The organism is Acinetobacter sp. WC-323, from assembly GCF_000314615.1.
Lineage (GTDB): Bacteria > Pseudomonadota > Gammaproteobacteria > Pseudomonadales > Moraxellaceae > Acinetobacter > Acinetobacter courvalinii.
Window position 1 is genome coordinate 1 of the sequence record NZ_AMZS01000046.1, and the last position, 57,671, is coordinate 57,671.

At 42.2% G+C, this 57,671-nt stretch carries 52 protein-coding genes (1 of these 52 running past the window's edge); 32 read left to right on the forward strand and 20 right to left on the reverse strand.

Annotated features, from left to right (window positions below):
* From ACINWC323_RS08645 to ACINWC323_RS08630, 4 genes are all read right to left on the reverse strand, one after another.
* Window positions 1-1,110: IS256-like element ISAba26 family transposase (locus tag ACINWC323_RS08645; protein WP_009506471.1), on the reverse strand; the 1,110-nt coding region annotated here is incomplete at its 3' end.
* 62 nt (window positions 1,111-1,172) lie between these two features.
* On the reverse strand, window positions 1,173-1,589 hold the full coding sequence (locus ACINWC323_RS08640) for a hypothetical protein (RefSeq protein ID WP_009512615.1): 417 nt from the start codon (window positions 1,587-1,589) through the stop codon (window positions 1,173-1,175).
* Window positions 1,590-1,636: 47 nt separating this feature from the next.
* Entirely contained in the window at window positions 1,637-2,932 is a 1,296-nt protein-coding gene (locus ACINWC323_RS08635; protein WP_009512612.1) for a Y-family DNA polymerase, read from the reverse strand.
* Window positions 2,933-2,946: 14 nt separating this feature from the next.
* The gene (locus ACINWC323_RS08630; RefSeq protein ID WP_009512740.1) at window positions 2,947-3,573 is read right to left on the reverse strand and encodes a LexA family protein; all 627 of its coding nucleotides are present in this window, start codon (window positions 3,571-3,573) and stop codon (window positions 2,947-2,949) included.
* 550 nt (window positions 3,574-4,123) lie between these two features.
* On the opposite strand from ACINWC323_RS08630, the gene ACINWC323_RS20160 reads away from it, so the two are divergent.
* The gene (locus ACINWC323_RS20160; RefSeq protein ID WP_032881527.1) at window positions 4,124-4,534 is read left to right on the forward strand and encodes a hypothetical protein; all 411 of its coding nucleotides are present in this window, start codon (window positions 4,124-4,126) and stop codon (window positions 4,532-4,534) included.
* Window positions 4,535-4,598: 64 nt separating this feature from the next.
* Here the strand turns inward: ACINWC323_RS20160 and ACINWC323_RS08625 are convergent, their stop codons facing one another.
* Window positions 4,599-5,231: an SOS response-associated peptidase gene (locus tag ACINWC323_RS08625; protein WP_009512815.1), complete on the reverse strand. Its 633-nt coding sequence runs from the start codon at window positions 5,229-5,231 to the stop codon at window positions 4,599-4,601.
* A gap of 115 nt (window positions 5,232-5,346) precedes the next feature.
* Here ACINWC323_RS08625 and ACINWC323_RS20550 point away from each other — a divergent pair, with 115 nt between their 5' ends.
* The 4 genes from ACINWC323_RS20550 (at window position 5,347) to ACINWC323_RS08615 (ending at window position 7,886) form a co-directional block, all read left to right on the forward strand.
* Complete coding sequence (locus ACINWC323_RS20550; RefSeq protein ID WP_081401851.1) at window positions 5,347-5,574, forward strand: competence protein CoiA family protein; 228 nt, start codon at window positions 5,347-5,349, stop codon at window positions 5,572-5,574.
* Between the two features lie 75 nt (window positions 5,575-5,649).
* Window positions 5,650-6,234 carry a hypothetical protein gene (locus tag ACINWC323_RS0119080; RefSeq protein ID WP_009512857.1) on the forward strand — a complete coding sequence of 195 codons (585 nt, stop codon included), beginning with the start codon at window positions 5,650-5,652 and terminating at the stop codon, window positions 6,232-6,234.
* A 417-nt stretch (window positions 6,235-6,651) separates the two neighbouring features.
* Entirely contained in the window at window positions 6,652-7,242 is a 591-nt protein-coding gene (locus ACINWC323_RS08620; protein ID WP_009512529.1) for a uracil-DNA glycosylase family protein, read from the forward strand.
* 20 nt (window positions 7,243-7,262) lie between these two features.
* Window positions 7,263-7,886: a class I SAM-dependent methyltransferase gene (locus tag ACINWC323_RS08615; protein WP_009512842.1), complete on the forward strand. Its 624-nt coding sequence runs from the start codon at window positions 7,263-7,265 to the stop codon at window positions 7,884-7,886.
* A 14-nt stretch (window positions 7,887-7,900) separates the two neighbouring features.
* On the opposite strand, the gene ACINWC323_RS08610 is transcribed toward ACINWC323_RS08615, so the two are convergent.
* The gene (locus ACINWC323_RS08610; protein WP_050560467.1) at window positions 7,901-9,409 is read right to left on the reverse strand and encodes a phospholipase D family protein; all 1,509 of its coding nucleotides are present in this window, start codon (window positions 9,407-9,409) and stop codon (window positions 7,901-7,903) included.
* Window positions 9,410-9,705: 296 nt separating this feature from the next.
* Here ACINWC323_RS08610 and ACINWC323_RS08605 point away from each other — a divergent pair, with 296 nt between their 5' ends.
* From ACINWC323_RS08605 to ACINWC323_RS08560, 11 genes are all read left to right on the forward strand, one after another.
* Window positions 9,706-9,981, forward strand: a complete 276-nt coding sequence (locus ACINWC323_RS08605; RefSeq protein WP_004653592.1) for a metal/formaldehyde-sensitive transcriptional repressor — start codon at window positions 9,706-9,708, stop codon at window positions 9,979-9,981.
* A gap of 14 nt (window positions 9,982-9,995) precedes the next feature.
* Complete coding sequence (locus ACINWC323_RS08600) at window positions 9,996-11,105, forward strand: S-(hydroxymethyl)glutathione dehydrogenase/class III alcohol dehydrogenase (protein WP_032869770.1); 1,110 nt, start codon at window positions 9,996-9,998, stop codon at window positions 11,103-11,105.
* Window positions 11,106-11,164: 59 nt separating this feature from the next.
* Window positions 11,165-11,521, forward strand: a complete 357-nt coding sequence (locus ACINWC323_RS08595; protein ID WP_009512783.1) for a winged helix-turn-helix domain-containing protein — start codon at window positions 11,165-11,167, stop codon at window positions 11,519-11,521.
* A gap of 249 nt (window positions 11,522-11,770) precedes the next feature.
* Entirely contained in the window at window positions 11,771-13,609 is a 1,839-nt protein-coding gene (atzF, locus tag ACINWC323_RS08590; RefSeq protein ID WP_009512661.1) for an allophanate hydrolase, read from the forward strand.
* An 18-nt stretch (window positions 13,610-13,627) separates the two neighbouring features.
* Window positions 13,628-17,233: an urea carboxylase gene (gene uca / locus ACINWC323_RS08585; protein WP_009512683.1), complete on the forward strand. Its 3,606-nt coding sequence runs from the start codon at window positions 13,628-13,630 to the stop codon at window positions 17,231-17,233.
* 6 nt (window positions 17,234-17,239) lie between these two features.
* Window positions 17,240-17,932: a GntR family transcriptional regulator gene (locus tag ACINWC323_RS08580; RefSeq protein ID WP_009512538.1), complete on the forward strand. Its 693-nt coding sequence runs from the start codon at window positions 17,240-17,242 to the stop codon at window positions 17,930-17,932.
* Between the two features lie 123 nt (window positions 17,933-18,055).
* Complete coding sequence (locus ACINWC323_RS0119085) at window positions 18,056-18,559, forward strand: hypothetical protein (RefSeq protein WP_032881530.1); 504 nt, start codon at window positions 18,056-18,058, stop codon at window positions 18,557-18,559.
* A 218-nt stretch (window positions 18,560-18,777) separates the two neighbouring features.
* Window positions 18,778-19,656, forward strand: a complete 879-nt coding sequence (locus tag ACINWC323_RS08575; protein ID WP_032881531.1) for an AraC family transcriptional regulator — start codon at window positions 18,778-18,780, stop codon at window positions 19,654-19,656.
* Between the two features lie 4 nt (window positions 19,657-19,660).
* Window positions 19,661-20,665, forward strand: coding sequence for an NAD(P)H-quinone oxidoreductase (locus tag ACINWC323_RS08570; RefSeq protein WP_009512703.1), 1,005 nt, complete (start codon window positions 19,661-19,663; stop codon window positions 20,663-20,665).
* 108 nt (window positions 20,666-20,773) lie between these two features.
* The gene (gene hchA / locus ACINWC323_RS08565; protein WP_009512561.1) at window positions 20,774-21,649 is read left to right on the forward strand and encodes a glyoxalase III HchA; all 876 of its coding nucleotides are present in this window, start codon (window positions 20,774-20,776) and stop codon (window positions 21,647-21,649) included.
* A 155-nt stretch (window positions 21,650-21,804) separates the two neighbouring features.
* Window positions 21,805-22,806 (forward strand): 2-dehydropantoate 2-reductase, encoded by a 1,002-nt coding sequence (locus tag ACINWC323_RS08560; protein ID WP_009512617.1) that lies wholly within the window; start codon window positions 21,805-21,807, stop codon window positions 22,804-22,806.
* Between the two features lie 54 nt (window positions 22,807-22,860).
* Here ACINWC323_RS08560 and ACINWC323_RS08555 read toward each other — a convergent pair whose 3' ends face one another.
* Window positions 22,861-23,733, reverse strand: coding sequence for a bile acid:sodium symporter family protein (locus ACINWC323_RS08555; protein ID WP_009512790.1), 873 nt, complete (start codon window positions 23,731-23,733; stop codon window positions 22,861-22,863).
* Between the two features lie 722 nt (window positions 23,734-24,455).
* Between ACINWC323_RS08555 and ACINWC323_RS08550 the strand changes: the two genes are divergently transcribed.
* The 6 genes from ACINWC323_RS08550 to ACINWC323_RS08525 all read left to right on the forward strand — a co-directional run bounded on the left by ACINWC323_RS08550 (window position 24,456) and on the right by ACINWC323_RS08525 (window position 32,138).
* Entirely contained in the window at window positions 24,456-25,517 is a 1,062-nt protein-coding gene (locus tag ACINWC323_RS08550) for an HlyD family secretion protein (RefSeq protein WP_032881533.1), read from the forward strand.
* 20 nt (window positions 25,518-25,537) lie between these two features.
* Window positions 25,538-27,085, forward strand: a complete 1,548-nt coding sequence (locus ACINWC323_RS08545) for a DHA2 family efflux MFS transporter permease subunit (protein ID WP_009512757.1) — start codon at window positions 25,538-25,540, stop codon at window positions 27,083-27,085.
* A gap of 187 nt (window positions 27,086-27,272) precedes the next feature.
* Window positions 27,273-28,061 (forward strand): hypothetical protein, encoded by a 789-nt coding sequence (locus ACINWC323_RS08540; protein ID WP_171062200.1) that lies wholly within the window; start codon window positions 27,273-27,275, stop codon window positions 28,059-28,061.
* Window positions 28,058-29,644: a GH3 family acyl-acid amido synthetase gene (locus ACINWC323_RS08535; protein WP_009512565.1), complete on the forward strand. Its 1,587-nt coding sequence runs from the start codon at window positions 28,058-28,060 to the stop codon at window positions 29,642-29,644. The genes ACINWC323_RS08540 and ACINWC323_RS08535 overlap by 4 nt, the downstream gene beginning before the upstream one ends.
* A gap of 41 nt (window positions 29,645-29,685) precedes the next feature.
* Entirely contained in the window at window positions 29,686-30,978 is a 1,293-nt protein-coding gene (locus tag ACINWC323_RS08530) for a TolC family protein (RefSeq protein ID WP_155758133.1), read from the forward strand.
* Window positions 30,975-32,138 carry a hypothetical protein gene (locus tag ACINWC323_RS08525; protein WP_009512780.1) on the forward strand — a complete coding sequence of 388 codons (1,164 nt, stop codon included), beginning with the start codon at window positions 30,975-30,977 and terminating at the stop codon, window positions 32,136-32,138. Before ACINWC323_RS08530 ends, ACINWC323_RS08525 begins: the two co-directional genes overlap by 4 nt.
* Window positions 32,139-32,200: 62 nt before the next feature.
* Here the strand turns inward: ACINWC323_RS08525 and ACINWC323_RS08520 are convergent, their stop codons facing one another.
* From ACINWC323_RS08520 to ACINWC323_RS08510, 3 genes are read right to left on the reverse strand one after another with little or no spacing between them, the layout of a single operon-like run.
* Window positions 32,201-32,671 (reverse strand): SRPBCC family protein, encoded by a 471-nt coding sequence (locus ACINWC323_RS08520; protein WP_009512567.1) that lies wholly within the window; start codon window positions 32,669-32,671, stop codon window positions 32,201-32,203.
* Entirely contained in the window at window positions 32,649-33,008 is a 360-nt protein-coding gene (locus ACINWC323_RS08515; protein ID WP_009512937.1) for an ArsR/SmtB family transcription factor, read from the reverse strand. The genes ACINWC323_RS08520 and ACINWC323_RS08515 overlap by 23 nt, the downstream gene beginning before the upstream one ends.
* A gap of 49 nt (window positions 33,009-33,057) precedes the next feature.
* Window positions 33,058-33,993, reverse strand: coding sequence for a DMT family transporter (locus tag ACINWC323_RS08510; RefSeq protein WP_050560468.1), 936 nt, complete (start codon window positions 33,991-33,993; stop codon window positions 33,058-33,060).
* Between the two features lie 89 nt (window positions 33,994-34,082).
* On the opposite strand from ACINWC323_RS08510, the gene ACINWC323_RS08505 reads away from it, so the two are divergent.
* From ACINWC323_RS08505 to ACINWC323_RS08495, 3 genes are all read left to right on the forward strand, one after another.
* On the forward strand, window positions 34,083-34,955 hold the full coding sequence (locus tag ACINWC323_RS08505; protein WP_009512749.1) for a LysR family transcriptional regulator: 873 nt from the start codon (window positions 34,083-34,085) through the stop codon (window positions 34,953-34,955).
* A 247-nt stretch (window positions 34,956-35,202) separates the two neighbouring features.
* Window positions 35,203-37,407, forward strand: a complete 2,205-nt coding sequence (locus ACINWC323_RS08500; RefSeq protein ID WP_009512771.1) for an OsmC domain/YcaO domain-containing protein — start codon at window positions 35,203-35,205, stop codon at window positions 37,405-37,407.
* Between the two features lie 163 nt (window positions 37,408-37,570).
* On the forward strand, window positions 37,571-37,759 hold the full coding sequence (locus ACINWC323_RS08495; RefSeq protein ID WP_004653564.1) for a heavy-metal-associated domain-containing protein: 189 nt from the start codon (window positions 37,571-37,573) through the stop codon (window positions 37,757-37,759).
* A gap of 98 nt (window positions 37,760-37,857) precedes the next feature.
* Here ACINWC323_RS08495 and cueR read toward each other — a convergent pair whose 3' ends face one another.
* The 4 genes from cueR to ACINWC323_RS08475 all read right to left on the reverse strand — a co-directional run bounded on the left by cueR (window position 37,858) and on the right by ACINWC323_RS08475 (window position 43,499).
* Window positions 37,858-38,316, reverse strand: coding sequence for a Cu(I)-responsive transcriptional regulator (gene cueR / locus ACINWC323_RS08490; protein WP_005230570.1), 459 nt, complete (start codon window positions 38,314-38,316; stop codon window positions 37,858-37,860).
* Between the two features lie 11 nt (window positions 38,317-38,327).
* Entirely contained in the window at window positions 38,328-40,814 is a 2,487-nt protein-coding gene (locus ACINWC323_RS08485) for a heavy metal translocating P-type ATPase (protein ID WP_009512681.1), read from the reverse strand.
* Between the two features lie 309 nt (window positions 40,815-41,123).
* Window positions 41,124-41,966, reverse strand: a complete 843-nt coding sequence (locus ACINWC323_RS08480; RefSeq protein ID WP_009512759.1) for an SDR family NAD(P)-dependent oxidoreductase — start codon at window positions 41,964-41,966, stop codon at window positions 41,124-41,126.
* A complete protein-coding gene (locus ACINWC323_RS08475; protein WP_032881534.1) occupies window positions 41,967-43,499 on the reverse strand; it encodes a flavin-containing monooxygenase in 1,533 nt (510 codons plus the stop codon). It abuts the gene before it with no gap.
* Between the two features lie 114 nt (window positions 43,500-43,613).
* Between ACINWC323_RS08475 and ACINWC323_RS08470 the strand changes: the two genes are divergently transcribed.
* From ACINWC323_RS08470 to ACINWC323_RS08455, 4 genes are all read left to right on the forward strand, one after another.
* Complete coding sequence (locus ACINWC323_RS08470) at window positions 43,614-44,633, forward strand: AraC family transcriptional regulator (protein ID WP_032881535.1); 1,020 nt, start codon at window positions 43,614-43,616, stop codon at window positions 44,631-44,633.
* A gap of 123 nt (window positions 44,634-44,756) precedes the next feature.
* Window positions 44,757-45,488: a response regulator transcription factor gene (locus ACINWC323_RS08465; protein ID WP_009512738.1), complete on the forward strand. Its 732-nt coding sequence runs from the start codon at window positions 44,757-44,759 to the stop codon at window positions 45,486-45,488.
* Between the two features lie 68 nt (window positions 45,489-45,556).
* The gene (gene iaaH, locus ACINWC323_RS08460; RefSeq protein WP_009512588.1) at window positions 45,557-47,020 is read left to right on the forward strand and encodes an indoleacetamide hydrolase; all 1,464 of its coding nucleotides are present in this window, start codon (window positions 45,557-45,559) and stop codon (window positions 47,018-47,020) included.
* A gap of 176 nt (window positions 47,021-47,196) precedes the next feature.
* Window positions 47,197-48,228: a M20/M25/M40 family metallo-hydrolase gene (locus ACINWC323_RS08455; RefSeq protein WP_009512799.1), complete on the forward strand. Its 1,032-nt coding sequence runs from the start codon at window positions 47,197-47,199 to the stop codon at window positions 48,226-48,228.
* Between the two features lie 69 nt (window positions 48,229-48,297).
* On the opposite strand, the gene ACINWC323_RS08450 is transcribed toward ACINWC323_RS08455, so the two are convergent.
* Window positions 48,298-48,600 (reverse strand): DUF3817 domain-containing protein, encoded by a 303-nt coding sequence (locus ACINWC323_RS08450; protein ID WP_009512706.1) that lies wholly within the window; start codon window positions 48,598-48,600, stop codon window positions 48,298-48,300.
* A gap of 278 nt (window positions 48,601-48,878) precedes the next feature.
* On the opposite strand from ACINWC323_RS08450, the gene ACINWC323_RS08445 reads away from it, so the two are divergent.
* Window positions 48,879-49,856 (forward strand): NAD(P)H-dependent flavin oxidoreductase, encoded by a 978-nt coding sequence (locus ACINWC323_RS08445; RefSeq protein WP_009512884.1) that lies wholly within the window; start codon window positions 48,879-48,881, stop codon window positions 49,854-49,856.
* Between the two features lie 58 nt (window positions 49,857-49,914).
* Here ACINWC323_RS08445 and ACINWC323_RS08440 read toward each other — a convergent pair whose 3' ends face one another.
* The 3 genes from ACINWC323_RS08440 to ACINWC323_RS08430 all read right to left on the reverse strand — a co-directional run bounded on the left by ACINWC323_RS08440 (window position 49,915) and on the right by ACINWC323_RS08430 (window position 53,178).
* A complete protein-coding gene (locus tag ACINWC323_RS08440; protein ID WP_009512840.1) occupies window positions 49,915-50,904 on the reverse strand; it encodes an NAD(P)H-quinone oxidoreductase in 990 nt (329 codons plus the stop codon).
* Window positions 50,905-51,001: 97 nt separating this feature from the next.
* The gene (locus tag ACINWC323_RS08435) at window positions 51,002-52,246 is read right to left on the reverse strand and encodes a saccharopine dehydrogenase family protein (RefSeq protein ID WP_009512746.1); all 1,245 of its coding nucleotides are present in this window, start codon (window positions 52,244-52,246) and stop codon (window positions 51,002-51,004) included.
* 35 nt (window positions 52,247-52,281) lie between these two features.
* Window positions 52,282-53,178, reverse strand: coding sequence for an acetoacetate decarboxylase family protein (locus ACINWC323_RS08430; RefSeq protein WP_032881536.1), 897 nt, complete (start codon window positions 53,176-53,178; stop codon window positions 52,282-52,284).
* 427 nt (window positions 53,179-53,605) lie between these two features.
* On the opposite strand from ACINWC323_RS08430, the gene ACINWC323_RS08425 reads away from it, so the two are divergent.
* Both ACINWC323_RS08425 and ACINWC323_RS08420 read left to right on the forward strand, forming a co-directional pair.
* The gene (locus ACINWC323_RS08425) at window positions 53,606-54,436 is read left to right on the forward strand and encodes an alpha/beta fold hydrolase (protein ID WP_009512903.1); all 831 of its coding nucleotides are present in this window, start codon (window positions 53,606-53,608) and stop codon (window positions 54,434-54,436) included.
* Between the two features lie 173 nt (window positions 54,437-54,609).
* Window positions 54,610-55,848, forward strand: coding sequence for an NADH:flavin oxidoreductase/NADH oxidase family protein (locus ACINWC323_RS08420; protein WP_005230542.1), 1,239 nt, complete (start codon window positions 54,610-54,612; stop codon window positions 55,846-55,848).
* A gap of 309 nt (window positions 55,849-56,157) precedes the next feature.
* Here ACINWC323_RS08420 and ACINWC323_RS08415 read toward each other — a convergent pair whose 3' ends face one another.
* Together ACINWC323_RS08415 and ACINWC323_RS08410 are read right to left on the reverse strand one after the other, a co-directional pair.
* Window positions 56,158-57,195 carry a hypothetical protein gene (locus ACINWC323_RS08415; protein ID WP_009512858.1) on the reverse strand — a complete coding sequence of 346 codons (1,038 nt, stop codon included), beginning with the start codon at window positions 57,193-57,195 and terminating at the stop codon, window positions 56,158-56,160.
* A gap of 184 nt (window positions 57,196-57,379) precedes the next feature.
* On the reverse strand, window positions 57,380-57,671 hold the final stretch of the coding sequence (locus tag ACINWC323_RS08410) for a type 1 glutamine amidotransferase domain-containing protein (RefSeq protein WP_032881537.1). 512 nt of this gene lie beyond the right edge of the window; only the last 292 of its 804 coding nucleotides appear in the window; the start codon falls outside the window, past its right edge; its stop codon occupies window positions 57,380-57,382.

Below are 57,671 nucleotides of genomic sequence, written 5' to 3' on the forward strand. Positions count from 1 at the left end.
TGATGTTGCTAAGTAAATGACCTTCTTTACTGAGTCATCAGATGAAAAGATTTTCCTTTTCTTCGTTGAATGGCGTATTACGCTATTCAACGACTCAATCGCATTTGTTGTATAAATAGCATGACGTATTTCGGCTGGATAGCTAAAGATCGTTCGGATATTTTCCCAATTGGCCCGCCAGGATTCTCCAATTTTGGGATACTGGTGATTCCATTGATCACAGAAGATGTCTAGGGACTTTAAAGCATTTTCCTCTGTACTTGCCTGATAAATCGCTTTCAGACCCGACGTAACAGCCTTGTAGTCTTTCCAGCTTACAAATCTCAGGCTATTGCGTACAACATGCACAATACACAGTTGAATATCAGTATGAGGGTAAACAGAGGCTATCGCGTCAGGAAAGCCTTTTAATCCATCTACACAGGCAACAAGAATGTCCTGTACTCCTCGATTTTTTAGCTCTGTCATGACTGACAGCCAGAATTTGGCACCTTCTGTCTGAGCAATCCACATACCCAGTAATTCTTTTTGCCCATCCATATTGATGCCTAAAGCAAGGTATACGGACTTGTTAATCACATTGGAGTGCTGACGGACTTTGACAACAATACAGTCAAGATAGACAACAGGATAAAGGCTATCTAAGGCTCTATTTTGCCACTCAGTCACTTGCTCAATCACAGCATCGGTAACTTTGCTGATGAGAGATGCTGACACATCGGCATCGTACATTTCTTTGAAGAAGGCTACAATTTCCCTATTAGTCATTCCTTTTGCATACAGTGAGAGGATTTGGTCATCCATACTGGTGATGCGTGTTTGGTGCTTTTTGATAATTTGTGGCTCAAATGAACCTTCTCGATCACGGGGAATATCTAAAGCCAGTTGTCCATCTTGAGTTGTAATGGTTTTAGAACTAAACCCATTACGGCTATTTGAGCCTTTCTTGGGCTGATGCTTTTCATAACCGAGATGGTCTGAAAGTTCAGTATTGAGTGCAGTTTCAATCATGAATTTTTTAAAGACTGCTGTCATTTGGTTTAAGTCTTCTGGTGTTTTTAGACCTTTAGCCAATTCGGCAGCCATACTTTTGATTGTTGCTTCATCCATGTGAAGTACCTTTTGTAATTATCCTCTGAAGGATAAATGAAAATTAAGTACTTACACAAAATTTAGAACAGTCCCGAGCAAGCGGCTATTAGTTTCACAACACGTTCTGTGATTGCGGAACCTTTATCCAATTTATTCAAGAAACTTTCACTTAAGAACTCTTTTCTTTCCCCTTCAGGTTGATCAGCAGCTTCGATAATAACTTTTTTCACCTTCTCTAAATCAACGGTTTCATCCAATTGAAGTAAGGTTCTTAAGTCTTCATTAGTACTAAAAATTCTAAAGCCATCTTCCTTATTATAAGTGGTCTCTAAATCAAGTGATGTAATGCTTTCTACACTGTCTGCATGTATTGAAAACCCATTTTTTGCATTTCCACTAGCTTTTATTTCTAAATCTAGGGGCACAGTTACACCTTTTTCAATGTGCACCCCATCACCACCATTATTATTAGAAACAATCCTGAAGCTAGATACCATAAAACACCTTTAACAATAAAATTACATTAATGATGTTTATACACACATTATTTTACTTTGGTCAAGCCATCCCAGCTAAAATAGTTCTGCGTTAGTTTGTCTCTTGTCATAGACCAACCTCTGTTTGGTAATCGGCAACTACCTACAGCAATTTTATGTTTCCCAAACTTTTCGACTACTTGTTCGATAGTAGTCATTAAATTCTCATCCTTTTCGTCCTTATCCCAGTCTGTCAAAAGATCATAGGTAAAGGTGTCTTTAGGCTCTAAGCCTGTCAAAATTACCCCGCATTTTTTATATTCAATTCCCCGCGCATATAAATGTCTTATTAAGAATGTTGCCACCTGCACCATTCGCATGACATTGTCAGTTGGTACACTCATTGGTAATGAAAGCGACCTATTGAAGAAAGGCCTGTGCTTGTCGAATGGGTTTGATTGAGCGAAAACTATAATACAACCGCAAAGCAATCTATCTTTTCTTAACCGGACCACAGCATTTTGCATGTAGAGTGAAACAGCTTCTTGAAGATCTATGAGCTCAGTAACTTTTTGGCCGAATGATTTAGATGAAATGATCTGCTTTTTACTTGGTGGTGTGTGTTCTATCTCAATGCACGATATGCCTTGCAACTCATAAACAGTCCTTTTCATCACAACTGAAAACTGTTGCTGAATATACTCAGGGCAGGCCATAGCTAAATCTAAAACAGTATTAATTCCCATTCCGTTTAGTTTCTTAGAATGCTTTCTCCCGACTCCCCAAACTTCCGATACGTCAATTGAAGTCAGATATGATTCTTTATTGCAAGGATCCATGGCAACTAAATTACATACACCATCAAACGCCTTATTCTTCTTTGCAATGTGATTTGCTATCTTTGCCTCAGTCTTTGATCTGCCAATCCCAATGCAAACGGGAAGGCCTATCCATTTCCAAATCCTTTCTTTCATGCCATGACAATACGTCGTTAGATCATAATTATTTAAATAAGCTGTTAGATCTAAAAAGCACTCATCAATTGAATAGACTTCTTGCTCGCTCTCAGTTACGTACGTTCGCAAGATAGCCATAAACCTTTTGCTCATTTCAGCATAGACACTATAGTTACTTGAAAGCACTACAACATTGTGCCGCTCTACGATGTCTCGAATCTGAAAGAGTGGAACGCCCATCTTGATGCCTAGATCTTTAGCTTCTTGAGAGCGAGCGACTGCACAGCCGTCGTTATTGCTGAGCACTATTACTGGGCGATCATTGAGGGATGGATTAAAAACACGTTCACATGAGACGTAGCAGTTATTCACATCCACCAAGGCGAATATGCGAGTATTACTTTTCATGACTATTCTTCTTATTATGAGCGGTAATGCATACGCTTTAAGTTGAATGTCACGACACCCCAAACAACAACAGTTTGATTATCTGCAGGGATGATGTGCTGATACGCTGGATTCTCAGCTTTAAGCCAGACTTTCGGCAACGGGTAGTTCTCATCACCGAATATCTCTCTAATGTCGTTCTTTGACATTTTAGCGGTGATCATGAGGCGTTTAATCGTTGAGTCTTTATTGTCGATTAACGCAACAACGATGTCCTGATGAGCGGCTTCTATGCTGCGATCAATGATTATTGGGTCATCGACTTCTAAACCTGCACCGAGCATTGATTCGCTATCAACACGCGCTATGAAGGATGATATTGGGTTATGAATCAGGTATTCATTTAGGTCGACTGTAGTAGCAACATCATCTTTAGTTGTGAAGGCTGGACCAGCTGGTATGCGTTCTAATGCAAAGGGGATAGCTGCTTTAGATTTTGGAAGGATAGGGGTTAGACCGAGTTTATCGATCAGATCCGTTTGAAACGCGATTTGTTCAAAAATAGCATTAACGGTGGGGCTTGGTTTCCCTTCAGGTCCCATGAGAGCTTGCAAGCTCGACCATGCGCCGTCAGAGAAGTATATTGGCAACTTCTTAGACATTGGTTTTCTCCTACGCTACTGGGCGTGTTTGGATTTACCTTTTTAGAATAAATTTTTTATCATTAGAAATTCAAATTTAAAATTCTGTGGATAAATAAGGACAAGTCATAGGCTGACGTGGAGGTCTGTGGGTTTGGTTAAAAATTAATCAAATGCAACAGCGCATATGCAAAATATTTCAAAACATTAATTTCATAAGAATTTAAATATTATAAATAATGATTAATGTAGAATAATCTGTTTACAGCAATAATGTTATTATAATGTTTTATGATTTATAATATGGTGATTGGTGTTGGATTATTTAAGTATTTGAAAAGTTGGGATATATTAAAAAATAAAGTAATAATTTATTTTAAAAATATTATAATGTAGAAAGAATAGTATAGTATAAAAGTGACAAAATTTGTCACTTAACATTTTAAGATAAATACTTACTTGTTTTGACATAATTTGTTACGTGTTTTTGTTTGGTTGATATTCCATTTTTGTTTGTAACGTGATTTTATTTGATTGCATTTTAATTTATTAACTCTTTGGAGCAATAAAAATGAGGGTTTTAGGATTTGTTTCAGCTGTTTTAGCATTCATCTTATTTTACTTTAGTATTCGATTTGGATTTAATTTGAAAATTGCTATAAATATGTTGCTGTATTTTATGGTATGCATAGTTTCATTTGTTTTTGTATATAAAAATTATGTTGGCATATACATATCGAAGCTTTGGTTTTACCCAGTTTGCGCTTTAATATTGAGTTTCGGCTTCTACCCGTTGCTTGAGTTTTATTCAATAAAAACAGTAGGTTGGGGTGTAGCTGATTGGATAGGGTTTAAAGAGAATCTCGATATAACGGGCTTTAACAAAGTCTGGTTTGGAGAGTGGTACGGAAAAGCATTACTATCAGTGTGCTTTATTATCTTGGGAGTTATCATTCAACAGATATTTGATCAGGATGATTAAAATAAAACCGCCATTTAATTGGCGGTTTACTTGCTTAATAATTGAAAAATAATTGTAAGGGGGGTTATAACTTGTTCAGAATATTGGGCTTTGGTGCTGCAGTGTATTCATCCTGTGGCATATCAACCAAAAAATCCTGTGCTTCGCTATTACTGCAGGTAAGCCAGTCTTTTCTTCTACCTTTGGGAATTACAACAATAGACCTCTTTTCATCATCTGGCGCGTGAAACTGTTTCATAAATGGATGCATATCCGCATTGATCGTTAACATGCTCATTGATACAACAAGTTCGCCGTTAACAACGGCATATTCATAAATCCCTGCAACGGTAAATGGCATATCATCCTGCCGATAGATCCCATACCAATGCGATTTGCCATCAATGTACTTTGGTTCAAAGATTGTTTCGACTGGGATTAAACAAAATAGATTTTTAGACCAGGCGTGGCGGAAGCTTGGCTTTGTAGCCACAGTCTCGGATCGGGCGTTATACGTATTTTTAACTTTCTTAATATCGTCCGCCCAATTTGGCACAAGACCGAAGCGTGCGGATCTCCATTCAATGCCGTGCTCGGTTGATATAAGAATAGGTCCGCTGTAGCCGGGGTAAAGATCGGCTTTGTATTCAAATGTGGGCTCAAGCAGGTTGAGTAATTGTGCCCGGCTTCGAGCTATGGGTTCGTAGTTAGCGCACATTATCTTAACTCCTTCTTAACTTAATTTTTTTTTATATTTTGGGTAGGTTTAATTCATAAGAATTGATGTATTGTCTTAAGAATATCCTAAAACGATTAACCATTAAGGTGAATAAATGCAATTAGCTTTAGTAAATAATAAGCGGAAAGAAGCATTTAAAGGTGGAAGAGGGACGTGTCCGATTTGTGGGGCTGTGACAATTGCAAAGTGTGGACCTAAATTAATGAATCATTGGGCACATTACAGGGTAAGGGATTGTGATCCATGGTGGGAGAATGAAACTCAATGGCATAGAGATTGGAAGAATAATTTTCCATTAGAATGTCGGGAGGTTAGCCATTAGGCTCTAGATGGGGAAATACATCGAGCTGATGTAAAAACACCAACAGGCATAATAGTTGAATTACAGCATTCACCTATGTCAGATAAAGAAAGAGTATCGAGGGAAGAGTTTTACAAGAATTTAGTTTGGGTGATTGATGGTCGAGGATTTCAAAAAAATTTTGATATATATCATGCTTTACCGAATCCAGAAACTGAGTTGGCTAAAGAATTAATATGGAATAAGGCCAAGAGGCATTTGCATGGTGCAAACAGCGGTATTTTTTTGAAGTTAAAAGAAGTTCAAGCTGAAAAGCCAGAGATAACAAAAGCTAACCTTAATGGAAGAGGTGTTGGGGGGTGGGTGCATTCTATGCATGAAATTGAGGATGAGGTAAATAAAAATTATAATGGATATCATCAATTTGATTGGGTTAAGCCTAGAAGTACTTGGCTTGAGGCTAAGTGTCCAGTGTATATAGATTTTGGAGGTTCACACCTAGTCAAATTAGATATTTACGATGAAACGGGATTAAAGTGTGTCAGATATATATCAAAAAGTAGGTTTATGTATGATGTAATGCATGAAGAACATGTTGAAAAAATTGCACAAAAATCGAATAGTATTGCTGCATGGGTTGATTCTCAAAATTTTAATTTTGAAAAAATTGGATATTATTAACTCTTGAGTTCAACTCCCAATGTCGGGGTTGAATAAAAAATAAACTGTTGTTAATCATACTTAATCATAATAAAATGTTATACGAGCGTTATACAAGCATGTTATACCTGAAATAAGTACCTATTAAATCAGTGCCTTATAGTTATTGTTCAACTCCCGCCATCAGAGTTGAACCCGCGTCCGCAAAACCGCTTCTTTAAGCGGTTTTTTTATATCTTCAGCAAAGGTTTTTCACCCATTCTTTTACTGTCAAATCGGCAAATTCAAAGCTCATAAAAGAAAAAGATATTGTTAAAATTTTGCTAAAATTTTGTTAAGGCGAAATTTTCACCAACAAAAGATCCAAGCAAAAAACTGGAAAATTCTATAAAATAAACAAAATGATTTACTCAATTTAAAATTTGGCTATTGATATAAATGACTGATATAGAAATAGAAACACATCCATTACAACCATTTTTACCTTCCAATGCCAAGCTATTGATGCTCGGCAGTTTTCCACCGCCGCAAAGCCGCTGGAAGATGAATTTTTACTATCCTAACTATCAGAACGATATGTGGCGGATATTTGGTCTAATTTTCTTTCAAAATAAAAATCATTTTTTAGATTTACCTAATAAAAACTTTAAACAGCAACTGATCCGGGATTTTCTGACTCAGATTGGTATCGGAATATTTGATACGGCATATCAGATAAAACGCTTACAAGGGAATGCTTCAGATAAATTTTTAGAAATTGTCACACCGACAGATTTATCAAAGTTACTTGAACAGATTCCCATGTGTCATACCATCATGACTACGGGAGATAAGGCCACAGATACATTGATGCAGCATTTCCCCGATCAGCCAATCAAACCGCTGATTGGTCAATCTGTACAGGTTCAACATCTCGATCGGGAGTTGAATTTATATCGTTTACCGTCGTCATCACGTGCATATCCATTAGCACTGGAAAAAAAAGCAGAGGTATATCAGCAATTTTTTAAGCAAATTGGTTTAATTTAATTATATAGAAAGGGAAATAAATGAAGGATGTTGAAAGCCCAATTGATTTAAGAATTTTCGCTGATGCTTTGGAATGGCAAGAAACGGCGAATGTGAAAAGACCGTGGCGAAAGGATTTCTTTGAATATTATGTCAATCTAATTAGACAGCATGTGTCTGGACAATGTCATGTATTGGAACTTGGTTCTGGACCTGGATTCTTAGCTCAACATTTGCTCTCACAACTTGCTGATCTTCGATATACCGCTTTCGATTTTTCAGAAGCAATGCATCAGCTGGCACAAGAAAAACTTAATAATCCTGAAAGAGCTCGAGCAACCTATATTGTTGGAAACTTTAAAGAGACTGGCTGGCAAAATACTTTTACTCAGCAATATGATCTGATCATTATCCATCAAGCATTACACGAGTTGCGACATAAACGCTATGCAACCGATTTTCATAAAATCGCAAAAACCTTGTTAAAACCCCAAGGCCATTATTTAGTGTGTGATCATTTGTGTGCAGCACATGCAATGCAGAATGATCAGCTTTATATGACCAGACAAGAACATGTGAATGCACTTGAACAGGCATCTTTTACACAAATCAAGATGCCGTTAGAGATAGAAGGGCTATGTTTATTTGAGGTCAATTGGGTTTAACTAAACAAGCTTCGTTACATCATCCATTCAACTGGAAAATAAGACACAACGTGCATGGTGAAGCGCTGGAATCTGGTGCTTTCAGGGTCATGGTGATGCTCAACCACTTCACCATTCGGCTTATGTTCATACCAGACAATATTGCCATTTTGATCCAGTTTGAGCTGATAGGCCACTTGTAGCAAATGCTGATCCAGCATAGCCGTAATCTGGTCTTGTAAATGGTCAGATTCAACCACTAAGCCAACTTCAGTGTTTAAATGCGCAGAACGTGGATCAAAGTTAAATGAACCAATAAACACCTTTCCATCGACATCAAAAAATTTGGCATGCAAGCTGGAGCGATTCTTGCCTTTCACCGGGATTACGCTCCCAGTCGCAATTTCATACCAGGTTCGTTTTTTACGTTCAATATTCGGTTTAAATTCATATAGTTGCACGCCACTTTGTAGTAGTGGTTTACGGTATTGGCTATAAAAAGAGTGCACTACGGCGACATCATTGGCTACCAGACTATTGGTCAGGACACGTACTTTTATCCCGTCTTTAGAGAGTTGATTGAGGTAGGCAGTTCCTTGTTGAGTCGGTACAAAATAAGCGGAGACCAGCTCCATATGTTGTTCAGGTTTACCCATAATTTTCAGAACTTGGGCATACAAAAGCTGCTGATTTTTGGCCTTTCCTAAGGCCTTACTCGGGTGATCAGCGACAAAATGTGCTTTTGCCCATTGCACCGGATAGTTTTGTAGGCGAAGTTTTAAATAATCTTGTGCGGCTTCAAGTTTATCTTCGGTCGGGGTATCAACCTGATCTAAAGCTTTATAGCTATTTCTTAAATCCTCAAGTTGCTGCGGCGAACCCGCACCCATTAACTGTTCTGTTGAATAACTGAGTTGATCGGACCAGAATTCTTCGAAAACCTGTTCTGCGCGATCGACTGCTTTACCGTAGAATAAAATATCCATATCGCTAAACTGGAATTGCTCACCTGCATCAAAGTATTCACTACTGATATTACGGCCACCTGTTACTGCAATCGAATGATCAGCAATGGTAAGCTTATTATGCATACGATGATTAATCTGTTTCAGTCTGAATACATAATCAATAAAACGTAAATGTCTAAACTTATAGGGATTGAAAATACGGATTTCAAAATTTGGATGTCGGGCGAGGGCTTTTAAGGTTTTGTCTAATTTTATGCCATTCTGATCATCAATCAGTAAACGGACTTTTACCCCGCGGTCTGCTGCTTTGAGCAATTCATGCAACATCATGTTGCCGATGACATCATCATTCCAGATATAGTATTGTAAATCCAGCTGATGCTGGGCATTTCGAATCAAATGCATCCGTGAGGCCATACTTAAGAAGGCATCATCCAAAGCTAAAAAAGCCGTTAAACCGTTTTCAATATTAAGATCGGCTTGTGGATCATTCATCCACTTTGTTTTAGTGTTCAAGGAGTTACTCCGATCATGGTTCTGATTAGGGGGCAAAGAACAGCCGCCCATTCCAAACATAATAACAAGAGCCATGATTTTAAAATGGTATGAATTGTTTATGATTTTATTGATCAAGCGTGCCAGTCCAACAATAATGTATAGATGTTTGATTTTGTTATATCTCTAAACGCTTTTGGGTTCCAAGGTTTAAATGTAATAATAAATATAATCAATATTTTATCATTTTAAAAACTTAATTTTTCTATCTCTGTTCTTCTTGAAAGTGAGCGCTTTAAGTCTATCAATGAGCAAACATTGAGTTCTATTACTATACTGGTGTATAGTATATTTTTAGATTTAATGTGGTCGACATTATGCCTAAACAATTAGAGGATAAAAAAAAGATTCTCACACGTGTAAGACGAATCCAAGGTCAAGTTCAAAGTGTAGAGCGTGCTTTGGAAAATGACACAGAATGTGCTGATATCTTGCAGCAAATCTGTGCAGTTCGTGGCGCATTAAATGGTTTGATGACCGAACTTCTCGAAATTCATTTAAAAGATACCTTGGTCGTTGGCGAATCTTCGGAGTTACAACGCAGTCAAGAGCTCATTCAAGTCAGTAAAATTCTTAAATCTTATTTAAAGTAAGGAGTGTCATTGTGATTAAATCTCGTGCAGCCGTTGCTTTTGCCGCAGGCGAACCATTACAAATCGTAGAGCTGGATGTTGAACCACCCAAGAAAGGGGAAGTACTGATTAAAATTTCCCATACGGGAGTCTGCCATACTGACGCTTTCACTCTATCAGGTGATGATCCAGAAGGTGTTTTTCCGGCAGTGCTGGGACATGAAGGGGCTGGGGTTGTGGTGCAAGTTGGTGAGGGTGTGACCAGTGTTGCAGTGGGCGACCATGTGATTCCGCTGTATACCGCTGAATGTAAAGAATGCTTATTCTGTAAATCGGGTAAAACCAATTTATGCGTGGCAGTACGTGCCACCCAAGGTAAAGGTGTGATGCCAGATGGTACCACGCGTTTCTCTTATCAGGGCCAACCGATTTATCACTATATGGGGTGTTCAACTTTTAGTGAATATACCGTGGTTGCTGAAGTATCTCTGGCAAAAATTAACCCTGAAGCCAATCATGAACAAGTCTGCTTATTGGGTTGTGGTGTGACCACTGGTATTGGCGCAGTACATAATACGGCGAAAGTCCAAGAGGGCGACAGTGTTGCTGTATTTGGTTTAGGCGGTATCGGCCTTGCTGTGGTACAAGGTGCACGTCAAGCCAAAGCTGGCCGTATTATTGTGATTGATACCAATCCTGATAAATTTGAGTTGGCAAAACAGTTTGGTGCAACAGATTTCCTTAACCCAAAAGATTATGAACAGCCGATTCAGCAAGTGATTGTTGAAATGACCGGTTGGGGCGTTGATCATTCTTTTGAATGTATCGGCAACACCAATGTCATGCGTTCTGCACTGGAATGCGCACATCGCGGTTGGGGACAATCGGTGATTATCGGGGTTGCAGGTGCAGGTCAGGAAATCTCAACTCGTCCATTCCAGTTGGTGACAGGCCGTAAATGGATGGGAACTGCTTTTGGTGGTGTAAAAGGCCGTAGCCAATTACCAAAAATGGTGGAAGATGCAATGAAGGGCGAGATTGAGCTGGCACCATTCGTAACGCATACCATGCCATTGGATGATATTAATGAAGCCTTTGACTTAATGCATGAAGGCAAGTCGATTCGTACTGTGATTCATTTCTAACTTTATAATGATAGGATTTGATGATGTGAAATGCATCATCAAATCTTAGGTGGATCTTGATGTCAAAACCACGTTTAAAACTGCATGTCAGGATTTTTTCAGAGGAGCAGATTGCTTTTGGTCCCGGTAAAGCGGAGCTACTTGAAGCGATCCAGCGTACAGGCTCAATTTCCCAAGCGGCAAAATCCATGCAGATGAGTTATCGCCGTGCATGGCAATTGGTGGGCACCATGAATCAATGCTTTCATTCTCATCTAGTCGATACCCAAACCGGCGGAACGCATGGTGGTGGTGCAGTGGTGACTGAATTAGGGCAAGAGGTACTTAAAAAATTTAGAACCATGGAGCAGCAAGCGATTCAGGCTGTCGCAACTGAGTTTGAAGATTTCGTACACTATCTAAAAGTAAATAAATAATCCGATAAGCATAAAAAAATTAATACGCCTTATTCCACAATTTCCTCAAGCTTTGATGTCACTCTAATTATCTGCTGATTTATAGCGCACATTGATTCGCACAACATATTTTTTAGCACCACAACGAAACCCTAGAAGTTCACTCATGTTCATATAAGATATTAAGTAATTAATTTATATATAAAAATAAAATTGGCACAGTTTCTGCATTTATCTATTCAAACTTGTATACAAGATAGGATTCATAAAATGCATCAACTAAAAACTTTGGGCTGGACAATTTCTGAATGGCAAGCCGCGTATTTAAACAAAGAAATTCAGCTGGATATTTTAAAAGAACTGGTTGCAGCAATTGATCCTCATGATGTTGCCTGGATTTCTGTTGTCAGCCCAGAACTATTGGAACAACAGATTCAGTCATTAACGCAACTGACTCAAGATGCTGACCATTTGCATAAACAGTTTCCGTTATACGGTGTGCCATTTGCAGTCAAAGACAATATTGATGTGGCTGGCTTTGTTACTACGGCAGCATGTAAAGCCCTCAATACCGTGGCTACGCAGGATGCCGAGACGGTTCGTTTACTGAAACAGGCCGGTGCGATTGTTGTTGGCAAGACCAACCTTGACCAATTTGCCACAGGTTTGGTTGGCACACGCTCACCATTTGGGGCGGTGCCAAATAGTTTTAAACCTGAATATGTCAGTGGTGGTTCAAGCTCGGGGTCTGCCAGTGTTGTGGCCAGAGGTTGGGTGCCATTTTCTTTGGGAACTGACACTGCAGGATCAGGACGCGTGCCAGCAGCCTTCAATAATATTGTGGGTTTAAAGCCAACCAAAGGGCGCTTTTCTAATCGCGGTTTATTACCTGCGGTAAAGAGCATTGATTGTATTTCTATTTTTGCATTGACGGTTTCTGATGCAGAACTGGTTGCCAATCAGGCCGAAGCCTATGATGCTTTAGACAGTTATTCACGTCAGCACCCGAAAAATGTACCTGCACGTTTTTCCAGCAAATTGAAATTTGCCATTCCGGATAAATTGAACTTCTTTGGTGACGAGCTGTCAGAGAAAGCCTTTCAACACACCATTCAATTACTGGAAAGTTTAAATGCAGAAATCACGCCCATTGATTTTTCTGCTTTTGAGCAACTTGCAGCGCAACTTTATCAAGGCGCCTGGGTGGCAGAGCGTACCGCTGCGGCTGCCAGTCTACTTAAAACCAATGCGGCTGATTTTGACCCAACGGTTTTAGAGATCATTCAACAAGGTGAAAAATATTCTGCGGTGGATGCCTACAATGCTGAATATTTAAAGCAAGACTTAAGCCGAAAAATTCAAACGAGCTTGGCTGAGTTTGATGCCTTGATCGTACCAACATCACCGACGATTTATACCATTGAACAAATGCAACAGCACCCGATTGAATATAACGCGCATTTCGGTACGTATACCAATTTCACCAACCTTGCCGATTTAAGTGCCTTGGCATTACCTGCCGGCTTTAGAGCAGACCATTTACCCTTTGGTATCAGCTTGATTGCACCGGCTTGGCACGATGCAGCGCTGGTGCATTTTGGTAAAGCCTGGCAGAACTATCTGGCACTGAAACTCGGTGCTGTAGATAAGCCTTTATCTACAAATACAGCAACTTTATTGTCTCCTCATCATATTCGGGTCGCGGTTGTAGGGGCGCATCTAACCGGGATGCCATTAAATTTCCAACTCACCACGCGTGGTGCAGTGCATGTCGAAACCACCAAGACTTCTCAAGATTATGCACTGTATGCATTGAATGGCACAGTTCCACCAAAACCGGGTTTGGCTCGTCAGCAAGATGGGCAAAGCATCATTGTCGAGCTTTGGGATGTACCTGCAGCACGCTTCGGTGAGTTTGTGGCAGAAATTCCAACCCCATTGGGCATGGGCAATGTCGAACTTGAAGATGGCCGTTGGGTGAAAGGCTTTATTTGTGAACCCTATGGCTTAGGCGATGCCGAAAATATCAGCCATTTTGGCGGCTGGAGAGCATATATCCAGCATCGGAACAGTCAAGCAGATCAGCAACTCGCCAATACAGCCAATTAATTTTTAGGGGAAATCATCATGTTTAAGACTGTACTTATTGCAAACCGTGGTGAAATTGCTGTTCGGGCAATTCGAACACTGAAAAAATTAGGTATTACCAGTGTGGCAGTTTATTCGGACAGCGATCGTTATGCTCAACATGTGCAGGATGCCGATATTGCCATTGCGCTAGAAGGTTTAAAACCTGCCGATACCTATTTAAGTATCGAAAAACTGATTCAAGCTGCTCAACAAACTGGGGCAGAAGCGATTTTTCCGGGTTATGGTTTTTTATCCGAAAGTGCCGAGTTTGCCCGTGCGTGCGAAGAAAACAATATTGTCTTTATGGGCCCAACCGCAGAACAGATTCTGGAGTTTGGCCTAAAACATCGCGCACGTGAATTGGCTGCGGCAGCGAATGTTCCAATGACACCTGGCACAGGACTGCTTGATAGCCTTGAAGAAGCATTGTCAGCTGCTGAACGGATTGGCTATCCAATCATGCTCAAAAGCACTGCAGGTGGCGGTGGAATTGGCTTAACCCGTTGTGATTCCCCGCAAACATTAACTGAAGCGTATGAAAGTGTAAAACGCCTAGGTGAGCAGTTCTTTAAAGATGCAGGTGTGTTTATTGAATGCTTTATTGATCAAGCACGTCATGTCGAAGTACAGATTTTTGGCGATGGCAAAGGTCAAGTGGTCGCGTTTGGTGAGCGTGATTGCTCCTTGCAACGCCGTAACCAGAAAGTGGTTGAAGAAACCCCAGCAGCGAACTTGCCTGAAGCAACCCGTAAAAAGCTCCATCAAGCTGCAATTCAATTGGGTCGTTCCGTCAATTATCGCAGTGCAGGAACGGTTGAGTTTATTTATGATGCCAAACGGGATGAGTTTTATTTCCTTGAGGTGAATACCCGTTTACAGGTCGAGCATCCGGTAACGGAAATGGTGACAGGTCTCGACTTAATCGAGTGTATGCTCAAAGTCGCGGCGGGAGATGCATTGGATTGGGACTATCTCAGCAATATCCAACCACAGGGCGCTGCGATTGAAGTTCGGATCTATGCTGAAGATCCTGTTAAAAATTTCCAGCCAAGTCCGGGTGTGCTCACAGAAGTATCATTCCCAGAAGGCATTCGTGTGGATACCTGGGTGAAAACAGGCACCGAAATTTCCCAGTATTTCGATCCAATGATTGCCAAGATTATTGTGCATGCTGAAGATCGTGCTACTGCAATCGAAAAATTAAAAACAGTTCTGGCTGAAACCCGTTTAAATGGTATCAGCACCAATCTGGATTATGCACGCGCGATTGTTTCTGACCAACGATTTGAATCCATGCAAATCTGGACACGTATGCTGGATGATTTTGATTATTCACCAAAAGTCATTGAAGTTGTACAAGCGGGTACATTGAGCTCAATTCAAGACTATCCGGGACGAACAGGCTATTGGGATATTGGTGTGCCGCCATCGGGTCCTATGGATGATTATGCCTTCCAACTTGCCAACCGCATTGTGGGTAATGACGCAAAAGCTGCGGGGTTTGAATTTACCTTGGTGGGGCCAAGCTTGAAGTTCCATGCCGATACCATCATTGCACTCACAGGTGCAAGCTGTACTGCTGTGTTGGATGATCAACGCATTGCTTTTTGGCAACCAATTAAGGTCAAAGCGGGTCAAACTTTGAAAGTTGGTCAGGTGGCATCAGGCTGCCGTACTTATTTAGCCGTACGTGATGGACTGGATGTACCCTTGTATTTAGGTAGCCGTTCAACCTTCGCATTGGGTAACTTTGGGGGGCATGCAGGACGTACTTTACGTGTTGGTGACATGATCAAAATGGTTGATGCAGAACTGGCCAGTGTGGAATTACCGCTTGCGATTGATGAGCCTCAAGCCTTATCCAAAGAGCTTATTCCTGAATATAGCAATGAATGGGAAATCGCAGTGCTGTATGGGCCACACGGCGCGCCTGATTTCTTTAAACCTGAATATGTAGAAGAATTTTTTGCTTCTGAGTGGACGGTTCACTTTAATTCAAACCGTTTAGGCGTCAGACTTTCAGGGCCTACACCGAGCTGGGCAAGAGAAAATGGCGGTGAAGCAGGTCTACATCCATCCAACGTGCATGATTGTGAATATGCAATTGGTGCGATCAACTTTACCGGTGATTTCCCTGTGATTTTGGCAAAAGATGGTCCTAGCCTTGGCGGTTTCGTGTGTCCTGTGACCATTGCCAAAGCAGAACTATGGAAAGTAGGCCAGTTGAAAGCCGATGATAAAATCCGTTTTTATCCAATTACAGTCGAGCAGGCCAACGATCTAGAACGTAAGCAAATTGACAATATCCAGAACTTTGCCTCCGCTGCCAAAGTCATTGAAACGATTGAACCAGCTCAAGATGTCTTTACCACCATTCTGGCACAACGTGAAGAAACAGAATTATCGCCAAAAACCGTGTATCGCCAAGCTGGAGATAGCTATATCTTGCTCGAATATGGTGAAAATGTTTTGGATTTAGCGTTACGTTTACGTGTGCACCAATTGATTCAAATGATTCGCGCTGCCAATCTTGCTGGAGTTTTAGAACTGTCACCCGGTGTACGTTCACTACAGATTAAATATGATGGTTTAGTGATTGCTCAAGCTGAGCTGATTCAACAATTACTTAAACTTGAAGAGCAAATGGGGGATTTAAGCCAGCTTAAGATTCCATCGCGTATTGTGCACTTACCAATGGCATTTGAAGACAGTGCAACTTTAGGTGCAGTGGAACGCTATCAGGAAAGTGTCTGCGCCAAAGCGCCGTGGTTGCCGAATAATGTTGATTTTATCCAACGTATTAATGGTCTAGCACATCGTGATGAAGTCAAAGATATCATTTTTGATGCTAACTATCTGGTCCTGGGTTTAGGCGACGTTTATCTGACAGCACCTTGTGCTGTGCCAATCGATCCACGTCACCGCTTGCTCAGCTCCAAGTACAACCCTGCACGGACCTTTACCGCAGAAGGCACCGTCGGTATTGGTGGCATGTACATGTGTATTTATGGTATGGACTCACCGGGTGGTTATCAGTTGATTGGGCGGACACTGCCGATTTGGAACAAGTTTAAAAAGAACAAGCAATTTGGTGATAAACAATGGTTCTTGCAATTCTTTGACCAGATTAAATATTTCCCTGTGACTGAAGCTGAATTGAATGAATGGCGTGCAGATTTTGAAAATGGTCGTGCCCAAATCCAGATTGAAGAAACCGAGTTTGACTATGCAGATTATGTGCAGTTCTTAGACAAAGAGGCTGAAAGTATTGCTGCATTTAAGGAGAAGCAACAACAGGCCTTTAGTACCGAAGTCAGCCGCTGGAAAGAAGAGTTTGCAGTACAACCTGAGCAGCAGGTAGAACAAGCCAATCAGGTCGATTACAGTCATCTTTCTGCTTTAAATGCATCAATGACAGGCAATATCTGGAAAATTTTTGTTGAACATGGCCAAGAGATCAAAAAAGGAGAAACTATTGCTATTATTGAAGCCATGAAAATGGAACTGCCAGTTTATGCGGAAGAGGATGGCATTGTAAAAGCCATTATTTGCAGGGCAGGGCAAACCGTACACAGTGGTGAACCATTGGTATATATGGAATAGGGTTGAATGAAAGAAACAAAAATAACAACAAAAAGCTCAGACAATTTGTCTGAGCTGGTTTACCAGCGCATCAAGAATGACATCTTTGATTTCAAGTTGATGCCAGGTGAACGCTTCACTGAGTCTGAAGTTGCTAAGGCCTATGAGGTAAGTCGTACCCCCATCCGACAAGCCTTGTATCGCCTGCAACAAGAAGGCTATGTCGATGTGAGCTTTCGGAGCGGTTGGCAGATTCGACCGCTCAATTTTCGTTATTATGAAGAACTGTATGATGTGCGGATTGTTTTGGAAAAAGATTCGATTCGAAAACTCTGTCAGATGGAGCACCATCATTCAGTTGAGTTGTCAGTATTAAAAGCACTGTGGTTGATACAACCTTCTGAGTATTTAAAGGATATTAAGCAGCTCTCTCAACAAGATGAAGATTTTCATTGTGCCTTGGTCCGTGCTTCGGGAAATAATGAAATGGCAAGGATTCATCGTGATTTGAGTGAACGGATCCGGATTATCCGCCGTCTGGATTTTTCCAAAGATTATCGGGTTGAGGCAACTTATCAGGAACATCAAAAAATCTTAGGTTTTATTTTTGAAAGACAAACCGAACAAGCGATCAGCGCGATTGAAGCGCATATCATGCAAAGTCGTGATGAAGTGAAAAAAATTACTCTACAGATGTTGGATTCGAGTCAGTTTTACTAACATTAAATTGACCGAATACTCTCAATTGATTATGAGGTAAAGATTATTAGACATGAGTGTATTTCTAATAGAGGTAAATGCTGTTAATTTATATATCGTAAATTATATATCTATAGAAATAAGATGAAAAAATTTAAAAAAAAGTATCAGATTCTACTGATTATAATAGCTTCCATCCTTTTGAATTATTTTTTATTTCACTCTCAGGAAACTCAGGAACTTGTTGAAATAAAAGATATCTTGGATCGTGGGAATGACATGATCAAAAGAGATATAATTTATCGTGATTGTGATCGTGTTTCATTTGAGAGTTATCCAGAATTAAAGGATGAATATATCGAAGCTGTATACTCAAAAATGGCTATAAGTTCTAGTAGTGATTCAAATCATTCTATTACATGGGTTCATCCACCTGAAGGTAAATCCTGTTTTAAAGACATGAAACTGGTCAAATTAGAGTATTCAAATGCAACTCATGGCAATTATGAGGCCGTATTTCGTTGTGAAAAAAATGGTATAGGAGAGGAGCTTAAAGTAGGATATTTCCAAAAATCTTGTAGTTATACTGCTTTCCTTTCTAAATGGAATTTACCAGTTGGTAAATACACAGTAGTATCACAACCGTAAAATATTAATAAACCTATTACTCATTTGTGAGTAATGGGTTTTTATTATTTCCTAAAAATAAGTAGAAATGTTCAGTTAAATTAGGAAATACATTCAATCTTACATCCGCTGAGCTTCACAAAACTCTTCATTCCATGCCTAATTCTGCATAAAACTAACAGTTTTTATCTGTTTGCTATTTAATAATAAAAATCACATTTCCAATCATCAAATGACACATGATGAATGACCAAACACTGATCCACTCATTTCTAAAACTGGTGCAGAAAGAAGGCTTTTTTGCCACAGCCATTGACGGCATTGTGCTGATGCGCGTAGACCACAATACTCCACCGATCGCGGTATTACAGGAACCAACCCTAGTATTTGTTTTACAAGGTCAAAAGCGCGGTTATATCGGTACAGAAACTTATTCCTTTCAACAAGGTCAATGCCTGATAGTTTCTGTTTCAATGCCTTTTGACTGTGACACCATTGCCAGTGTGGCAGCCCCGATGATTGCAATCAGCATGAAACTGGACGCAGACACTGTGAATGAGCTACTGGCTAAAACCTATTTCGAGAATTACCAGTTTAAGCCACTGACCACAGGAATGAGTGTAATCGAATATGATCAGGCCATTTCGAATGTGCTGAATCGTTTATTACAGACATTGACCTCGGAACAGGATGTGCTGGTTTTAGGCGAACAGATTAAACGAGAACTGCTTTATCGGGTGATTCAACATGCAGGTGCAGATGCATTAAAAGGTTTGGTTGTGCAAGGCAATCTCAGACCCATTTATAAAATCTGCGAGTATATCCAACATCACTTTACCGAAAAGCTCACTGTAGACATGCTGGCAGAGCAAGCCAATATGAGTACCTCTGCATTTCATAAAGCCTTCAAACAGGTGACACAACATTCGCCTTTGCAATATTTAAAAGTCGTCCGGTTGCATAAGGCAAAACAATTGTTGCAAAACGCAGACCAAAGTGTGGCTCAGGCAGCTTATGCTGTTGGTTATCAGAGCTCTTCTCAATTTAGCCGAGAATTTAAAAAGCAGTTTGGTTTTCCGCCCAAACATGCTGAATCGAATACTGAAACGGAGTCATGATCAGATGAATCAAAATAGCGTAGAACAAATGAAATATATCGAAATTACTCAAGCAGGCGGTCCTGAAGTGTTACAGCTTGCCGAGGGAGCACGCCCAGAAATTACAGCAGATGAAATCCTGATTGAAGTCTACGCAACTGGAATTAACCGACCAGATATTTTACAGCGCCAAGGATTATATCCGATGCCAAAAGGCGTTACGCCTATTCCCGGACTGGAAGTATCAGGAGTGGTCGCACAAGTAGGTGCTCAAGTCACTCAGTTTAAAGTAGGTGATAAAGTCTGCGCACTCACCAACGGCGGTGGCTATGCTGAATATTGTGCCGTACCCGCCAATCAAAGCTTGAAGATTCCAAAAAATCTCAGTTTTGTTGAGGCCGCTGCGATTCCCGAAACTTATTTCACCGTCTGGGCGAATCTGTTCCAGATTGGTCAATTAAAGACAGATGAAACCGTGCTGATTCATGGCGGTGCCAGTGGGATTGGTTCAACCGCAATCAGCTTGTGTCATGCCATGGGCATTAAAAACTTCTCCACGGTGGGGAGTGATGACAAAGTTGAAAAATTATCTGCTGTGTCACAGGTCATTAACTACAAAACTCAGGATTTTGAAAAAGAAGTTTTGGCGCTGACCGATGGGCAAGGCGTAGATGTGATTCTGGATATTATCGGTGCGTCTTACTTCAACCAAAACCTGAGATTGTTAAAGCGTGATGGTCGACTGGTGATTATTGGCTTTATGGGCGGTCGTAAAGTTGACGGCTTTGATATACAGGAATTAATGCTCAAACGTGCCGTGGTTACTGGCTCTACCATGCGTGCCAGAACCAACCAAGAAAAGGCTAAGATTACTCAGGATCTTGAACAGTTTGTCTGGCCTTTGATTGAAGCAGGGCAATGTAAGCCAATCATCTATAAAACTTTCGCTTTTGAAGATGTCGCGCAGGCACATCAGTGTTTAGAAATCAGTCAGCATACTGGCAAGGTGGTACTCGAAATTAAGTCTTAATTTGCCTGATTATGTTCATTCCATGCCTGTTCGTACTCAACACTTGAGTATGGCAGGTTACTGCAGCAGTATGAATATCAATAAAACGATGCAATGAGGAAACTTGAAATGACAACAAATACCGATGATCGTAACCCAACACCAGATCGTGCAGAAGATAACGCTTTCTTTCCATCGCCGTATTCATTGAGTCAGTATACTTCTGCTAAAACGGATTATGATGGTACAACCTATCCACAGCCGTATCAGGGCGATAAAAAGATTTTGATGATCGCGACAGACGAACGTTATATCTTGATGCAAAATGAAAAATTCTTTTCTACCGGCAATCACCCCGTGGAAATGCTATTGCCCATGTTCCATCTGGATAATGCAGGTTTTGCCTTTGACGTGGCAACACTGTCAGGTAATCCGGTCAAGCTGGAAATGTGGGCGATGCCCAATGAAGAACAAGTGGTATTAGACACCTATAAAAAATATGAAAAACAGCTCAAAGCACCCTTAAAACTTGCTGATGTACTCGAACAAGCCTTAAGTGCTGATTCACCTTATGCAGGTATTTTCATCCCAGGTGGACATGGTGTACTGGCGAAGATTCCACGCAGTACGGAAGTCAAACAGCTCTTAAAGTGGGCGCTTGCCAATGATAAATATGTAATTACGCTATGTCATGGACCAGCAGCTTTACTTGCCGCAGCGGTTGATGAAAATCCACAAGACTATATTTTCAAAGACTATCAGCTTTGTGTTTTCCCTGATTCCCTAGATAAAGGTGCGAATATTGATATTGGTTATATGCCAGGACAACTGCCGTGGCTGGTGGGTGAAAATCTGCAAAAGCTTGGCGTTAAAATCTTAAACACAGGAATTACAGGTCAGGTGCACCAGGACCGGAAATTACTGACGGGTGATAGTCCGCTGGCTTCCAATAACCTAGGCAAATTGGCAGCAAGCACTTTATTGGCCGATCCAGAGCTACGTTAATTGCTTGAGATCAAAAATGAAAGCCTGACATCTAATGTTGGGCTTTTTTAACTTTTAAATCTACATAGCTGTATCAATTGTCAATTTACTGACAATCTCTATTATGACTTAAGGTTAAAGTCACTCACATGGATGTGAACTGAACTGGATGTTAAATGAAAATATGTATTTATGGTGCGGGTAATATTGGTTGCTATCTGGGTGGTCGACTGGTCGCTGCAGGATGCAATGTCCAGTTAATTGTCCGCCCCAAAATTCGCCAGCAATTACAACAATATGGCCTGACGGTTTCGGATTATCTTGGGTATCAACACACCATTGCAGCAGACCAGTTGCAACTGAGTGATGACCCACAGCTTGCAGCGCAAGCAGATATTATTTTTGTCTGTGTTAAATCGGCCGCCACTGAGCAAGTTGCGCATGAGTTAAAATCTGTTTTAACAAATAAGACCTTGATGATCAGTTTTCAAAACGGCTTGGCGAATGCGGATATCTTAAAAACAATCCTGCCAGATCAGACCGTTCTGGCTGGCATGGTTCCTTTTAATGTCACGGCGTTGGGTAAGGGAATCTTTCATCAAGGTACAGAAGGAACTCTATATACCCAGCAGCACGAGCCAATGCATGAATTGATAAGTGCATTTAAAACTGCTGGATTGGAACTTAAACTTGCATTTGATATGCAGGCAGTACAATGGGCCAAGTTAATTCTTAATCTGAATAATTCAGTGAATGCCTTGTCACAACTTCCTTTAAAGCAACAGCTTTCTATTCGGGGATATCGTCAATGTCTGGCAATGGCACAGATGGAAACGTTAAAACTGCTTAAAATTGCAGGGATCAAACCTGCCCAACTGACGGCCTTGCCAGCGCAGATTGTTCCTAGGGTATTAAGCCTGCCAGATTTTATTTTTAATGTGTTCAGCAAAAATATGTTAGCGATTGATCCGCTGGCACGTTCATCGATGGCCGATGATCTCAGGGCAGGCCGAAGCACAGAAATTGACTGGATTAATGGGGAAGTTGTTGGTTTAGCACAACAACTCAATTTGAAAGCACCAGTCAATGCCAAGCTGATTCAATTGATTAAACAGGCTGAAACATCGTCCAAGGCATGGTCAGCACAAGCGCTTAAACAACAGCTAGAAGTCTCATAATTAAAATAGCGCATCACTGAAAATCAGTCATACGCTAGTGACGATAATAAGTACTTAAGACTTTTCAGTCACGGGTGGACCAAAGCGGATGATCAAAATGCCAAAGATCGTCGCGAAGATATACATAAAAATAGAATACACCGCGGCTGGCATTGCAATGGTTGTACTGGCCATGACGGTAAGCGCGATAGTCATGGCAAGAGTACTATTATGAATGCCGATTTCAAAGGCACAGGCTCGAGCCTGATAGGAACTGATGCCAAACAATCGGGGAACAAAATAACCGACCGCCAGACTAATGGCACAAAATAATGCGGTGGCAAATCCAATTTGTCCCAAATATGCCAGTAGATTCTCTCGTTCTGTAAAAATCGCCCCAGCAATGATGATAAGCAGAAAAACAATCGCAAAAATGCGAACTGGGCGATTTAATTTTTCTGCGATATGCGGCGCAAAATGACGCACCAGCATACCAATTGCTACTGGTACCAAGATAATCAGGAAAACTTGCAGAATTTTAGAAAACTGTAGTCCAAGCTGCTGGCCTTCATTCATAAAGTGTAAAATGGAGAAGTTGACAATAAAAGGTAAGAACAGGGCTGCCACTAATGCATTAATGGCGGTCAAACTGATGTTTAAAGCAATATCGCCTTTATATAAGTAACTGAACAGGTTCGCAGTCGATCCACCGGGTGAGGCAGCCAGCAGCATTAAACCGACAGCAAGTAGTGGAGGAAGCGCTAGTAGTTTACAAATCAGGAATGCAATCCCGACCAATAAAACCAACTGGCAAAATAGGGCGATGATGACCGCTTTGGGATGTTTGGTGACACGGGCAAAATCTTTTAAAGTGAGTTCCAAGCCCAAACCAGCCATGACGATCGCAAGTGCGATGGGTAAGAAAAGAGTGATTAATCCAGAATCCATTACTATTTATTCCTTTGGGTTGAATTTATATTAAAAAAATTTATATATTATTAACTATAAAAATATCCACTCTATAGTTATTTGATGCATTTGGCATAATTAAGCCAATACAACAACCACCACACAAACAAACTCAATTATTATCAACTATAAATAACCAATTAATAAATTTATTTTATTAATTCTAAATATTTATGCAGATTAAACAATTTATTTGTTTTTCTGTCATAAATCTGTCAAATGATCCAAAATTAGATTATAAGAAAATAAGATATAAAAATTATTTCTATTATCTTTACATTTTTACAACGTTATTTTAAATCAGTTACAAAAAGCAGATTGTGTATGCAAAATAAGCAAAAGCATAGACCTGCTCTGTTCAGCAGAAAATTTTTCCTTAACTCATTTATAGTAAATATATATAGCATTAACAATAGAGTAGAACATTATAAAAAACAAATTTACATCAACAAAATAGGTCATATCTTAAATTACATCATTTTTAAATATAGTTTTTATAAGATTCGTGCTACTGACAGAAATAGAAAAAATGCATGTCAAAACGGTCAATGATATTTATTTGACTTAAGAATGATAATCAGCAGCAATTTCATCCTGTGACGATTTATTGAATAAAAACAGGTGAAGAGTTAAGTAAAAAAGATCCCAATATTTTATTGGTGAAAATAAAAAATTGAGTATGACAAATAAGCGGAATCAATATGGATAACGTCGCTCAGCTAGAAACTGACACTAATTTCCAAAGTCGAAAAAAAATAACAGGAGCAGTTTTTAGCGTGCTGCTGTTATTACTTCTCATCGGCATTATATATTATTTTTTTGTATATCGACATTATCAGTCTACCGATAATGCCTATGTTCAGGCAGATCTGACCTGGGTGATGCCAAAGATATCAGGTGAAGTCATTGAGTTGATTATTAAAGACAATCAGGTTGTTAAAAAAGGGGAAACCTTGGCAATACTGGATCATCGCGATTATCAGGCCCGTTATGACCAGGCCCGTTCTATGGTGACCTTAAAACAAGCAGCACTTGGAGTGCAGCAACAAAATGAAAAATCAGCCAAGTCATCCATCAGTGAAGCAAATAGTGGTGTTATTGCAGCACAAGCTGATCTATCGCGCTTGAAAAAAGATTTTGAACGTTATCAAGACCTGTTAAAAGATGGGGTGATTGCCCGACAAAACTTTGAAGGCATTCAGTCCCAATATTTGACCGCACAGGCACAACTAAGCAAGGCGCAAGCCGCGGTCAATGCTGCTGAAGCTCAACTGGGCAGCTTACAGGCAAGTAGAGCCCAGATTTTAGCCGACATTGAAAATGCCAATGCCAGCCTTGATCTTTATCAGATTGATCTGGCTTCCTCCAAAGTAGTCAGTCCTGTGTCTGGTAAAGTTGGCAGTCTTGCAATCCAGAAGGGATCGCGTGTCTCACCGCAAACGCGTTTGATGGCGATTATTCCTGACAAAAGCTTATATGTGCAGGCCAACTTCAAAGAAACACAAATAGAAAAAATGCATATTGGCCAGCAGGTTAAACTCAAAATAGATGCCTATCCAAGCCTGATTTATACCGGAAAAATCGAAAGCTTTTCACCAGCATCAGGAGCAACTTTTTCACTGATGCCTCCTGACAATGCAACAGGGAATTTTAACAAAGTCGTACAACGTATTCCGGTACGCATCAGCATCGATTCAAGCCCGCACATCGATCTGATTAAGCCTGGCATGTCGGTCAGCGCGACCGTTGATCTCAGAACTTAAGCATAAATTAGGTGTAAGTGATGAATCAGGCTGTTGAAAATGAGTGGCAATTCCCCCGGAAAACGGCATGGGTAATTTTCGCTGCCATGATTTTTGGCAATTTTATGGCAATTCTTGATATTCAGATCGTCGCCAGTTCTTTAAACGAAGTTCAGGCAGGGATGAGTGCGAGCCGTTACGAAGTAACCTGGGTTCAAACGGTGTATTTGATTGCAGAGATCATTGCCATTCCGATGTCTAGCATTGTCTCGCGCGTACTCTCGACCCGTGTCTATTACACCCTTTGTGCAGTGGGATTTACCATCAGTTCCTTACTCTGTGCACTGGCATGGAATCTGGAAAGCTTACTGGTATTTCGTGCGATTCAGGGCTTTATGGGCGGTGGCATGATTCCAACCTCAATGACGGCATTATATCTGCTGTTCCCTGAGGCAAAGCGTTCCTTACCGTTGGTGACCTTTGGCATGGTCAGTACCTTAGGTCCAGCAATTGGTCCAACCATAGGCGGCTGGCTCACCAATAATTTTTCATGGCACTGGATGTTCCTGATCAACATCATTCCCGGAATTATCATTGCCACCGTGATTTACTCAGGCCCCAATATTGACCGCGCTAATTATTCACTGATTAAAACTATGGACTGGCTGAGCCTGCTTGGTATGGCGATGTTCTTGGGTGGACTGGAATATTTTCTGGATGAAGGTGCTCGACATGACTGGCTTGCAGATTCGGGTGTGCGTATCGCTTTTATGGTCTGTCTGATCGGTGGCATGATTTTCTTCTCCAGAAGCTTTACTCAGCCGAAGCCTTTACTCGATTTAAGCGTATTCAGGAACAAGAATTTCACCCTCAGTGCGATTACCACCTTTGTGATCGGCATGGCATTGTATGGCTTGGGCTATATGATTCCGGTCTTTCTTGGGCAGGTAAGAGAAATGAACAGTAGCCAGATTGGTCACGTCATGATGGTTACCGGCGTAGTGATGTTCTTTTTTGCCCCATTCCTTGCCTGGCTGATTCCTAATTTTGATACCCGTAAAACCGTATTCGTCGGCATGATTCTGGCGGGCTTTGGTGTATGGCTGAATTCACATCTTAGCATTCACAGCGATTATGACTTTATGTTCTGGCCGCAAATTTATCGCGGAATAGGCCTGATGATCTGCCTGATTGTGGTTTCACATCTGGCCATGAGTACTTTACCGCTAAGTAAGGTTGCTGATGCCAGCGGGATTTACAACCTGATGCGTAATATTGGCGGAGCAGTGGGATTGGCGCTGATTAATTCTTCACTGGATTGGCTGACAGCGCTACATGTCACTCAAATTAATCAGTATATGAATCCCCAGAACTGGATCTTCGTCGAAAGACTGGATCAGCTTACGGCGCAATATCAGGAGGTTGGTTCAAACGCCCAGCAAATTGCGCTGAGCGTGATTTATCGTGACATTCATTATCAGGCGCTGACATCAAGTTTTAATGATTTATTACGCATGCTCGCAATCATTATGTTTGTGACCGCATTTTTAACCATATTTATGGATCGGGGGAAAAAAATGAATATGTAGAAATCCAAAAACAGAGGGTAATTTTAAACAATCAAAAAACAATAGGGCTTATATAAAAAAGATCCCTTTATAAAAACAACACTTAGATGAGTTTTTGAATATCTCTGTATGAGATCGGGGAACTCGCATATCTAGATGTAGAAGGTGAAGTATTATGATTAATACAACATATAAACTAATTTCAAAATTGAACCAGAAAGAACGTACCTATGGTCAATATCTTGAAAAAGAGCAAATCGATCTTGATCGCTTAAAAGTGATGTACTCGATTTATGAACAATATTACGAAAACACCAGATTTTCTATTTTTGTGGATGATTTTAAAAAGAAAAGTGGTGCAATCCTGATTTTTAATGCACAAACCAATGAGATCGTTGGTTTCTCTACCGTCGTGGTTCAACATTTCTATTTGAATGGCAAGGACTATACCGTTTTATTTAGTGGCGATACTGTTGTTTTAAGAGAGTTTTGGGGAACGCGCTCACTTCAAAGTGCCATGCTCAAGTTGATGATCAAACTCAGAATCAGATATCCATTTAATGAACTGTACTGGTTACTGATTTCTAAAGGTTATAAGACCTACTTATTACTTGCCAATAATTATTATGTGTATTACCCCAATATTAAAGATGAAAACCAGCATCTCTCTTCAGTGATTGAGCATTATTGTGAAAATTTCTTTGGCGAATATTATGATAAAGAAGCAGGATTATTAAATTTTGGCGAGGATTATCAGCCATTAAAAGGCGAAATTGCCCCGATTACTGCTGAAATGAGAGAAAAAAATCCGAATATTGATTTCTTTGAGCAGAAAAATCCAACCTGGACGATGGGTACCGAGCTGCCATGTATTGGGCGTATGGGCTGGAAGGACATTGCCCGTTTTCCAGTAAAGCTGATGACAAAGCCGACCAGTAAAGGCAAATGTGAGGCGCTTTCAATCTCTCAAACCAACCGTCGGGAGGCGATCCAATGAAAGCTGCTGAATGGCTGACAACAGGCTCGCATCTTATTTTAAAACAATGGTGTGATGCCTCTGATCGTAATTTTACCAAACGCTTTAATGCATTAGAAGCAACACAACGTCAAATTTTGCATTCAATTTTACAGACCTCAACCTTTGCTAAAGATAAAAAAGTGCAAAATTATGAACAGTTTGTAAATTCATTCCCAGCCACGCGTTACGGCGCCTGGCGAGAAGATATCCAGCGCTATCGTGAACAAAAGCTTGCACTTTCCAGCAGCAAGCTGGTTCGTTTTCAGCCAACCAGTGGTTCAAGTGAACAGATTAAGTTTATTCCTTATACCAAACTGTTTTTAGATGAACTCGATCATGCTATTGCTCCCTGGTTAGCCAGCATGTACCGCAAGTGTCCTCAATTGCGCGCAGGAACTCACTATTGGTCTGTGTCATGGTTGCCGGAAAGCCAGCGTGAAGTTTTAAAAGACAAAAACCTGAATGATGACAGTGCATTATTAGGCATGGGTAAACGGATCTTATCCAAGTTTACCCAAGCTGTTCCAAGTAATGTAGCCTTTGCTGCAAATGCCGATGATGCATTGTTTGCGACCATTTGTTATCTGGTGGCTAATCGAAATCTGGCCATGATCTCGGTATGGAGTCCAACCTTTGCACTACAGTTGCTGGAACGTCTGGAAGCCCTGCAACAGGAAGTGATTGAAGTGCTGGAAAGTGGATTATGGGGTATGCGCCAAAATTCGTTGAAAGATGTTACGGCACCTTATAGTCCGGAAAGTGCACAGGCCTTAATCAATAGTTCTAATGGTGAGCACATTGATTTTAAGCAGCTTTGGCCAAAATTAAGTCTGGTCTCCAGTTGGGATACCGCAGGCTCTAAAGCCTGGGCTGAAAAATTAAAGCAGAGACTGCCTGATGTGCAGTTCGAGGGCAAAGGTCTGTGGGCAACTGAAGGCGTGGTGACCATTCCGTATAACGATCAATATCCGTTAGCTTATCAAAGTCATTTTTACGAGTTTGAATATCTTGAGGGGGAAAAGCAGGGCCAGCTTATCCCCTCATGGCAACTTAAAGTGGGTGATGTGGTGAGTCCAATCATCACATCGGGAAATGGTTTACTACGTTATTGTCTTGATGATTGTTTACGGGTCACCGGATTTCTGCAACAGATTCCTTGCTTTGAGTTTCAGGGACGCCGTTTTGGTGTCGATCTGGTTGGTGAAAAGCTTGCTCCGGAAACGGCACAGCAACTGCTTTCACAACTGAACGAAACCGACTCTAAAGCCATCTCCTTGCTGGCGATTGATACCGAGCAGCAGGTTAAACCCTTTTATTGCGTTCTGTTTGAAGGGGAAATTCATCACAGTGTTAACGATGAATATATTGATCGTATTTTGCGTCAGAATTTTCATTATGAACTTGCCCGTAACTTAGATCAGCTAGATCAACCCCAGATTCGTCAAGCGCCGAATGGCTGGAACGCCTATAAAAAGCTGGTGATGTTTGATGGCATTATCGAAGGCAATATCAAGCCTGAACCCTTAAAGAAAATTACCCTGAATAGTTTGGAACAACTATGAAGAAAGGGAAGACGCAATTTAGTAAGCCGTTTTTAAAGCCTATGCATCTTGTACTGTGCATGGGACTGCTATTCGTTTCAAATACAGTCAGTGCCATGACTTTAGACGAGGCTTTGTCAGCAAGTTTAAGGCATGAAACTCAACTCGAAGTCAGCCGCTTAAGTGTCAGTCAATCCACTGCCATGCTGGAGCAGGCTAAACAACGGGATGGCTTAAAAGTTAATCTGGTCGGCCAACTTGATTATGAGCGGGTGGAAACACCTGCTCAGGTCATGTTTCCAACCGAAGGCAACCGCAAAGGCCGAAGTCTGCAATTACAGCTGGACTATCCCGTTTATACGTCCGGACGGCATGGTTTGGGCGTTGAAGTAGCGAAGAACCAGTTATCTGCACAGGCACAGGGTTTATCTGACCAAAGATCGGAAACCATCCTGAATACGGTGATGGTCTATACCGATGTATTAAAGAAAAAAGCGATTTTAGAGCTACGGAAAAAAACCATGTCGAATCTGCAACGCTCGCTCTATGAATCACAACGGCGTTTTGACGTGGGCATGATTACCCGTGCCGATCTGGCTCAGGTTCTGGCCCAAGTGGCCCAAGGCCAAGCTGATATTACACAGGCTCAATCCAATCTTACCGTGAGTGAAGCACAGTTTTATCAAATTACTGGTTTAACCGCAGATAATCTTGTTGCCATCAAACAATTGCCTGCAATTCCAAACAGCGTGGATGAAGTTTTAGCGAGAACTAACCGTCATCCTGCATTGATGCGCGGCAAATATGAAAAACAGGCTGCCGAGAAACAATACGCCCTAACCAAACGGGAACTCTGGCCGACAGTCATGCTGACCAGCCGAGCAGGCAAGCAGCATGAAGCAAGTTATATCGGTTCTGAAAGTAACAATTACATGGTGGGCGTACAACTGAATGTGCCTTTGTTTGATGATGGCCTGAACCGGGCCAATACTCGTAAAGCGCAGGCCGATGTCGATCTGGCTAAGCAAAAGATCCGGACACTTGAGCTTGATTTAAATCAGCGGGCACGAACCACATATGCACAGCTGCAAAGCATTCGACAAAATAAAGAGGCACTGCAAAATGCCATAGATGCAGCATCGATTGCATTTGTCTACACCCGAAAAGAGTTCGACTTAGGTACCAAAACCACCTTTGATCTGCTCAATACCGAACAAAAACTATTGGACGTACAGACCCAAAAAACCGTCAATGAACAGGATGAAGTCGTGTATGTCTATCAACTCCTGGATCAGATGGGACAATTAAATCAGCTGGTTCCAGACCAGACGGCTACACAGGTGAATAATCAATGAAAACAAACCCACCGACATCCCCTAATCAAAACAGCTTGATTACCCGTGAAGCAACCTTGGCTGACGATCAGGCCTTACGTGCACTGATTGCGGTGCCAATGACCACCAAAGGCGTACAAATCAGTTTTCAGCGTGAACCGAGCTATTTTAAAGCTTCAGATATTCTGTATCGACATAAGCTACATGTGGTCATTGAAGATACTGAACATCAAAAGAATGTTGCCTGTTATAGCAATGGTCATCGCCCGTGCTATGTCGATAAGGCAATACAGAATGTGCGCTATGCCAGTGATTTGCGTGTTGATCCAAACTATCGTGGCAAATCCTTAGTCAAAGTATTGGGTGCGCATGTCAAGCAGACCCTGCATCAACCTGATTTTAGCCAGATGATTATTTTTAATGATAACTATGCAGCAAGAGCAGCCATACAAACCGGAAAAAGCGGGATTCCTGATTATTATGATGAAGGCTTAATCCAAACACTGACACTAACGTATCTGGGAAACAAAAGAACAATTAAAGCCTTTTTAAATCACAGGACTGAAACTGAGATGAGTGAGATTAAATCATGTCAGGCTCGACCCGAACATATCACCGCAATGAACCGGTTTATTGCCGAAATGTCGCAGCATTATAATTTTATCCCGGCTTATAATTTCGCAGAGTTAGATGCAGGGCACCCTTATTTTTCGGGACTACAACTCTCGGACTTTCAGCTTTACTTTCAAGATGGAAAACTTGTAGGAATGTTTGGATTATGGGATCAACATACCATTAAACAGACCAAAATCCTGCATTACAGTTCAGCGATTGGCCTTATACGTCCAATCTATAATGTCTTGACCAAAGTGACTAAAGGCATGCCATTGCCTAAACTTGGCGACTCGGTGAGATATCATGTGTTACATAGCCTGTTGTGCCATCCCCAGCAGTTAGCACTGCATCATTTAATGCTTGAAGATGCGCAGAAAATCTCTAAGCAGCGAGGTGTAGGAGTTATAAGCTTTACCTTGTCGCATCAAGATCCTCGTTTTCAGCTCAATCAGTTTTATAAAGGTGAACGCTTAACAGGCATGCACGGTTTTATTAGTTTTCAGGGTGATCCACGGCCCAAATTTAATAAGCATCTAATTCCGTATTTAGAAGTTGGACGTATTTGAGTCATAAAAAAATTCCTCAAGCGATTTAAAGCTTGAGGAGTTTGCTAGGTGTAATGTGTAAATTATGCTTTCAGACCTTTAGCATACTCAACCAGTTGATCAATCACCGTTCCCCAACCGTCAAAGAAGCCCATGTCTTCGTGTTGTTGACGAGTTTCAGCAGAACGGTGACGGGCGATTGCGGTATATTTAGTTGCGCCATCGCCTACATCTTCAAGCAACAGAATTGCGGTCATAAATGGATTCTCAGCAGGTTTCCAGTCCTCAGTATAGGTATCGGTAAATACTAATTTTTTGCCATCAATCACTTCCAGATAAACCCCTTCATTCTTGATTTCATTGCCATCCACCTCAAAGATGGTATTGAATTTTCCACCCACTCGTAAATCAATTTCACAGGCTTTAATCGAGTGAGGGCGAGGAATAAAGAAGTGTTGGATATGTTCAGGCGTAGTCCAGCATTCCCAGACTAGCTCACGCGGAACATCAATCACTCTTTCCAGTTTTAAATCAGTCTTTGGATCTAGTTTCATTTTCTCTTTTCCTTTTTAATTCGAGTGCATAACGATCAAATTGATTTAGTCTTTGTTCCCAGATTGCCCGTTGCTCACTTAACCAATTTTGCATAGGGGTGAAAGCTTCGGGTGTCAGATCACAAGTTCTGATTCGTCCATTTTTTTCTGAATGAATAAGTCCTGCTTGTTCTAATTTATTTAAATGTTTTAGAAAAGATGGCAGGGCCATGTCATGTTGTTCAGCCAGTTCGGTGATCGATGCTGCCCCAAAAGACAGTCGCGTTAAGATATCTCTACGCGTTGGATCACTGAGAGCACTGAATAACACATCGAGTTTAGAATCATACTTAGCCATAGAGCTAAGTATTGCGCACAAAATAGATAGCTGTCAACAAAAAACTTAGCTAAGAAGCTAAGTTTCTATTGCAACTTTTATCGCTCTCTTTTTCTTGTTTATTGGTTAAAATAACCCCAATAAAACTTAGACTGCCACCCACCAGCATAGACCAGGTGATGGGTTCCTTCAGAATCAGAAATGCCAGTAAGACTGCAAATACAGGCACCAAATTATTAAATACGATGGTTCGAGATGCGCCAATGCGATAAATTGCTTCGGCATACCAGATAAAAGCCAGAACTGTGCCAAAGATGCCGAGAAAGATAATGGACAACCAGCTGTGAAAAGAAATATGTGGTAGAGAAAATTGCATAAATTCAGGCACAAGACTGATGAATAGAAAAAATGTTCCCCACAGTACCGAATAGGTGGTCATTGTTAAGGCAGGGGCTTGGGTCTGTTTAAAACAAATCGTATAAATGACCCAGCTCAAAACTGCACCGCACATCATCATTTCACCCGTCCCGAAAGATTGAGCGAATGCAGCAAAAAATTCACCTTTGCTCACTACAATCAATGTGCCGAATAAAGCGAGGTATACACCTAAATAATTGATTCGACTCAGCCTTTCCTGAAAGAAAAACCGCATGACTAAAATCGTTAAAATAGGGGATAAGCTCACAAATAGTGCAGTTCTGCCTGCTTCAATTCTGGACAAAGCAGCAAAGAAAAATAAGTTATAAGCAAATACCCCCGTCAATCCCATCAAGATAGCGTAGAGATGTTGTTGTACAGAAAGATGGGGAAATCCTCCCGTACTTTTCAATAAGATCAACACCAGTAAGATGGCAGCAAAGCCAAAGCGTAATAATGCAGATAAGTTTGGAGAGAGTTCCGCAGCAACAATACGTCCTGCAATGAAGGTACCACCCCACATTAGGGCAACACAGATCAGCTTCAAATAAACAGTGGAACTCGAAAGAGCAATGGCGAAGTGACGCATGAAATTTTCAATCAACATGGAATTGAATCAGATCGTAAAACTAATTTATTTTTATAGTAAAATGAGCTTTTACTCATGAATGCGTCGTGATGACCCTGACTCAACTTGAAATATTTTCCAAGCTCGCGGAACTAAAAAATTTTACGCATACTGCACAACTACTGAATATTTCACAGTCAGCGATTTCGTATGCACTGAAAGCGTTGGAAAAGAAGTGGCACACCCAGCTGTTTTATCGCAATAACAATGAAGTCGAGCTGACTGCTGCAGGACAACGCTTACTACCTTATGCGAATGAAATCCTGAATGTTGCTGACATGATTCAGCAAGAAGTGATGGATCTCAAAGGTCTGAAAACAGGAACCTTGAGGATCGGATCTTTTGGCGCATCGTCTTCCAATGTGCTGATCCCGCTGATTTTAAAACAGTTTGCACAGCACCATCCTGAGGTTGAGGTACTGGTGATTGAAGGAACTGATAAAGACGTATTGCAGTGGATAGATGAACGCAAAGTTGATCTTGGGTTTGTGGTATTGCCTGAAACCCGCTTTGATAGTTTTGCTTTACTAGAGGATATCTTTGTTGCTTTATTGCCCAACGATTTAGAGATCGCACAAAAGCCAGCGGTACAATTACAAGAATTGCTTGATCATCCTTTTATTATGACCAGTGCGGGTAGTCAAAACCATGTCATGGAACTGTTTAAGGCTGCACAACTCACCCCACAGATTAAATATAACTTGTCGCAAATCCTGTCGATTTTAAATATGGTCAATCAGGGTGCAGGGGTTTCAATTGTGGCAGATTTAGCACTCGACACAAATATTCTTTCGCTTTACCCCAATGTGGTCAAACGCCCATTATCTCCCAACATCAAGCGTTCTATTGGCTTGGCAGTAAAGAATAAACAGCAGATGTCACCGACTGCAAAAGCCTTTGTTGAGCTTGCCGTGCAACTCTAGGTTTGGGTCAGTATGCTAAAACCTGCCTGATTGTTCATAAATAGGCTATAAAAACAGACAAAAGTTATCAATTACACAAAATACTTCTATAATAGCGCCCATCATTACTAAGGTCAGTGTTTAGATAGAGTCATAAGACGACCTTAGCCACAGTTTTTTAAGTCTATTTGTGATCCACGATTCGGCTTATCGATTATTATTTTCAATCTTATGTATTTGCAACACATAAGAATATTTAGGTGCTCGCATGGAAATCAAGGTTAATTATCTCGACAATCTTCGCCAAGAAGCGAAGTTTGATGACTTTACGGTAATCGCCGATCAGCCGATTCGTTATAAAGGCGATGGTTCTGCACCAGGCCCATTTGATTATTTCCTTGCTTCATCTGCGTTGTGTGCAGCTTACTTTGTCAAAGTGTATTGTGCCGCACGTGATATTCCAACAGACAACATCCGTTTATCTCAGAACAATATTGTTGATCCTGAAAACCGCTACAAACAGATTTTTAAGATTCAGGTTGAATTACCCGTTGATATTTCTGAAAAAGACCGTCAGGGCATCTTGCGTTCAATCGATCGCTGTACCGTCAAGAAAGTGATCCAGACCGGTCCAGAGTTTGTGATCGAAGAAGTTGAAAGCATTGACGCCGATGCACAAGCCTTATTGATGCCAAGCCTGGCTTCGGAAAGCAGCACCTATATTGCAGGTAAAGACCTGCCATTAGAAGAAACGATTGCCAATATGTCAGGGATTCTGGCAGGTCTTGGCATGAAGATTGAAATCGCATCTTGGCGCAATATCGTACCGAATGTCTGGTCGTTGCATATCCGTGATGCCCAATCGCCAATGTGCTTTACCAATGGTAAAGGCTCAACCAAAGAAAGTGCTTTGGCATCGGCTTTAGGCGAGTTCATTGAGCGTTTAAACTGTAACTTCTTCTATAACGACCAGTTCTGGGGTGAGGACATCGCCAATGCAGAATTTGTACATTATCCAGATGAGAAGTGGTTTAAACCGGGACCAAATGGCGAGTTACCAAAAGAGATTCTGGATGAATATTGTCTAGAAATCTATAACCCGGATGATGAATTACTCGGTACGCATTTATACGACACCAACTCAGGGAATACAGAACGTGGTATTTGTTCATTGCCATTTGTACGCCAATCTGATGATGAAATTGTCTATTTCCCATCGAATCTGATTGAGAATTTATATCTCAGTAACGGGATGAGCGCGGGCAATACCTTGGCAGAAGCTCAGGTCCAATGCCTATCTGAGATTTTTGAACGTGCGGTTAAGCGTGAAATTCTGGAAGGTGAAATTGCATTACCGGATGTGCCGCAACAGGTATTGGCCAAATATCCAAGTATTGTGGCAGGTATCCAAGGCTTGGAAGAGCAAGGTTTCCCAGTCCTTGTGAAAGATGCATCGTTAGGCGGTCAATTCCCTGTGATGTGTGTGACTTTAATGAACCCACGTACAGGCGGTGTATTTGCCTCATTCGGTGCGCACCCAAGTTTGGAAGTGGCATTAGAGCGTAGTTTAACTGAATTGTTGCAAGGTCGTAGTTTTGAAGGTTTAAACGATTTACCGCAACCGACATTCCAAAGCAATGCAGTGACAGAACCAAACAACTTTGTTGAACACTTCATTGATTCAAGCGGTTTGGTCTCTTGGCGCTTCTTTAGTGCCAAATCAGATTATGACTTTGTCGAGTGGGACTTCACTAATGAAGGTGAAAATTCAAATGCTGAAGAAGCTGCAGAATTGTTCGGCATCCTTGAAGAAATGGGCAAAGAAGTCTACATGGCCGTGTATGAGCACTTGGGTGCAACAGCATGCCGTATCTTGGTGCCGGATTATTCTGAAATTTATTTGGTTGAAGACCTGATTTGGGACAATACCAACAGAGCGATCTTATTCCGCGAAGATATTCTTAATCTACATCGTTTAGATAATGAACAATTGGAAGCCTTGGTTGAGCGTTTAGAAGAATGCGAACTGGATGATTACACCGAAATCACCACCTTGATCGGGATTGAGTTTGATGACAATACGGTATGGGGACAACTAACCCTGCTTGAATTGAAACTGTTGATCTATCTTGCTTTAGAGCAGTTTGAAGAAGCGAAAGAGTTGGTTGAGACTTTCTTGCAATACAATACCAACACGGTAGAACGTGGTTTGTTCTATCAATGCATGAATGTGGTGTTAGAAGTCTTACTCGATGATGAAATGGAGCTTGAAGACTACGAAACCAATTTCCGCCGTATGTTTGGTAATGAGCGTATGGATGCTGTGGTTGGTTCAGTTGAAGGCACGGTCCGTTTCTATGGTCTCACACCAACAAGTATGAAACTGGAAGGGCTTGATCGTCATTTACGTTTAATTGACAGCTATAAGAAATTGCATAAAGCACGTGCTAAGGCAGTTGGCTTAAATGGCTAAAACTCAATAAATATTGTTTTAAAAAGTGCATGTTGATCATGCACTTTTTTTATGATGAGAATGCTGAGTAAAATTGCAATTTTAAGAAAAAACGCTTGACCTTACCATTATGGGAAGCTTTATAGTGTCTTTATGTTCTTAAATAACTGAATGGAGTTTTGCAATGGAATTTCACGTTGAAAATATGACTTGTGGTGGCTGTGCACGTGGCGTAACCCGTGCAATCCAAGCGGTAGATGCCAATGCAAAAGTCATTACAGATCCACCTAACCGCAGTGTTAAGGTTGAAACGACAGCATCACAGCAACAAGTGGTCGAGGCTTTATCTGAAGCAGGTTTTCCACCACGTTAATCTGTTCTTGAATCAAAAGCGGCTTAAATAGTCGCTTTCTTGTGTTAAAAGAATGGAAAAAAATAAAAGGTGATCACAAGATCACCTTTTATTGTGTTTTATTTGCGTCCAGTGAGCGGGGACAGCGAGAGCAGATCATTATGATGATGGATGTCCTTGATTTCATGACTGGGTTCTTTTAATCCTTCCAGAATCGGACAGTCGGGACGATTATCACCCGCACAGCAATCGACTAAATTCTGGAGTGTTTGCGCCATTTGTTGCAGGTCCTGGATACGCTCTTGCAACTTTTGGATATGTGCCTGAGCCAGTTGTTTTACATCGGCACTTTGCCGATTGCGGTTATTCCATAAATCCAGTAAATCGGTGATTTCCGTAACCGAAAAACCCAGCTCACGACTGCGTTTGATAAATTTCAATCGTTCCACATCATTATCAGAATAAGAGCGGTAACCTGCATTGCTGCGTCCTGCCGCAGGAATCAAACCAATTTGCTCGTAATAACGAATCATTTTGGCGGTTACACCTGAAGCTTGAGAAACTTTACCAATATTCATAAGATCCTCCATTAGCTTTTATGTACAGATGGTGCTTGAAAACGACGTAAACGTAGGGCATTCCCAAGCACAAATACACTTGAAAGTGCCATCGCACCCGCGGCAAAAATCGGTGACATCAGGATACCATAAGCAGGGTATAACACACCCGCAGCTACAGGTATCAATAGGGTATTGTAGGCAAAGGCCCAGAACAGGTTCTGGTGAATATTGACAATGGTTGCCTTAGATAAGGCAATTGCATTGGCTACGCCTTGCAAGTTGCCAGACATCAACACCACATCCGCAGACTCAATCGCCACGTCAGTCCCTGTGCCAATTGCAAGGCCGACATCTGCCTGCGCCAGTGCTGGTGCATCATTGATCCCATCACCGACAAAGGCAATATTGCCATATTTTGCTTTCAGTTCCTGCACGGCATTAACTTTACCTTCAGGTAGCACTTCGGCAATCACTTCATCAATCCCAAGTTGTTTGGCAATAGCATGTGCGGTACGGGCATTGTCACCGGTAATCATCGCCACTTTTAGACCCAGTTGATGTAGCGCTTGAATAGCAGCAGGTGTGGTGTCTTTGATTGGATCGGCAACTGCAATAATCCCTGCCAAAGCGCCATCAATTGCCACATAAAGCGGAGATTTGCCTTCATCACCCAAACGTTGTGCCGTATGAGAAAATGGGGCGATATCCAGACCAAGTTGAATCATATAACGATCTGCACCGATATAGATGTTCTGGCGTTCATGTACAGTGGCATTGACACCCATTCCAGTGACTGAATCAAAGCGATCAACCTTTGGCAAATCTAAACCTTCTTTTTTTGCCGCATCGACAATTGCTTTGGCAATCGGATGTTCAGACAGTGACTCCACTGCGGCAACAAGACTGAGCACATCATTACGTTCAAAGCCTGACGCCACTTCAAAATCAGTCAGTACGGGATGACCTTCGGTCAAAGTGCCTGTTTTATCAACGGCGACCACTTGGGCATCTTTTAACAGCTGTAGTGCTTCACCTTTACGGAACAGGATACCCAGTTCTGCGCCACGTCCGGTACCGACCATAATCGAAGTCGGGGTTGCCAAGCCCATAGCACATGGACAGGCAATAATCAGTACGGCTACGGCGTTGACCAGTGCAAAAGTTAAAGCAGGTGATGGGCCAAAAATCAGCCATACGAGGAAGGTGAGTAAAGCAGCAATCATCACTGCGGGTACAAACCATAAGGTCACTTTGTCGACCACGGCTTGAATCGGCATTTTAGAGCCTTGTGCCTGCTCGACCAGACGTATAATCTGTGCCAGCATGGTGTCGCCACCGACAGCGATGGCTTTAAAACTTAAAGTTCCGTTCTGGTTAATAGTTCCACCCACCACTTGGCTGCCAATGTTTTTTTCAACAGGAATCGGTTCACCCGTGATCATTGATTCATCGACAAAGCTTTGGCCTTCAATGACTTCACCATCGACAGGAATTCGTTCACCCGGTTTTACAATGACAAAATCACCTGCAAGCACTTGGTCAATTGGAATATCGACAAGCTGATGATCGCGAGAAACATGGGCAACTTTGGCCTGTAAGCTGACTAAGCGTTGAATGGCTTCAGAGGTCCGTCCTTTGGCTTTCGCTTCAAGAAAACGACCGAGTAGAATTAAAGCTACAATCACTGCTGCAGCTTCGTAATAAACATTGACCGTGCCTGCAGGTAAGAACTTTGGTGCAAAGGTTGCAACCAGTGAAAATAGGTAAGCTGCCAAGGTACCGACTGCCACCAAGGAGTTCATATCTGGGGCTAAACGGACTAAAGCGGGAAGCCCTTTAAGATAAAAACGACGCCCCGGAATAAACAGGACTAAGCTGGTTAAAACGAATTGTAAGTACCAACTATTTTGCATGCCAATAGTCTGTTCAATCAGTTGATGCACACCCGGAATCAAGTGCGAACCCATTTCCAAGATAAATACCGGTAAGGCTAAAATAGTGGCAATAATCAGGTCGCGTTTGAGTTCTGCACGTTCTTGGTCCTTTTTCTCCAGTTGTTCAGTTTGGTCTGGTGTAGCGGCCTGAATTTGTTTGGCATCGTAACCCGCCTTATCAATTGCGGCGATCAGGCTTTCAATGCTGGCTGTACCTGTTACAGTGGCGCGTTCTGTTGCTAAATTGACGTTGGCAGTGCTTACGCCATTCACCGCATTTAAGGCTTTTTCGACACGACTGACACAGGAAGCGCAGGTCATGCCTTCAATAGAGAGTTCTACTGTCGATGCAGGAACATCATAACCTGTTCGTTCAATGGCCTGAATCAGCACTTGTCGGTCTACGGGCTTGGCAAGTGTGATATCGGCACGTTCTGTGGCTAGATTCACTGACGCAGACTGAACGCCGTCGACTTTTTTGAGTGCTGTTTCGACACGTCCCACACAACTGGCACAGGTCATGCCTTCTACCTGAAGTGAAACTTTTATATTTTGAGCGTCTGTATTTGTTTGCGTTTCCATAAGTTATACCTATAGCGCTAATCTGATTGCTTCAAGCATAGACCTTAACATTATGGGAAGGTCAAGAGGGGATTTTCAATATGGACTGTTTTATTGCTTAAGCCTGATAAATTGTTCGTTTTGGTCAAAATTTAACAAGCAAGCGAAGTGATGTCGGAATAAAACTGGCTGTTTTAAATGAAGATATTGAAATGATGATATTTTATCGTCAGCGAAAGGATTTGAATAAAAAGAATCGGAAAAAGGTTGTGCAATCATCGATCGACCATTTGGCTATTGAACAAATGGTCGATCACCCTAGATTAGGCTTTATGACAAGAATCTGGCTTGCAGGGCAGTAGCTGTTGCAAAAATCCTCTGATACCCCTGTGGCAAAATCCGTTGTAATACATCGACTGCTTTTGCATCAGCGCCAATCAGTAAACGACGTTTATTTTTCAGCACAGCAGTGAGAATCTGTTGTGCTGCCTGCTCTGCAGGGGTTCTCAATATCTTGTCAAAAGCATCCTGACTTTTTAGCGGGTCCATTCCCAGAATCTCAACACTACTGTTAATACGTGCTGCTTTGGCAATATTGGTGCGGATGCCTCCCGGATGTACACAGGTTGCACTGACTCCACAACCTTGTAGATCCAGTTCCTGACGTAAGGACTCGGTAAAACCGCGAACTGCAAATTTACTGGCATTATAAGCACTTTGCGTCGGCTGTGCGGTCAGCCCGAACATGCTGGAGACATTGATCACATGTCCGTCACCGCTTTGTTTCAGGTAAGGTAAAAACTCTTTGGTACCATACACGACACCCCAGAAATTAATCCCGATCAGCCATTCCAGATCTTCATAGCTGACACCTTCCGCGGTACTGCCCATGGCAACACCTGCATTATTAAAGATCAGATTGACTTGCTGATGCTGCTCGACAATCGTTTTCGCCCAATTTGCCATTTCCTGACGCTTGGCCACGTCAACCACCTGCGTGGTGACTTTGACAGGATAGGTTTTTAACAAGTTCTGAGTCTTGGCTAGCCCCAACTCATTGACATCTGATAAAGCCAGATGACAACCTTGTTTTGCCAACGCAACGGCAAGGGCTTGACCAATACCTGAACCCGCACCTGTAATCGCAGCCACCTTATTCTTGAATGTTTTCATTTAAACCGCCATTTGTTGTTCTAAAGCTTGTGTCTGCACTTGAGGATGGGATGACCGGGTCAACTGATGATAGTTTTCCAGATCAAAACGACGGGTGCGTTGACGGTATTCCAGTGTAAAACCCGGCCAGTTATTGGTATTTTTGCCTGTCGCGGTCTGATACCAGCTGGTACAGCCTTGCGACCACATGGTTGACTTCATGCGCACCTGAATTTCCTGATTAAACTGTACTTGGATTTCAGCTTTTAGATCGGTAAAGGCTAAATTGTTTTGGATATGGGTTTGAAGTGCATCCAGAATATAGTTCACCTGACTTTCAATCATGTACACGATTGAGTTATGCCCAAGATTGGTATTGGGGCCATACAGCATAAAGAAGTTGGGGAAGCCACTAACGGTTAATCCCAAATACGCTTCTGCGCCATCGACCCATTGGTCTTTCAATCTTTTGCCATTCAGTCCTGTAATCTGCATGGGCGCCATAAACTCGGTTGCCGCAAACCCTGTTCCATAAATAATGGTATCGACTTCACGGTGTTTGCCATCTTTATCGACAATACCATTTTCAGTCACTTGCTGAATCGCGCTATCAATAACCTCGACATTGGGGCGGACCAGACTGCGGTACCAATGATTGGAGATCAGGATACGCTTGCAACCAATCGGATAATCAGGCATCAGACGGTGGCGAAAATGCGGATTTTTAATTTCTGCACGGATATGTCGCTGGAAAATATATTCGGCTAATGGAATTTCGTTCAGCGTAGCGGTAAAGCTCTTGAGGCGAATTTCGTTATAACTATATTGAAATACGCGATCAAGGCTTTGTAAAACCGGAAGCTTTTGAAATGCTTTGCGTTCCAGACTGGAATAAATACGGTCTGGTTTAGGAATCACATAAGGAGCAGAACGTTGATAAATATCTAAATGCGCCACTCGCTTGGCAATCTCAGGAACAAACTGGATCGCACTGGCGCCGGTCCCAATGACTGCCACACGTTTGTTATTTAAGTCGTAGTCATGATCCCAGCGTGCAGAATGGAAAGTCTTACCCTTAAAAGTCTCCAAACCTTTAATTTTGGGATAAGCAGGTCGATTGAGCTGACCGACGGCGGCAATCAGGAATTCTGCCTCAAATTTTTCTCCGGTTAAGCTCTTAATCTGCCAGACACCTTGGGTGGCATCAAAATCAGCGCTGGCAATTTCAGTATTAAACTGGATATGTGGATAGAGCTGATATTTTTCTGTGCAATGCTTCAAATACTGATGGATTTCCTGTGATGAACCATAACGGTTTTTCCAGCCCAGTTCTTGCTCAAAGGAAAAGGAATATAGATGGGAAGGCACATCGCATGCAGCACCAGGATAGGTATTGTCACGCCAGACACCACCCACATCACCGGCTTTTTCAAATAAGGTAAACTGTTCAAAACCGGCAAGTTTGAGCTGAATGGCTAGCCCTAAACCACCAAAGCCTGTTCCGATAATGGCGATACGTATATTGTTGTTTGAAGATAATTGTTGTTTAGACATAACCGACTCAAGTGAATAAATATCATGTACTGTATGCAGAATAATCGTTTCATGCATTGATTTAGAGGATGGATCAGGACAAAATATTGTGATTAGCGGACACGGAGAAGACGCTTGAAGTACTTATGGACTTACGAACGAAGTATCCATAGTGTTCGCCTGATGGCTGATTTTGCCGCAGAGCTCGGAACTAGTCATAGCCAGATTCTGACAGGAACTGGTATAGAGCAACACCAGCTACTTGATCCGAATATGCTGGTGACAGGGCAGCAAGAATTGCAACTGATCCGTAATCTGGTAGAGCTGTTTGGACATCGACCTTTGCTCGGGCTGGAAATTGGAACCCGTTATCACTTTACCACCTTTGGTTCATTAGGACTGGCTTTGATCAGTAGTGCCAATATTCGTGAAGCCTTAAATTTTGCCTTGGCCTATTTTCCCTTGTCCTTTGCATTTAGTCAGTTTGTGGTATCAGAACATCCGGATACACACGATATCCAAATCGAGATCATCGTGGATCAAGGAATTCCACAAAATTTATGGCAGTTTATTATTCAGCGAGATGTCGCTGCACTAATGACCGTGCAACGCGATTTAATTCAGGATCAACTTTGTCACAAGGTCATGTTTTCATTTCAAGCTCATGGAGAAACTCAGGCTTATGTTGAGCTATTTGGAATTAGCCCGGAATTTGGTGCATTAAAAAACCTGATTGTATTAAATGCCGGAAAAATAGACCAGAAACTCAGTATGGCCAATGAGCTGGTGCTACAGGCTGCGGAACAACAATGCCGACAGACGCTGGATAAACGACAAGCCCAAAAGAAATATACCCATCAGGTTCAGCAAGTCTTGATGAATAACAAAGGTGAAATTCCGTCGATGGAGGAGGTTGCGGATTGCTTGCATTTAAACTCACGGACCTTGCGTCGTTATTTGGCCCAAGAGCAGGTGACATTTCTCCAGATCAGAGAGGAGGTACGAAAAATTCTTGCAGACTATTATCTGTCTTTAACCCAAACGTCTATTGAGCAAATTTCCGAATGGCTGGGTTATGCTGAGCCTGCCAGTTTTATTCATGCCTACAAACGCTGGTATGGCAAAACGCCTCATGCAACCCGATTAAAAAAATAAAGTGTAGAAAATAACGATTCCGTGGCATATAAAAGACAGAGGAAAGCGAAATAAACAAAAGGGAATCACTGTTCAGCTTGATTGTAGCGTGGACAGGTATCAGGAAGATAAAGGTAGCAGGCCATGCTTTTAGAACAGGATTTAAGTCCAGCGGAGTTTAGTCTTTTTTCCGAAATACTCTGGAAACTAGGCTCGGGAAAAGGACAGCAAAGCTTACGCGAAAACCTTATTGCAGACATTGCGACCTTGTTACGTGCAGATTTTGCAGCATCCTATATCTGGGATGCAAAACAGCGTTTGTCCAGAAAAGGCATCATGTGGCAAATTGATCCCAAAGCCATATTGGAATATGACACTATTTGGCAGCACAATGATCCAATCACGGCACAGCTTCGCCAGCGGCAACATCCCACCTTTGTGAATGAAATCATTTCTACAAGCGCGCTTAAAAAAACAGATTACTACAATGAATTTTTACGGCCTTATGGTCTCTATCATGGCCTGAATGTTTATTTTGTACGAAATGGCATGGATCTTGGAGACCTGCGTATCTGGCGCGCCAAAGATTCGGTCATGTTCAGTGACCGTGAGAAAAGGATCTTAAACCTGCTGGAACCTTATCTGACCCAAGCCTTAGCCATGGATTTACCTTACCATGATGTTTTAACGCCACGCGAGCAGGAGGTCGTAATGTTAGTCACGAAGGGACTAAGCGATAAACAGGTTGCCAATTTACTTGAGATTGGCTTTACCACGGTCAGAACCCATCTTAAAAATGCCATGCAAAAAATGGGTTGTCATAATCGTACCGAAATGGCACGACTCATCCATTGTCAATCAACTCCTCAATTTTGAGGATATTGCGTGACTTTATATCTGTACTAAATTAGCAGAACAATTACTTAAATGGATTTTAAGTCACCATGCTCAATATCAATAAGAAACTAAATGCGGATCAAATCATTCACCTGAATAAAGCCAGCATTGACCAAGTTACCCGTTTGGTTCGTGAGCGCAAAGTTAGCTGTGAACAGCTCGTCCATTTTCATTTTGACCAGATTGAACAGCAGCAAGGCTTAAATGCCTTTATTAATGTCGATAAAGCAGCGGCCCTTGAACAAGCCCAGTTCTGGGATCAACATATGGCGGATGGGAAAGCTTGCCCCGCCTTGATGGGGGTATTGCTTGCGGTGAAAGATAATATCCATGTTGCTGGTTTTCCGAATACGGCAGGAACCCCAGCTTTGACTGATTTCCGGCCTAAAACGACGGCTCCCGTGATTCAGTCTCTGATTGATCAAGGTGCAATTGTGGTGGGCAAAGCCAATATGCATGAATTGGCATTCGGGGTGACGGGTTATAACACCGCCATGCATATTGACGATGTGATCGGTACGCGTAATGTGGTTAATCCTTTACATATTGCGGGTGGTTCTTCTTCTGGAAGTGCCGTTGCGGTCGCTGCAGGCATGGTACCGATTGCAATGGGGACGGATACAGGTGCATCGGTTCGATTGCCCAGTGCCTTAAATGGTTGTGTTGGCTTTCGCCCAACGGTTGGACGCTATGCTCAAGCAGATATTACCCCGATTTCGCATACACGGGACACCGCGGGGCCGATGGCACATTGCATGGCCGATATTATTCTGGTGGACCAGTTGATTGCTCCATCAACTCAGCCTGTTGCATTGCCGACCCGACCGATCAGGCTCGGAGTCAATGCCTATTTTTGGGAGGATCTGGATGAGGATGTGCATGAGCAGGCACATGCGGCATTGCATTGCTTAAAAACCGCAGGCATCGAAATTGTGCCCGTAAATATGCCGGACTTAGCTCAACTCAACCAACGTATTTCATTTCCATTGGTGATTTATGAAGGTAAATATGACCTGATTGAGTATTTAAAACATCAGCAGATCAATCTCGGTCTGGAAGCGCTGGTCGAGCAGATTTCAAGTCCAGATGTAAAACATATCTTTCAGCAGAATATATTGCCAGAAATGCTCATGGATGAGACGGGGCGATCACTACCCGTACAACCTTTATATCAAAAAGCGATACAGGAAGCTCGACCACAACTGCTGGCGCTTTATCAGACAGTGTTTCAGGAGCATCAACTTGATGCCTTGATCTTTCCCACCTCACCGATTGTGGCGCCACTCGTGGATGAGCAGGTCAGTTCGATTGATCAGTTCCAGAGACTGATCCGCAATACCGATCCGGGCAGTAATATCGGCTTGCCTGGGCTCAGTTTACCAATTGGTTTAGGAAAAAAATCACAACTTCCTGTAGGGCTAGAAATTGATGGACTACCGCATAAGGATCATCAACTCTTAGCCATCGGGCAGGTCTTGGAACAGATTTTAAGCAATTTAAATCTTCACTAGAATAACCAGAGCCGCAATACATCGCCCGTTGCATTTTAAACGGGCTTGGTCTGTCATTTTTGAAATTACTAGCTGACTCAATCAATAACGACCAAGGATACAAAATGAAATGGCAAATCCGGGTGCTCAACCCTAGTATTAGACTTACTTTATAAAAACTGGTTTACGTTTATTTTATGTTTTTAAAGAAAATTTTAGCTGTTTGTGTGTTAAGTAGCATGTTTGCAATCAGTGGCTGTCAAAAAAACGAGCAAGATTCCAAAGAAAAAATTGAAGATGTTAGTCAATCTGGTTTAAAAATGGATGCGGCACAGATGATGATGCATTTACATGCTTTTGAACAAATTGCCAAACAGCAGGGTGGCAATCGCGCAGTGGGGACGCAAGGTGGTTTGGCGAGTGCAGATTATATTTTAGATCACGCCAAGAAAGCAGGCTTTACGACAGAGCTTCAGGCTTTCGAAAATCGTGAAAAGACCAAAGGGCAGAATATTATTGTAGAGATTCCGGGTGAATCGAAACAAGACATTATTCTACTAGGGGCACATTATGACTCGGTCAAAATGGGGCCCGGAATCAATGACAATGCCTCCGGCGTCGCCTTGTTACTTGAGGTAATGGCACAATTATCTCAACAGAAAATAAAGCCCAAGCATAGCATTCATCTGGCATTCTGGGATTCGGAAGAAGTAGGAATCGCAGGGTCCCAAGCCTATGTGAAAAAACTGTCTGCTGAACAGTTAAAGGCGATTAAGGCTTATATCAATGTGGATATGGTGGGCACCAAAGATCCTGAAATCCTGATTGCAGATGGCGATAAGTCATCAGTAGACGAGATGGAAAAAATGTTAAAAGAACGTGGCATGCAGGAGCAGGACTATAAGCCATTACTCGATGGTTTACGCAGTATACCAAGCCATAGCGGTGATTTAGCCTTGGAGAATATGCTCAAAGAATTTTTTAAAGCAAAAAATTTAAAAATTAAAGAGGATATCGCCACCTTAACCGCTAGTGATACGGCTCCATTTTTAGGTAAAGTACCTGTGACCTCTGTCATCTTGTTTAATGAACAAATGAAAGGCGATGAACTTGAGTTCGCGCCGTGCTATCACAAAGCCTGTGACACCATTGAGCAGGTCGATCCAAAATCGATGCAACTGGCAGGTGATGCAGTAGTTTACTTACTCCAGTCACTCGATAAAAAATAATTCTAAAATTATTGTGAATGATAAAAAGGAAATCTCAGGATTTCCTTTTTATGTCAGGGCATCTAAATCCTATTTAAGCTCGGTTTGTCGCTGGGCAATATATTTTTCGTTAAAGAAACCGCCCAAAGGAATAAATGCCAGAATAAATAATCTGAGTAATTCAGCTTTTGACCATACCGCAGCCGTGCTGATCAGGTTCCACAAATAGAAAAGAAATGCCACGCCGTGGATTGGGCCCATAATTTTGGTGGCCACAGGCAGATCAAAAACATATTTAACAGGAATGGCAACCACAAACAGAAGTAATAAAGTTATCGCTTCAAGGATGGAAGCCAGACGCAAACGTTGCAGTTTTTGGGTGGTAATACTCATAACATCGTCTCAGGAGAAGAATAAAAACGTAAAAATGACTGAAGCATAACATCTTTATCGTTCATAACGCTTGCGCAACTGAGTCACTTGCTTGGAAATGGCTTCATTCCCGTTGCTCCAGCAGGATTGATAAAATCATTTCATTAATTGATTTTATGCAACTTGTTGCATAAAAATTATTGTCCCGATATGATCAACTGAATCAACAACGAAGCCTTCATGATTTTGAATGGCTGAGTCTATGGAAATAATAATGTATCGTTAAAAGAGTAGAAGTCATGTCAAAAATTCCAGCAGTGTTCAACAACCTCAGACTTCCTGTGATTGCCTCTCCATTATTTATCATCAGTACACCGCAACTGGTGCTCGCCCAGTGTAAAGCGGGTGTGGTGGGGTCAATGCCAGCTTTGAATGCACGACCTGCAGAAAAACTGGAGGAATGGCTCAAGGAAATTACTGACGGAATTGCGGAGCACAATGCCTTACATCCTGACCGTCCTGCGGCGCCATTTGCGATCAACCAGATTGTGCATAAAAGTAATAATCGCCTCGAACATGACATGGAACTGATCGTTAAATATAAAGTGCCAATCGTGATTACCTCTCTAGGTGCCCGTACTGAAATTAATGAGGCCACGCATAGTTATGGTGGTGTAGTCTTGCATGACGTGATTAATAATCGCTTTGCCCAAAAGGCGATTGAAAAGGGCGCAGATGGCTTAATCGCGGTGGCTGCTGGCGCAGGCGGACATGCAGGCGTGAAAAATCCATTTCCATTGATTCAGGAAATCCGAGAATGGTTTGATGGACCTTTGGCCTTATCAGGCGCAATTTCGACAGGGGATGCCATTTTGGCGGCACAGGCAATGGGCGCTGATTTTGGTTATATCGGTTCTGCATTTATTGCAACCCATGAAGCCAATGCAACGGCTGCTTATAAACAGGCTATCGTAGACCATAACTCAGATGAGATTGTCTATTCCAACCTGTTTACCGGCGTACACGGAAACTATCTGGCCCCCAGTATTCGTGCAGCGGGGCTTGATCCGACCAATCTGCCAGAAGGCAACCTAAAAGACATGGACTTTAGTACCTCTAGTGAAGATGGCACACAGCATAAAGTGAAAGCATGGCGAGATATCTGGGGATGTGGTCAAGGTTTAAATGCAGTGAAAGCAACCACTTCAGTTGCCGAGCTGGTTGATCGTCTTGAAAAAGAATATCTTGCAGCCAGACAACGTTTAATGCTGGGTTAGTCTTTGATGAAATAAAGCACTGAAAATCATAATTTTAGTGCTTTTCAAAGCAATATCATCATTGTTTTTTAACAATTAATGCCAGTTTACCCACATGTTGTCCCTGGGTTAGAAACTCATGCGCCTGACGCGCTTGTTCCAGTTCAAAAGACTGATAAAGTAATGGTTTGATTTGGCCTTTAGAAATTAGAGGCCAGACTTTTTCCTGCAAGGCTGACATGACTTCCGCTTTGGCTTCGGGTGACTGTGAGCGTAAAGTTGCGCCGGTATGGGTAAGGCGTTTTGCCAGCATCGGAAAAATATTGAGGTTCTGCGCGAGGCCTTTTAAGACACCAATTTGTAAAATCGTGCCATTCATCGCAGCAACTTCATAATTTCGCTGGATATAATCGCCTGCAATAATATCCAGAACAAAATCCACACCTTTACCATCGGTATGTTTTTTGACTTCTTCAACGAAATCCTGTTCGTTGTAATTAATGGCAACATCGGCACCAATACTCAGACTTGCCTTCTGTTGTGTGGCACTTGAAACCGTAGTAAAAATTTTCGTTGCACCAAATGCCCGGGTCAACATGGTGGCTGTTGTGCCAATACCTGATGTTCCGCCATGAATCAGGATCGAGCTATTCGGACGGAATTTGGCATGCTGGAATAAATGCGACCAGACAGTCATAAAGGTTTCAAGCAAAATACCGCCTTCTACCAAAGTCAGCCCTTCGGGAATAAAAAGCACATTGTCCTGATGGGCAACCACATATTCAGCATAGCCACCGCCCGGTACCAATGCACAGACCTCGTCACCTGCTTTAAATTTGCTGACCGATTTACCCACTTGTTTGACAATACCCGAAACTTCCAGTCCAGGAATATCGGTCACACCCGGTGGCGGTGCATATAAGCCCTGACGTTGCATGACATCAGGTCCATTAATTCCGGCAGCAACCACTTCAATTAAGACGCCGTCATCGGTCAGTTCCGGCATCGGTCTTTCACTGACCGTAATGACTTCGGGGCCACCCGCACCGTTAAAGGTAATACATTTCATGTAGCTATTTCCTTAATGATCATGTTGGGGACTTGATTCAATCGCTTTATGTTCAAGTTAAAAATGAGGAATATCTCCCTATAGGAGGAAAGATCATTCAAATTTGTTCAAAGGCAAGTCCTGCATGCTCAGTCAAACGATGAATAAACTGCGCATCAAACATGGTCGCTGGTGTCCAGAAGCCCCCTGAGCGCCCCGTCTTTTGACCTTCTTTGTAATGATCAAGCGCCAGACTCAAGGCAGCCTGTCCCAACATTTTTCCGGTCGAGCCATAACCTGGATCACGATCACCCGTTACTTTGATCTTGAGGCTTTGACCTGCTTCGGTTTTCCCGATAAAACGTAAATCAAACCGTCCTGCAAGCTGCTGTTCTGGTGTCGGACCTTCACCTGGTTTTGGTAACATATAACGTTCCATGAGCTGACTCACCGGTTTAGTCACTGCCGCAAGCATAAATACCCCTAAACCAGAAACAACACCTAAGGCTTTGAAACGTCCTTTTAAGCCTTCGCCCGTTAAAATGGCTTCGTTATAGCTAAAGTTGCTGCCATAGGCATTACCCGATAAAGCGTTAGAACGATGCACGACACGCTCATTGACCGCTGCCATCACGAAAGGCGCAATCCATGCATTAAAATCAGGATCAAATTTCGCGGTTTTAATATAAATTTGTCGTTGGCTGTTGCCATGATCAGGTGGACAAAGCACATAAGGATTAACCAGATCTTTACGCAGGGCAGGATCGGCTGCAGCTTCCTGAATGACATTGATGAGACTTGCAACCGTACCGCCGGATGCACCGCCTTTTAAGGTCTTGACCCGCATGCTGACTTGGGTTGCAGGCGCATGAAACTGTTTTTGTGCCTGTTGCTGTAAGTAATAAACCCCCATATCCGATGGAACCGAATCAAAACCGCAACAATGCACAATACGGGCGCCAGAATGTTGGGCTTGAGATTCGTATTTCTCGATCATTTTTTTGATCCACTGGGTTTCGCCGGTCAGATCACAATAATCTGTACCGTTGTTAACACAGGCCTGAACCAGCGGTTCACCATATAAGGCATATGGCCCAACTGTTGAAACCACTACACGTGTCTGTGCACACAGGGCATTCAGTTCAGCTGGGTTACCCGCATCCGCGATCAGTATGGGTAAAGATTCACCCAAACCACCTAAACCATTTTTCAGTTCTTGTAATTTTTGTTGAGAGCGACCGGCAATGGCCCAGCGCAGTTGCTCCTGTTGGGTCGACAAATATTCTGCCAGATATCGGGTCAGGATCTGCCCGACAAAACTGGTCGCACCGAATACCACAAGATCATAATTGCTTTGTGTCATTGTTTATTTCCCTTGATTTTTAAGTTGTTTGAAATTTAAAGCGGTTTTGGCAAATTCAGTACCACCTGAGCATCCTCAACCACATCCAGACGAAGAATCTTGGAGGCACCCAACTGATCCAGTAACCGGCTTAAAGGCCCACCATGACGAAGCAGCTTGACCTTTTTCGGTAATAACTGCTGAGCCAATGAAAGGGGATTTGATTGCACCAGTGTCTGATGCCATTTGCCATCAACATGATGTAGCATGGTCGCTTCAGTCATCCGGGATTCAGATTTCACCCGTTTTAAAGGCGGTGTCACCACAGTCAGGCTGAGATCAACCTTACCGTGAGTATCGGTCAGGTTGGCATTAATTTTCTTGGGGCCGATCTCGACATTGATCTCGGTACGCCATTTCGGCAGTTGATAGCCATGGACGCCACGAACCCGGGCAATCTCGGTATCGACAGGCAATGCCAATACATGGGCATAAAAATGACGTTGTCTAATCGCATTGGCCAGCTCTAAAATATGTGGCCCACGTGCCTCTGGTTTACGCACCACTATTGCCACCGAAACTTCGTTATAAGGATCGTTATCACAAACAGAATAATGGAAGAAGGTGAGTGCAACCAATCCATAACCTGGCAAAGCGTGTAACGGTTCTAAAGGGGCAGGTAGCTGTTTTTTGAGTTGCTTCAGTGGTGCAAGCATGAGAACCTGCACGTTGCTGCTGCGATAATAAAAATTCGGTGCCCAGACCGGACCCACTCTCGACTCCACCAGCTGTTTTGGAATCTTGCGAAAAAAATCGATATTTCCGGCAGCAGGATCCTGAGCAACTTCATTCAGATCCGGATTCATTCTAAAACGGTCATAGTAGCCACCTTTAGGAACGCTCACCTTGTGCTGTCCAAATTCAACTTCAGTAAACTGTTTATTGCTGTTCATCTTCGTTAACCTTTCATTGATCAAGTCATTTAAAATGCCTATATTGGAACCCAAAGCACTTTTCATCTGAAATCACTATAAGATTAAAGTCAACTTTAATGTCAAGCCCTAAAGTTTCTGTTTCGAAAAACAGACGCTGTATTCGTTAGATGTATGTAAACAGAATAGGCAGATAAATATTTTTTAATTTCCAATAAAACATTGAATTTCAATAGCTCATCTTAGATTTTGTCTTTTATTTCTAAATTGTAAAATTACATTTTTATTATCAGAATGGGACTAAAACCATTGACCTTAAAGTGAACTTTAATCTTAGTATAGAGTAGCTATCCATACAGATAGTCTTAAAAATAATGTGATTTTACCGACATGAATTACAACATAGATCATGACTCGACAGTGTAAATCTTACACAGGAGAAACAAAGATGGCGTACGTTACGACAAAAGATGGTGTAGAAATTTTTTATAAGGATTGGGGTCCACGCGATGCACAGGTCCTCTTTTTCCATCATGGCTGGCCACTGAGCTCAGATGATTGGGATGCCCAGTTACTGTTTTTCTTAAACGAAGGTTTCCGTGTGGTCGCACATGATCGTCGTGGGCATGGCCGTTCCAGTCAGGTTTGGGATGGACATGATATGGATCATTATGCCGATGATGTCGCTACAGTCGTGCAACATCTTGGCATCAAGAATGCCATTCATATCGGACATTCCACCGGAGGCGGGGAAGTGGCGCATTATATCGCGCGTCATGGCGAAGAAAATGTTGCCAAAGCCGTGCTGGTCAGTGCCGTGCCGCCGATAATGGTAAAAACGCCGAACAATCCTGACGGTTTACCAAAAGAAGTATTTGATGACTTGCAAAACCAGTTATTCAAGAACCGATCGCAATTTTATTACGATTTGCCTGCTGGTCCTTTCTATGGTTTTAATCGTCCTGATGCCAAACCATCTGAGCCTGTGATCTGGAACTGGTGGCGCCAAGGCATGATGGGCGGTGCCAAAGCACATTATGATGGCATCGTGGCTTTTTCCCAGACCGATTTTACAGAAGATCTGAAAAAGATTTCAGTGCCCGTACTGGTGATGCATGGCGATGATGATCAGGTGGTTCCTTATGAAAATTCGGGCGCATTGTCAGCCAAGCTAGTGCAAAACGGCACGTTAAAAACGTATAAAGGTTTTTCACACGGTATGCTCACCGTAAATGCGGATGTGATTAATCCTGATTTACTGGCATTTATCCGTCAATAATCCATTTTACTCAACCCAATTAAAATAGAGGCCTACGTGCCTCTATTTTTTATGATCTAAATAACTGAATCTAAAAATATTTATAAAAAATATCTTATTCCATTTGATAAACCTATTGACATTAAAGTGAGCTTTAATCTTAAAGTAAATTCATACTCAATGAGGTCACAATAATGAAAGTATTTGAAAAACTGGTTTTCCCGAATGGTTCCGAGATTCCTAACCGCATTGCCAAAGCTGCTATGGAAGAAAATATGGCAGACTTAAATCATGCACCGTCGGAAGAACTGATGCGTTTATATCAGGCCTGGGCGGATGGCGGCGTTGGTTTAATCATTACCGGTAATGTGATGGTCGATCGCCGTGCCATGACTGGACCTGGCGGTGTAGTGCTGGAAGATCAACAGCATCTGGAAAGCTTTAAACGCTGGGCACAAATCGGTCGTTCTAAAGGCGCCCAAGTGTGGTTGCAGATCAATCATCCGGGGCGTCAGATGCAATCCAATTTAGGTCAAGAGACTTGGGCACCTTCGGCGGTTGCATTAGATCTGGGCAAAATGTCTGATCGTTTTAATACACCGATTGAAATGAATCAGGCCATGATTCAGGAAGTGATTGACCGCTTTGCCAATACCGCACGTCTTGGTGAAAAAGCCGGCTTTACCGGGGTTGAAATCCACGCAGCGCATGGTTATCTGCTCAGCCAGTTCCTTTCCCCCCTGAGCAACAAACGACAGGATCAATGGGGTGGTTCTCTGGAAAATCGGGCACGCATTCTGATCGAGATCGTAAAAGCAGTACGCGCTGTAGTTGCTGATACCTTTACTGTTGCAGTAAAACTCAATTCGGCAGATTTCCAGCGTGGTGGTTTTAGTGCCGAAGATGCGCAGCAAGTGGTGCAGATGCTAAATGGATTGGCTGTAGATCTGGTCGAGTTGTCTGGCGGTAGCTATGAAGCACCAGCCATGCAAGGTCAGGCACGCGATGGCCGCACCTTGGCCCGTGAAGCCTATTTTCTGGAATTTGCACAGGAGATTCGTAAGGTCGCCAAGATGCCCGTGATGGTCACGGGTGGAATTCGCCGTATACAGGTGGCTGAACAGGTGATTGAAAGCGGTGTGGATATGGTAGGGATTGCCACTGCTTTGGCTATCGAACCGAATCTTCCCCATCAGTGGCAGCAAGGGCAGAATACGGCACCTGAATTAAAGCCTATTCACTGGAAAAACAAAACGCTGGCATCTCTGGCCAATATGGCAACAGTAAAATTTCAGTTGCGTAAACTCAGCCTTGGAAAACGTCCGAATCCTAAAGTTTCTCCAGCCTGGGCATTGATTCTGCAACAAGCTGCGATGGCACGCCGCACCCGTCTCTATAAAAACCGGATGCGTCACTATAGCGCAGCCTGTTAAAAGATACGGCTTATACATGTTGTTATCGTGTGTATCCTGAAGCTGAAGCCAATGACAGTCCCTCTGCCATTGGCTTTTTTAGTTATGGTTCTTTTTGCACCCTATAGGCAGACAATGAGATCAAAGCAAGTGCGCTACAACCTATGCTGTCGTGAATAAGATGATTCGCTTGACTTAAAACTAAAGAAAATCATGGACTAAAAACGGTGGTTTTCAAATCTGTTTTCTGCTTAGAACGATAACTAGCTTAACTCAAATAAAAAAACACCCGCTTTCAGTCTGAAAGCGGGTGTCAGTTATGGAATACATTTATTTTTTATGCTGACTGACTTGATCCAGTACAGGATAAGCAACTGGCATATTCAGTGCCAATTGGGCATCTTTCACCACATCCAGACGTAAAATCTTCGCTGCACCTAAATCATCCAGAAGTTTCGTCAGTGGGCCATCACTACGCACCAGTTGCACATCCTTTGGAAATAACTTTTGTCCAAATGCCAGTGTATTTGATTCTACTGAAGTGCTGTGCCATTTCCCGTCAACCAGTTGATACATGGTCTTGGTTTCAATTCTTGACTGTGGCTTTACTGTTTTAATTTTTGGCAAAGCTGCGCTGAGGCTTAGATCTGAGGTGCCATCGGTATTAAAAATCTGGGCTTTCAGTGTTTGACTGCCAATATTCAGGTCAATCGGTGTCAGCCATTTGGGCAACTGGTAGCCATAGACACCACGAACACGGGCTATTTCCGTATCGACAGGTAAAGCCAGTACATGACCATAGTATTTATGGCTGCGCATCGAGCTCAATAGTTCGGTGCTATTGAAATGATGTGCACCGGGCTGACGAACCACAATGGCAACCGAAACTTCATCGTATGGATCAACATCACCCACAGCATAAGAAAAGAAGGTCAGTGAAACCAGACCATAGCCAGGAAAAGGCTGTAAAGGTTCAAGGGGTGCAGGAAGCTTGGCTTTGAGTTTTGCGATGGGGGCAAGCATCAACAATTGCACATTACTGGTCCGATAGTAAAAATTCGGTGACCAGACTTTCCCTACACGTGTTTCTACCAGCTTTTTAGGAATAGTACGGAAATAATCAATATTTCCTGCTGCCGGGTCTTTCGCCACTTCATCTAGATCCGGGTTCATGCGATAACGATCGTAATAACCACCTTTAGGGACATTGACTTTGTACGGACCGAATTCGACCACTGTCGTTTGCGCTGTGTCCTGTGTGGTATTAGCAGGTTGCTTCGGCTCAATGGCATAAGTTGCAGTGCTGAGTAACACACTTGCGGCTATCGCCGAGATAGAGCGATTTAAATAACGATGATTAAAATTCATGAGATTCCTCCAGTTCATATTTGAAATGTTAAGATTAAAGCTCACTTTAAGGTCAAGCATTTTTGCAGGATTTTATGCAAGCCATGCACGGGAAGAATCGATCAGTAGGGAGATATCAGTTCACTGAACAAAGGAGGGGATGTTAAAAAGCCAGATTCAAGAATCTGGCTTTTCAAACGATATTTTATTTTAAAGTAGCGAGACGTTTGACCACAGCTTCCGCAATTTCCTTACTCGACTGCGGATTTTGTCCGGTAATAATGCGGTCATCCACAACCACATAAGACGTAAATGGCACCCACGCACGCTTATAATGTGCGCCGCGTTGTACCAGTCCATCTTGCAATGAAAAAGGGACTTGCGATTTAATGCCTGAGAGTGTTTCCTCAATATTGGCAAATCCTGTTACAGTTCGACCTGCGATCAATGCTTTGCCCTGATTGTCTTGAAGTGACAATAAACCTCCCACACCGTGA

Excerpts from the sequence above, each read along its gene's own strand:
- ACINWC323_RS0119080 (WP_009512857.1), top strand. The coding sequence starts at position 5,650 with ATGTCAGATAAAGAAAGAGTATCGAGGGAAGAGTTTTACAAGAATTTA.
- ACINWC323_RS08515 (WP_009512937.1), bottom strand. The coding sequence starts at position 33,008 with ATGGCTAAGTATGATTCTAAACTCGATGTGTTATTCAGTGCTCTCAGT.
- ACINWC323_RS08500 (WP_009512771.1), top strand. The coding sequence starts at position 35,203 with ATGGAAATCAAGGTTAATTATCTCGACAATCTTCGCCAAGAAGCGAAG.
- ACINWC323_RS08640 (WP_009512615.1), bottom strand. The coding sequence starts at position 1,589 with ATGGTATCTAGCTTCAGGATTGTTTCTAATAATAATGGTGGTGATGGG.
- ACINWC323_RS08435 (WP_009512746.1), bottom strand. The coding sequence starts at position 52,246 with ATGACACAAAGCAATTATGATCTTGTGGTATTCGGTGCGACCAGTTTT.
- ACINWC323_RS08420 (WP_005230542.1), top strand. The coding sequence starts at position 54,610 with ATGAAAGTATTTGAAAAACTGGTTTTCCCGAATGGTTCCGAGATTCCT.
- hchA (WP_009512561.1), top strand. The coding sequence starts at position 20,774 with ATGACAACAAATACCGATGATCGTAACCCAACACCAGATCGTGCAGAA.
- ACINWC323_RS08415 (WP_009512858.1), bottom strand. The coding sequence starts at position 57,195 with ATGAATTTTAATCATCGTTATTTAAATCGCTCTATCTCGGCGATAGCC.
- ACINWC323_RS08450 (WP_009512706.1), bottom strand. The coding sequence starts at position 48,600 with ATGAGTATTACCACCCAAAAACTGCAACGTTTGCGTCTGGCTTCCATC.
- ACINWC323_RS08620 (WP_009512529.1), top strand. The coding sequence starts at position 6,652 with ATGACTGATATAGAAATAGAAACACATCCATTACAACCATTTTTACCT.
- ACINWC323_RS0119085 (WP_032881530.1), top strand. The coding sequence starts at position 18,056 with ATGAAAAAATTTAAAAAAAAGTATCAGATTCTACTGATTATAATAGCT.
- ACINWC323_RS08495 (WP_004653564.1), top strand. The coding sequence starts at position 37,571 with ATGGAATTTCACGTTGAAAATATGACTTGTGGTGGCTGTGCACGTGGC.
- ACINWC323_RS08560 (WP_009512617.1), top strand. The coding sequence starts at position 21,805 with ATGAAAATATGTATTTATGGTGCGGGTAATATTGGTTGCTATCTGGGT.
- ACINWC323_RS08525 (WP_009512780.1), top strand. The coding sequence starts at position 30,975 with ATGAAAACAAACCCACCGACATCCCCTAATCAAAACAGCTTGATTACC.
- ACINWC323_RS08550 (WP_032881533.1), top strand. The coding sequence starts at position 24,456 with ATGGATAACGTCGCTCAGCTAGAAACTGACACTAATTTCCAAAGTCGA.
- ACINWC323_RS08535 (WP_009512565.1), top strand. The coding sequence starts at position 28,058 with ATGAAAGCTGCTGAATGGCTGACAACAGGCTCGCATCTTATTTTAAAA.
- iaaH (WP_009512588.1), top strand. The coding sequence starts at position 45,557 with ATGCTCAATATCAATAAGAAACTAAATGCGGATCAAATCATTCACCTG.
- ACINWC323_RS08455 (WP_009512799.1), top strand. The coding sequence starts at position 47,197 with ATGTTTTTAAAGAAAATTTTAGCTGTTTGTGTGTTAAGTAGCATGTTT.
- uca (WP_009512683.1), top strand. The coding sequence starts at position 13,628 with ATGTTTAAGACTGTACTTATTGCAAACCGTGGTGAAATTGCTGTTCGG.
- ACINWC323_RS08575 (WP_032881531.1), top strand. The coding sequence starts at position 18,778 with ATGATGAATGACCAAACACTGATCCACTCATTTCTAAAACTGGTGCAG.
- ACINWC323_RS08605 (WP_004653592.1), top strand. The coding sequence starts at position 9,706 with ATGCCTAAACAATTAGAGGATAAAAAAAAGATTCTCACACGTGTAAGA.
- ACINWC323_RS08485 (WP_009512681.1), bottom strand. The coding sequence starts at position 40,814 with ATGGAAACGCAAACAAATACAGACGCTCAAAATATAAAAGTTTCACTT.
- ACINWC323_RS08475 (WP_032881534.1), bottom strand. The coding sequence starts at position 43,499 with ATGTCTAAACAACAATTATCTTCAAACAACAATATACGTATCGCCATT.
- ACINWC323_RS08510 (WP_050560468.1), bottom strand. The coding sequence starts at position 33,993 with ATGCGTCACTTCGCCATTGCTCTTTCGAGTTCCACTGTTTATTTGAAG.
- ACINWC323_RS08480 (WP_009512759.1), bottom strand. The coding sequence starts at position 41,966 with ATGAAAACATTCAAGAATAAGGTGGCTGCGATTACAGGTGCGGGTTCA.
- cueR (WP_005230570.1), bottom strand. The coding sequence starts at position 38,316 with ATGAATATTGGTAAAGTTTCTCAAGCTTCAGGTGTAACCGCCAAAATG.
- ACINWC323_RS08520 (WP_009512567.1), bottom strand. The coding sequence starts at position 32,671 with ATGAAACTAGATCCAAAGACTGATTTAAAACTGGAAAGAGTGATTGAT.
- ACINWC323_RS08630 (WP_009512740.1), bottom strand. The coding sequence starts at position 3,573 with ATGTCTAAGAAGTTGCCAATATACTTCTCTGACGGCGCATGGTCGAGC.
- ACINWC323_RS08595 (WP_009512783.1), top strand. The coding sequence starts at position 11,165 with ATGTCAAAACCACGTTTAAAACTGCATGTCAGGATTTTTTCAGAGGAG.
- ACINWC323_RS08610 (WP_050560467.1), bottom strand. The coding sequence starts at position 9,409 with ATGTTTGGAATGGGCGGCTGTTCTTTGCCCCCTAATCAGAACCATGAT.
- ACINWC323_RS08440 (WP_009512840.1), bottom strand. The coding sequence starts at position 50,904 with ATGAAATGTATTACCTTTAACGGTGCGGGTGGCCCCGAAGTCATTACG.
- ACINWC323_RS08570 (WP_009512703.1), top strand. The coding sequence starts at position 19,661 with ATGAATCAAAATAGCGTAGAACAAATGAAATATATCGAAATTACTCAA.
- ACINWC323_RS08445 (WP_009512884.1), top strand. The coding sequence starts at position 48,879 with ATGTCAAAAATTCCAGCAGTGTTCAACAACCTCAGACTTCCTGTGATT.
- ACINWC323_RS20160 (WP_032881527.1), top strand. The coding sequence starts at position 4,124 with ATGAGGGTTTTAGGATTTGTTTCAGCTGTTTTAGCATTCATCTTATTT.
- ACINWC323_RS08555 (WP_009512790.1), bottom strand. The coding sequence starts at position 23,733 with ATGGATTCTGGATTAATCACTCTTTTCTTACCCATCGCACTTGCGATC.
- ACINWC323_RS08615 (WP_009512842.1), top strand. The coding sequence starts at position 7,263 with ATGAAGGATGTTGAAAGCCCAATTGATTTAAGAATTTTCGCTGATGCT.
- ACINWC323_RS20550 (WP_081401851.1), top strand. The coding sequence starts at position 5,347 with ATGCAATTAGCTTTAGTAAATAATAAGCGGAAAGAAGCATTTAAAGGT.
- ACINWC323_RS08545 (WP_009512757.1), top strand. The coding sequence starts at position 25,538 with ATGAATCAGGCTGTTGAAAATGAGTGGCAATTCCCCCGGAAAACGGCA.
- ACINWC323_RS08580 (WP_009512538.1), top strand. The coding sequence starts at position 17,240 with ATGAAAGAAACAAAAATAACAACAAAAAGCTCAGACAATTTGTCTGAG.
- ACINWC323_RS08505 (WP_009512749.1), top strand. The coding sequence starts at position 34,083 with ATGACCCTGACTCAACTTGAAATATTTTCCAAGCTCGCGGAACTAAAA.
- ACINWC323_RS08425 (WP_009512903.1), top strand. The coding sequence starts at position 53,606 with ATGGCGTACGTTACGACAAAAGATGGTGTAGAAATTTTTTATAAGGAT.
- ACINWC323_RS08465 (WP_009512738.1), top strand. The coding sequence starts at position 44,757 with ATGCTTTTAGAACAGGATTTAAGTCCAGCGGAGTTTAGTCTTTTTTCC.
- ACINWC323_RS08530 (WP_155758133.1), top strand. The coding sequence starts at position 29,686 with ATGCATCTTGTACTGTGCATGGGACTGCTATTCGTTTCAAATACAGTC.
- atzF (WP_009512661.1), top strand. The coding sequence starts at position 11,771 with ATGCATCAACTAAAAACTTTGGGCTGGACAATTTCTGAATGGCAAGCC.
- ACINWC323_RS08635 (WP_009512612.1), bottom strand. The coding sequence starts at position 2,932 with ATGAAAAGTAATACTCGCATATTCGCCTTGGTGGATGTGAATAACTGC.
- ACINWC323_RS08430 (WP_032881536.1), bottom strand. The coding sequence starts at position 53,178 with ATGAACAGCAATAAACAGTTTACTGAAGTTGAATTTGGACAGCACAAG.
- ACINWC323_RS08625 (WP_009512815.1), bottom strand. The coding sequence starts at position 5,231 with ATGTGCGCTAACTACGAACCCATAGCTCGAAGCCGGGCACAATTACTC.